This is a genomic window from Vibrio metschnikovii CIP 69.14 (assembly GCF_000176155.1).
GTDB classification, from domain to species: Bacteria; Pseudomonadota; Gammaproteobacteria; order Enterobacterales; family Vibrionaceae; genus Vibrio; species Vibrio metschnikovii.
Genome location: NZ_ACZO01000007.1, coordinates 576,716 through 634,386, shown reverse-complemented (window position 1 = coordinate 634,386; position 57,671 = coordinate 576,716). Strand labels below are relative to the sequence as shown.

Annotated in this window: 37 protein-coding genes and 1 pseudogene (2 of these 38 running past the window's edge); 15 read left to right on the top strand and 23 right to left on the bottom strand. The window is 44.4% G+C overall.

Going from position 1 to position 57,671, the window contains the following annotated elements; all coding sequences use genetic code 11:
* From VIB_RS14405 to fes, 3 genes are all read right to left on the bottom strand, one after another.
* Positions 1-6,827: the 5' portion of an amino acid adenylation domain-containing protein gene (locus VIB_RS14405; RefSeq protein ID WP_004396933.1), read on the bottom strand. Its footprint begins 1,642 nt before the window's first position; only the first 6,827 of its 8,469 coding nucleotides appear in the window; its start codon is at positions 6,825-6,827; its stop codon lies beyond the left edge, outside the window.
* A 67-nt stretch (positions 6,828-6,894) separates the two neighbouring features.
* Positions 6,895-7,089 carry an MbtH family protein gene (locus tag VIB_RS14400; protein ID WP_040905268.1) on the bottom strand — a complete coding sequence of 65 codons (195 nt, stop codon included), beginning with the start codon at positions 7,087-7,089 and terminating at the stop codon, positions 6,895-6,897.
* A gap of 2 nt (positions 7,090-7,091) precedes the next feature.
* Positions 7,092-8,420, bottom strand: coding sequence for an enterochelin esterase (gene fes / locus VIB_RS14395; RefSeq protein WP_004396932.1), 1,329 nt, complete (start codon positions 8,418-8,420; stop codon positions 7,092-7,094).
* Between the two features lie 180 nt (positions 8,421-8,600).
* Here fes and VIB_RS14390 point away from each other — a divergent pair, with 180 nt between their 5' ends.
* A complete protein-coding gene (locus tag VIB_RS14390) occupies positions 8,601-10,682 on the top strand; it encodes a TonB-dependent receptor (protein ID WP_004396931.1) in 2,082 nt (693 codons plus the stop codon).
* A gap of 595 nt (positions 10,683-11,277) precedes the next feature.
* Here the strand turns inward: VIB_RS14390 and VIB_RS14385 are convergent.
* Positions 11,278-12,267, bottom strand: coding sequence for a zinc-dependent alcohol dehydrogenase family protein (locus tag VIB_RS14385; RefSeq protein WP_004396930.1), 990 nt, complete (start codon positions 12,265-12,267; stop codon positions 11,278-11,280).
* A gap of 314 nt (positions 12,268-12,581) precedes the next feature.
* Here VIB_RS14385 and VIB_RS14380 point away from each other — a divergent pair, with 314 nt between their 5' ends.
* Both VIB_RS14380 and VIB_RS14375 read left to right on the top strand, forming a co-directional pair.
* Complete coding sequence (locus tag VIB_RS14380; RefSeq protein ID WP_004396929.1) at positions 12,582-13,715, top strand: ImmA/IrrE family metallo-endopeptidase; 1,134 nt, start codon at positions 12,582-12,584, stop codon at positions 13,713-13,715.
* Positions 13,712-14,215, top strand: a complete 504-nt coding sequence (locus tag VIB_RS14375) for a DUF4411 family protein (protein ID WP_040905262.1) — start codon at positions 13,712-13,714, stop codon at positions 14,213-14,215. Before VIB_RS14380 ends, VIB_RS14375 begins: the two co-directional genes overlap by 4 nt.
* 343 nt (positions 14,216-14,558) lie before the next feature.
* Here VIB_RS14375 and VIB_RS14370 read toward each other — a convergent pair whose 3' ends face one another.
* Entirely contained in the window at positions 14,559-15,605 is a 1,047-nt protein-coding gene (locus VIB_RS14370) for a GMP reductase (RefSeq protein WP_004396927.1), read from the bottom strand.
* A gap of 555 nt (positions 15,606-16,160) precedes the next feature.
* On the opposite strand from VIB_RS14370, the gene VIB_RS14365 reads away from it, so the two are divergent.
* Positions 16,161-17,159 (top strand): 2-hydroxyacid dehydrogenase, encoded by a 999-nt coding sequence (locus VIB_RS14365; RefSeq protein WP_004396926.1) that lies wholly within the window; start codon positions 16,161-16,163, stop codon positions 17,157-17,159.
* Here VIB_RS14365 and VIB_RS14360 read toward each other — a convergent pair.
* The 4 genes from VIB_RS14360 to VIB_RS14345 all read right to left on the bottom strand — a co-directional run bounded on the left by VIB_RS14360 (position 17,149) and on the right by VIB_RS14345 (position 20,642).
* The gene (locus VIB_RS14360; RefSeq protein ID WP_004396925.1) at positions 17,149-18,624 is read right to left on the bottom strand and encodes a bifunctional ADP-dependent NAD(P)H-hydrate dehydratase/NAD(P)H-hydrate epimerase; all 1,476 of its coding nucleotides are present in this window, start codon (positions 18,622-18,624) and stop codon (positions 17,149-17,151) included. The genes VIB_RS14365 and VIB_RS14360 overlap by 11 nt on opposite strands.
* 42 nt (positions 18,625-18,666) lie before the next feature.
* On the bottom strand, positions 18,667-19,110 hold the full coding sequence (locus VIB_RS14355) for a PAS domain-containing protein (RefSeq protein ID WP_040905259.1): 444 nt from the start codon (positions 19,108-19,110) through the stop codon (positions 18,667-18,669).
* Positions 19,110-20,114 carry a response regulator gene (locus tag VIB_RS14350; protein WP_004396924.1) on the bottom strand — a complete coding sequence of 335 codons (1,005 nt, stop codon included), beginning with the start codon at positions 20,112-20,114 and terminating at the stop codon, positions 19,110-19,112. Before VIB_RS14350 ends, VIB_RS14355 begins: the two co-directional genes overlap by 1 nt.
* A gap of 168 nt (positions 20,115-20,282) precedes the next feature.
* Positions 20,283-20,642, bottom strand: a complete 360-nt coding sequence (locus VIB_RS14345; protein WP_040905256.1) for a hypothetical protein — start codon at positions 20,640-20,642, stop codon at positions 20,283-20,285.
* Positions 20,643-21,143: 501 nt separating this feature from the next.
* Here VIB_RS14345 and VIB_RS14340 point away from each other — a divergent pair.
* Positions 21,144-21,353 (top strand): cold-shock protein, encoded by a 210-nt coding sequence (locus VIB_RS14340; RefSeq protein ID WP_004396923.1) that lies wholly within the window; start codon positions 21,144-21,146, stop codon positions 21,351-21,353.
* Positions 21,354-21,418: 65 nt separating this feature from the next.
* Here VIB_RS14340 and hmpA read toward each other — a convergent pair whose 3' ends face one another.
* On the bottom strand, positions 21,419-22,618 hold the full coding sequence (hmpA, locus tag VIB_RS14335; protein ID WP_004396922.1) for an NO-inducible flavohemoprotein: 1,200 nt from the start codon (positions 22,616-22,618) through the stop codon (positions 21,419-21,421).
* A 189-nt stretch (positions 22,619-22,807) separates the two neighbouring features.
* Between hmpA and norR the strand changes: the two genes are divergently transcribed.
* On the top strand, positions 22,808-24,394 hold the full coding sequence (gene norR / locus VIB_RS14330) for a nitric oxide reductase transcriptional regulator NorR (protein WP_004396921.1): 1,587 nt from the start codon (positions 22,808-22,810) through the stop codon (positions 24,392-24,394).
* 9 nt (positions 24,395-24,403) lie between these two features.
* Here norR and VIB_RS14325 read toward each other — a convergent pair whose 3' ends face one another.
* From VIB_RS14325 to VIB_RS17105, 6 genes are all read right to left on the bottom strand, one after another.
* Positions 24,404-25,282, bottom strand: a complete 879-nt coding sequence (locus VIB_RS14325) for a mechanosensitive ion channel family protein (protein WP_004396920.1) — start codon at positions 25,280-25,282, stop codon at positions 24,404-24,406.
* Positions 25,283-25,426: 144 nt separating this feature from the next.
* A complete protein-coding gene (pepT, locus tag VIB_RS14320) occupies positions 25,427-26,656 on the bottom strand; it encodes a peptidase T (RefSeq protein ID WP_040905253.1) in 1,230 nt (409 codons plus the stop codon).
* A 443-nt stretch (positions 26,657-27,099) separates the two neighbouring features.
* Positions 27,100-28,458 (bottom strand): alpha-amylase family protein, encoded by a 1,359-nt coding sequence (locus tag VIB_RS14315; protein WP_004396918.1) that lies wholly within the window; start codon positions 28,456-28,458, stop codon positions 27,100-27,102.
* A gap of 300 nt (positions 28,459-28,758) precedes the next feature.
* Entirely contained in the window at positions 28,759-28,959 is a 201-nt protein-coding gene (locus tag VIB_RS14310; RefSeq protein ID WP_004396917.1) for a hypothetical protein, read from the bottom strand.
* Positions 28,960-29,023: 64 nt separating this feature from the next.
* Entirely contained in the window at positions 29,024-30,940 is a 1,917-nt protein-coding gene (locus VIB_RS14305) for a methyl-accepting chemotaxis protein (RefSeq protein WP_004396916.1), read from the bottom strand.
* Between the two features lie 354 nt (positions 30,941-31,294).
* Positions 31,295-33,208, bottom strand: a complete 1,914-nt coding sequence (locus VIB_RS17105; RefSeq protein WP_050782758.1) for a methyl-accepting chemotaxis protein — start codon at positions 33,206-33,208, stop codon at positions 31,295-31,297.
* Positions 33,209-33,495: 287 nt separating this feature from the next.
* Between VIB_RS17105 and VIB_RS14295 the strand changes: the two genes are divergently transcribed.
* From VIB_RS14295 to VIB_RS14270, 6 genes are read left to right on the top strand one after another with little or no spacing between them, the layout of a single operon-like run.
* The gene (locus VIB_RS14295; RefSeq protein WP_004396914.1) at positions 33,496-34,452 is read left to right on the top strand and encodes an AAA family ATPase; all 957 of its coding nucleotides are present in this window, start codon (positions 33,496-33,498) and stop codon (positions 34,450-34,452) included.
* Positions 34,453-34,461: 9 nt separating this feature from the next.
* The gene (locus VIB_RS14290) at positions 34,462-35,391 is read left to right on the top strand and encodes a DUF58 domain-containing protein (protein ID WP_004396913.1); all 930 of its coding nucleotides are present in this window, start codon (positions 34,462-34,464) and stop codon (positions 35,389-35,391) included.
* Between the two features lie 5 nt (positions 35,392-35,396).
* Positions 35,397-35,882 (top strand): DUF4381 domain-containing protein, encoded by a 486-nt coding sequence (locus VIB_RS14285; protein WP_040905250.1) that lies wholly within the window; start codon positions 35,397-35,399, stop codon positions 35,880-35,882.
* Positions 35,869-36,837, top strand: a complete 969-nt coding sequence (locus VIB_RS14280) for a vWA domain-containing protein (RefSeq protein ID WP_004396912.1) — start codon at positions 35,869-35,871, stop codon at positions 36,835-36,837. Before VIB_RS14285 ends, VIB_RS14280 begins: the two co-directional genes overlap by 14 nt.
* Positions 36,830-38,680 carry a VWA domain-containing protein gene (locus VIB_RS14275; protein WP_004396911.1) on the top strand — a complete coding sequence of 617 codons (1,851 nt, stop codon included), beginning with the start codon at positions 36,830-36,832 and terminating at the stop codon, positions 38,678-38,680. The genes VIB_RS14280 and VIB_RS14275 overlap by 8 nt, the downstream gene beginning before the upstream one ends.
* Positions 38,680-40,323: a BatD family protein gene (locus VIB_RS14270; protein WP_004396910.1), complete on the top strand. Its 1,644-nt coding sequence runs from the start codon at positions 38,680-38,682 to the stop codon at positions 40,321-40,323. Before VIB_RS14275 ends, VIB_RS14270 begins: the two co-directional genes overlap by 1 nt.
* Positions 40,324-40,361: 38 nt before the next feature.
* Here VIB_RS14270 and VIB_RS14265 read toward each other — a convergent pair whose 3' ends face one another.
* From VIB_RS14265 to astA, 3 genes are all read right to left on the bottom strand, one after another.
* Positions 40,362-42,503: a sensor domain-containing diguanylate cyclase gene (locus VIB_RS14265; protein ID WP_050782757.1), complete on the bottom strand. Its 2,142-nt coding sequence runs from the start codon at positions 42,501-42,503 to the stop codon at positions 40,362-40,364.
* Between the two features lie 309 nt (positions 42,504-42,812).
* The gene (gene astB / locus VIB_RS14260) at positions 42,813-44,156 is read right to left on the bottom strand and encodes an N-succinylarginine dihydrolase (protein WP_004396908.1); all 1,344 of its coding nucleotides are present in this window, start codon (positions 44,154-44,156) and stop codon (positions 42,813-42,815) included.
* 39 nt (positions 44,157-44,195) lie between these two features.
* Positions 44,196-45,239 carry an arginine N-succinyltransferase gene (gene astA / locus VIB_RS14255; protein WP_004396907.1) on the bottom strand — a complete coding sequence of 348 codons (1,044 nt, stop codon included), beginning with the start codon at positions 45,237-45,239 and terminating at the stop codon, positions 44,196-44,198.
* A 925-nt stretch (positions 45,240-46,164) separates the two neighbouring features.
* Between astA and VIB_RS14250 the strand changes: the two genes are divergently transcribed.
* Together VIB_RS14250 and VIB_RS14245 are read left to right on the top strand one after the other, a co-directional pair.
* Positions 46,165-47,373, top strand: coding sequence for a NupC/NupG family nucleoside CNT transporter (locus VIB_RS14250; RefSeq protein WP_040905244.1), 1,209 nt, complete (start codon positions 46,165-46,167; stop codon positions 47,371-47,373).
* Between the two features lie 442 nt (positions 47,374-47,815).
* On the top strand, positions 47,816-50,350 hold the full coding sequence (locus VIB_RS14245; protein WP_004396905.1) for a zinc-dependent metalloprotease: 2,535 nt from the start codon (positions 47,816-47,818) through the stop codon (positions 50,348-50,350).
* Positions 50,351-50,473: 123 nt separating this feature from the next.
* Here VIB_RS14245 and VIB_RS14240 read toward each other — a convergent pair.
* From VIB_RS14240 to VIB_RS14230, 3 genes and pseudogenes are all read right to left on the bottom strand, one after another.
* A pseudogene (locus VIB_RS14240) lies at positions 50,474-51,606 on the bottom strand (conjugal transfer protein TraF).
* A 131-nt stretch (positions 51,607-51,737) separates the two neighbouring features.
* Positions 51,738-53,108 carry a DEAD/DEAH box helicase gene (locus VIB_RS14235; protein WP_040905241.1) on the bottom strand — a complete coding sequence of 457 codons (1,371 nt, stop codon included), beginning with the start codon at positions 53,106-53,108 and terminating at the stop codon, positions 51,738-51,740.
* Between the two features lie 128 nt (positions 53,109-53,236).
* Entirely contained in the window at positions 53,237-54,121 is an 885-nt protein-coding gene (locus tag VIB_RS14230; RefSeq protein WP_004396902.1) for a cation diffusion facilitator family transporter, read from the bottom strand.
* A gap of 352 nt (positions 54,122-54,473) precedes the next feature.
* Between VIB_RS14230 and VIB_RS14225 the strand changes: the two genes are divergently transcribed.
* Entirely contained in the window at positions 54,474-55,124 is a 651-nt protein-coding gene (locus tag VIB_RS14225; RefSeq protein WP_004396901.1) for an epoxyqueuosine reductase QueH, read from the top strand.
* Between the two features lie 58 nt (positions 55,125-55,182).
* Here VIB_RS14225 and VIB_RS14220 read toward each other — a convergent pair whose 3' ends face one another.
* Positions 55,183-57,671, bottom strand: the 3' portion of a protein-coding gene (locus VIB_RS14220) for a discoidin domain-containing protein (protein ID WP_004396900.1). Its footprint extends 1,417 nt past the window's final position; 2,489 of the gene's 3,906 nt are visible here — the last part of the coding sequence; the start codon falls outside the window, past its right edge — the gene reads right to left on this strand; it ends in the stop codon at positions 55,183-55,185.

Sequence of the window (57,671 nt, the reverse complement as noted above, 5' to 3'; positions counted from 1 at the left end):
CAATAGGTCACATCAACAGCGGCTTCCGTCGGGCCGTACAGATTATGTAACGGTGCGTTAATCCACTTGGCATAGGCCGTCGATAAATCCTTAGATAACGCCTCACCCGAACAAAATACGCGCTGTAAACTTGGGGCGACGTTGCGCTCTTTATCCGAGTTCGCCGCTATCGACGCGATAAACGCAGCAAGCATTGAAGGAACAAAGTGCATCGTCGTGACTTGATAATCTTCAATAATCGACATAAGCCATTCTGGATCTTTATGCGATTCTGGTGGAGCCATAACTAAGGTTGCCCCCTGAATCAATGGCCAGAAGAACTCCCATACGGAAACATCGAAGCTACAAGGTGTTTTCTGTAGTACAACGTCTTTGTGATTAAGTTGATATTCGTGCTGCATCCATTGCAAACGGTTAATGATCGCTTGATGAGAAACCAGCACTCCTTTTGGATTACCTGTAGAACCTGAGGTATAAATAATGTACGCGCCATGTTCTGGGCGTAATGCTTGTTGTCTCGTTACATCGCTATATGGTGTGGCTTGTGGTAGTTCATCTAAGATAAAAAGCTCACCAAGATCGCTAAAACGCTCGCTATAATCAGAGGTAGTGATGATCAGTTTCGGCTTAGCATCGCTGATCATATAAGCCAATCTATCATCGGGGTAACTGACATCTAACGGAAGATAAGCGGCCCCAGATTCGATTATACTGTTAAGAGCAAGACTGAGTTTAACGCTTCTTGGTAGCGCAACGGCAACGATATCACCGATATTAATACCCTGATTAACCAATAAGTTAGTGATAGCAATGACGTATTCACGCATCTCTCGATAGCTGAAACTATATTCATTATCGACCAAGGCAACATGATCCGGTGTGCGCTCTGCCTGCTCGGTCATGAGCATGCCTAATGTACTATGACGAACTTCAGTTTCCGTCCGGTTAATACGCTGCTGAAGGACGGTTTCTTCCTCTAACCGTAAATCCAGTTGTGACAAGGGAATATCGGGCTCATCAATAATGGTTTGCAGTACTCTCTCAAAACGCTGCATGACTTGCTGTGCAATACCAATAGTGTCACGATACTCAAATAGAATATGGATTTGCTCACCAGGGAGAACCAGGATAGTCAATGGGTAGTGGGTATAGCCTCGGTTGTGAATGTGGGTAAGTTTCGCTCCCTGATAATCTCGTTGGTACCAATCAGAATGATCAGGGTAATTTTCCACCACTAATAAGGTATCAAATAATGTTTCGCCCCCCGCCAACTGCTGAATTTCACTCAAACCCAGTTCATCATGCTCAAGAAGCTGAATTTGAGTGTTCTGATGAGCTTGTAATTGTTGCAACAAGCTCTGTTTAGGATTCAGTTTCATACGCACGGGAATTGTATTGCTGAACAAACCAATGTGCTCATCAATGCCCTTTATATGCCCAAATCGACCAGAGATTGGCGTACCAAATACGATATCTTCTCGACCTGTTATGCTCCCCAAAATACATGACCAAATCCCTTGTACCAATGAATTGAACGTCAAACCATAACGACTTAAGCATTGGGTTAATTGCTGGGTTTGCTCTGCGCCAATGATCAATTCCCCCTCTTTTACACTATCCTCAACGGGGATATCTTCGAAGGCAATCGTTGGTGTCACGTCCTTCAGTACCTGTTGCCAAAGTGCTTGAGCGGGGGCTTTATCCCGCAGTTTAAGTTGATTGACGACATCTGCATATTGAGAGGATATCTGTGGCAGGTTTTGATTGTCTTGGCCATAGGCGGCAAGGAAATCAGCCAATAAAATAGGGGTTGACCAACCATCAACAACGAGATGATGAGCAGAAATAAATAAAGTGCTGTGATTGTCACCATGATGGATTAACGTCGCACCCAGTAATGATTCATTAGGGTTATTGAGATCAAATTGACGAACGAGTTCTTTCTTTTCCACTTGCTCAAGATACGCCTGTTGATATTGACGACTCTCTTTACGAATATCGATACACTTCAATGGCCAAGAAGCCATCGCTTGAGGAAGCAATTGAACGGTTCTTCCTAAAATCGAACTGTCGAATTTAGCCAGTAATTGCCGATGACGCATGATCACGGCATTCAGCGCTTGCTGAACTCGCTGCGGTACTATTGTACCGTTGAAGCTTAATCGGGTCGTTGAGTTGTAGTTACTTTTCTCATCTCCCAGTTGTGATTGAAACAATAAGCCCTCTTGCAGCGGTAAAGCGGGAAGAATATCGCTAAATGGGCCAAAGCGATGAGCTAACCTTTCTGCATCGTTGAGTGATACATCATCTTCAGTAAATTCAGCTGGAACCCGAAGGATCGCTTGTGGCTCTTGTTGCGCACTAAACCAATCCAGAATCGCTTCAAGTTGCTGAGTGATATGGTTGCCAATAACGCGAATCTCATCATGACTGAATTGCGCTTCATCCCAAGTCCAATTAAGAGCAAATTTGGTCTCTTGGTCACTCTCATCGACAAAAACATTCAGTTCTAACGGATGTAACAGAGCGTTATCGCTATTTAAAGAGACCGCTAACGTATCGGCAAACTTACCCTGCCGACGAATGGGAGTCCAGTTACCCTGTTCCTGCTCAAAACGTCCTAAGTAATTAAACAATAACGATGCTTGATTACGCTTAGATAATTCTGCAAGCTCATCACGATATACGTTATCTAAATATCTCAAAGACATATAACCTAAGCCTTTATCCTTGATGCGCCGCTTAGATTGTTTTACCTGTTTAAGTAACTCGACAAGGTCGCCGTCTTTAGGTAGAACAACGACGATTGGAAATTCAGTAGTAAACCAGCCTATGGTTTGCGTAAGGTTCAGTGCAGCGTCAAACTCTTCACGACCATGAGATTCTAAATTCAGCTTAATCGCTTCTTTTTGATAACACTTACCTAGTGCAGATGTCACCGCTGCCATCAATATCTCATCAATGTCGAGCACTCGGGATTCTTGGCAATAGCGAATAACATTTTGTGTTAGCTCTGTCGGTAACAATGCCCGATGATGAATAATACGGCCCTTTGCCGTTGACGGTTTTAACGGCTCAATAAAGCAAGACTCCTGCTCAATCCAACCTTTCGCTTGCTTCATCAACTGTGGTAAGTGTTGGTAGAGCGCTTGCGACCAAGTATTCAGTCCAGTAACCTCAAAGTTAAGATCAGGCTTGCTTCCATTGACTTGCGCGCGAACCAACATTTTTAACTGCGGCAATAAAATTCGCCAAGAGACCCCATCAATGATCAAGTGATGAGCAAGGATCATTAATCCACTTCGCCCTGCTCTATCAACAACATGGATCAGTTGGAGCATATTCCTGTTCGGCGCTAACCTTTGACCAAATTGTTCAAACATTTCATCAAGATCAACGTATTCCAGATCTTCAACTCGACTCGTTGTTAACCAAGAATCGGTATTTACCTTCTCCACTGGCTCAATACGGTAACCTTGATTTCGTTTCATCAAGCGGCAGGCAGAATAGTGAGCGACCAATTGCTTTAATCCAGCTTGAAGATGGACTAGCATCACATCGGGTTCGATCTCGACAAATACGCCTTGAACATAACTCGTGTTTTCAGCAAAGGTTTCTTCAAACCAGCGCCACATTGGTAGAGGCCGAATTTCCCCATCCTGATTGAGTGTACCTTGACGAGCAATACTAAGCGGTTTCATCAACGTTGCCATCACGCCTAACTGACGTGCCGCAAATACTTCTTTAGGGCGGAGCTCATAACCCACTTTCCGTAATAATGTGCCAAGGCCCATCGCAGAAATACTATCTCCTCCGAGAGCAAAGAAATCGTCCGACGTTCCAACCTTTGCTATTCCAAGTAGTTCAGCAATCGCATCGCATAAGACTTGCTCTTCTTGGGTAGTCGGAGCCACGCTCCCATGGCTAGACATAATCACAGGTTTAGGTAGTGACTTTCGGTCAATTTTACCGTTCACATTAAGAGGAAATTTATCGATGATCACTAAAGCGGCAGGCACCATGTATTCTGGCGCAGAGGAGGAAATATGGGCCAATAAGAGAGATTCATTTAACTCAGACCGATCCGGATTGACCAATGTACAGTACGCGATCAGTCGGTGAGACTCTCCATAACGCTCTGCCACCACCACGCTTGTTTCAACGCCATCAATAGCACTAATTATGCTTTCCACGTCAGCAAGCTCGATACGGAAACCACGAATTTTGACCTGATCGTCACTACGGCCAACAAAGTCCAACTGACCATTATCACGCCATTTCACTAAATCACCGGTTCTATACATGATTTGACCATGTGCAAAGGGATTAGCGATGAACCGCTCTGCTGTCATTCCAGCTTGATTTAAATACCCTTTTGCCAACCCGGCCCCAGCAAGATACAACTCACCAACCACACCAACAGCAACCGCATTTAATTGCTTGTCTAACACATAAGCTTGAGCGTTGAGTATTGGGCGACCAATAACGGGGGTGTCGTCGACGTTGAGTGATGCACTCACGGCATCAACGGTAAACTCGGTGGGGCCGTAGAAGTTTTCCACCAACAATTGCGGATAAGCTTTCACTCTCGACCAGAGTTTCTCTGGCACAGCTTCACTCCCGATTAACACTAGTGAAGGGACATGCTCAGCTTCCATCAATTGGTTATCAAGCATTTGACCCAATAATAGAGGGGGAAGATCTAATGCATCAATATGATCTTTTTTGACTTTTTCAGTTAATTCATAGGCATCTTTGCGTTGTTCATCATCGTACAGGTACAGTGAATGACCACAGAGCATCCAGAGCACTTGCTCCCAAGACGCATCAAATGAGAATGATGTCGTATGCGCAGCTCTCACTAGCACATCATTCTCAGCACATTGATATTTCTCAGCAAGACATCGAATGGTACGAGCAAAAATGGAATGCTGATGTGAATGTAATAAGTTTAGCAACGCACCATGAGTGTTCATTACCCCTTTCGGTTTACCCGTCGAGCCAGAGGTAAATACAATATAAGCGATATCTGAAGGATCAATATCAACCTTGATACGCTCAGTAACAGCTAGGCTGCCTAAATCAGTCAAAGAGATACAACGGGTAAGGTGATTCCACGGCAAGAGCTCAGCGTTTTCCACCATCACCCCCCATGGTTGGGCTTGTTCTAAAATGGTTTCGATACGTTCCTGGGGATATGCTAAATCAATAGGAAGGTAGACTGCCCCTACTCGTAGGATAGCCAACATTGTGATAATCGTGTCAGCACTACGAGGAATGGCGACACCAATGATATCACCTTTGCGAGCGCCCAATCCCTTAATCTGCTGGGCTTTATTTTCAACAGCTCTGTCTAGCTGAATAAAGCTCCAACTCTGTTGAGCAAATTTTAGCGCCTCGACATTAGGTTTCAATTTAACCTGTTGATCAAATACGGCTAACACTGTCTGAACTTGAGGTTTTTCATTCAGCGTCTTTCCTGTAGACCACCGAGCAATATTCGTTCGTTCATCCGTCGGAATAATATCCAGTGTATGCAAAGCGGTATCTGGATTACGGGCTATCTGTTCGACCATATAAGCGAAACGATGCGCATGCAAGGCCAGTGACTGTTCAGAGTACTTGGCAGCATTCCCGGTCAACGTTAAGCCCAGTTGGTTATTATTTAGCTGGGGAGAAAACTCAATATCATCAATGGGGCCGGCTGAAAGGATGTGCGTCCGGCCTTTTATTCCTGCCAAATGTATGTCTTCTTCAAAAGGTTTGTAATTAAGAATTGGTCCATACAAAACTTGCCCAACTTTGCCGAAATCTCGTTGAATTTGTTCGGCATCGTACATTTGATAACAACGAGCTTGGCGGATAACTTTATTCATCGACCTAGCAACATCAAACAGTGACATTATTGGATCGACGTTTACTGTCAACGGCAGAATATTGACGACGGCCCCTGATGAGCTCGCAGCGCAGCTACCCATTCGACGCATAAATGGGAAGCCCACACCAATATTTTGCTCTCCAGAAACTAAATGTAGGTAAGCAAATACCAATGCCATGGCAAGCTCTGAAGGCAGAATTTTATGACCTCCGCGATTAAGCCAATCGCCACCCTCTAATTCAATGTTGAATTTCTCAACGATATTCGCCGAGCTTTGTCTACCTCCGGTCACTAAACTGAGAGCTTCCGGTAATTGACGTGCCTGTTGTTGCCAAAAATGACGAGCCGCTTGATATTGTTCAGATTGATGAAAGTGCTGATGCTCATCGATAACCGCTTTGAAAGGAGTAAATGGGGTTGGCCCAGCGGTCCCCGCAACTAACCGATTATACTCGCTAACAATATAATCAGTGATGGCGTTAATGCTAAATCCATCAACATCAATATGATGATAACGTTGATACCATAGCCACTTGGTTTTGCTGTTATCACCCACATGAATTAAGCAATGTCGATACCTTGGTTTTGCCTCTTGTAAATTGATCGGAGTAACGAGATCCTCTTTCATCCATTCAAGAGCCGATTCATCAACAGAAGCCGCTTGCGAGAAATCCATGATCTCCAAAACGTTTTGAGCTTGCTTAGGCTCGATAATCCCCTGCTTAATTTCCCCATCAATCTCGAAATAGTGAAAATGTAGTGAATCAGCGGCAAAAATACCGCTATTAACAGCTTGGCTAAAGCATTCTAAATCAATCTCTCCATCAAGCTCGATGTAATGGGCGACGTTAAATTCTTCGGGTCTTAACATCAGTTGCTGCCCAAACCAAATACCCTGCTGAGTACCAATAAGAGGATACTGTTCTTCTGGTACTTGATGTTCTTTCATTCATCCATTCCTTAAAATGATAATCACTTGTCTTTTTTAGTTATTTTTTACTGTACTGAAGGGTGGTTTACACTCGAATGTCATGCCAGTTAGCTTCGATATATTCGATGCAGCGTTGTTTACTGGATGGGCCAAAAGTACTTTTCCAGCCTGATGGCGTAGGCTTAAATTCAGGCCATAAGCTGTATTGACCATGATGATTAATCAAGACGGTGAACTGATTTTCAGTATTATCAAAAGGATTAACGTATTGTTCAGACATGTCTAACTCCGTTTCGGCGGTAATGAAAAAAGGTAAGAGAGTCCATCGATGATGCCACCACGCCAACATAGACGTTCATGCCCGCCATCAAAGACTCGGTATTGAAGATTGTGTCGTTGAGCAGCGAGTTGCTGGTATAGGTCCAAGCTAAGATCGACCATGATGTCTTCGCCACTTCCTACTTCGATAAAAATGTTCAAACAGCAGTGACGACCCAACCCTTGATGTATCTGTCGACTCATATCACTAAGAAGATGCGGTGACTCAGGTGGTACATAGTCACTAGGCGGTTTAACCAGAGAAAAATCTGGCCACCAAAATGATCCAGACTGACACACGACCGCTCCAAAACGCTCAGGCCAATTCAATGCAGCGAACATAGCAGCCAAACCACCGAGACTCTGACCGACGACTACGGTTTGCTCGGGATCTTGACTAATGGTGAAATAACCCGAAATTAAAGGGAATAGTTCTTGTATCAGTGCTTGCCAAAACAGCGGATTACAACTGAGTTCTTCACTTCGCAGACGGCCATCCACTTCATCAATCAACACATACAGAGCTTCTGGTAATACGCCTTGCTGAGTCGCGCATGACAATGCGTCGTATATCGGTAGCGACTCAGACCAAAAACGGCCATCAAGAATAAAAACAACAGGCAATGTTTTCTGCGTATCGCGTGTGGTGGAATACAGCCATACACTGCGGCTGTTATTCAGTATCCTACTCTGCCAGTTGAGGGAGAAACTCGACTTAATGGGACTGTTACCGCCATTCTGATCAAAAATTTGCCAATAGATTTGCGACGGAGCATTAGGCATATGCAGCGGTGTTTTGCTCATTCCCCACAGGCAATGATCCAATCGGTTTCTGCCAAGATCATCACGACAACTCAACGGAAATAGTTTTTTTAACCATTCACGGTGCTGAGCCCTTTTCTCTTGATAACTGCCAACATAACTTGGCTGACATAGTTGATGAGGGACTGGAATAAAAGAATAACCACCGCGCCAAGTGTGCTTAATAGAAGCGATATAAAACCACACGTCCGTACCTTCTATCTGAGAAAGCTTGGCCATAGTAAAACTGTGATGGTCGGTGACACCATTAATATCAATGTACACTTCTCGGATATCTGAACCTCTCGGTTCTCGCCAAATAAAGATCACATCAGCGTATTCATCCTCAGCATTCATCACTATCGGCATCCCTTCAAACGCCATTTGTTGCCACCACCTGTTATCGCCAATATTGCAACCATCGCGAGAAAGCCATCGACAAACCTGATGAAGATTTGGGTTGCTGTGTGCATTGGGTTCTTCAAACAACATGACTATTCCTATTAATCAACCACTCTCTTATTCATCAAAAACAAGCCAGCGGAATAAATTCACACCACCAATAATTGCAAATACTAACAATTATCATTAACATAATCATCCGCAATAATCTTTTACATAAAAACGGTTACAACATCAAACATTTTCCCTATTTTTAAAGGATTTCTTAATATGAAGCTTATGGACTTAAACAGTGGTAATACCCCTCGCTATACAAGGAGTACTCTTTCTACGATGATTGGCCTGATTTGCCTAGGCAGCGCCAGTTCGGTCGTTTACGCTCAAGAACAGCAAGAAGCGAATAATGTTCGGGCCTCAGAAACGATTGTTGTTCTTGGTGAAAAGTTGGGCGGCACGCTGGCGCAGAATACCAGCTCGGTGACTATTTTTACTGCAGAAGCGGATAATGGCGAAGACCGAACTTACTACGATTTACTGGATAGAGTCCCTAACGTACTTAACGCCCCATCAGGAATGCCACACATTCGTGGCGTTGATGGACGAGGTGGAGCTGGAGATGGATTCATCTCATTCATGACCGGAGCCACGCCTCGGGTGAATACCACTGTTGATGGTGTATCTGAATCTTGGACAGGTGAAGCTTTCGGTAAAGCTGGGCTATGGGATACAGAGCAGGTCGAAGTATACAAAGGCCCTCAATCAACGAATCAAGGACGTAACAGCATCGGTGGTGCCGTAGTCATCAAAACCCAAGACCCCACGTTTTACACAGAAAGTAAGTTCCGAGTTGGCTACGAAAATGAGGACAACAAATACCACTTAGCTGGGGTTGTCTCTGCCCCAATCGTCGAAGATAAACTTGCCTTCCGTATTGCCGCTGAAGGGACAACAGGCAATACGCCGATCGATTATTCATTACCAAACAATGATCAATACCCTTGGGATCCTTCAGAAATAAAATCTCATAACGTCCGGGGTAAACTGCTATTTCAACCTTTTGGCACCGATAAACTCACCGCGAAACTCACGGTCGCCAGCCGTAATGAAGAAGGCCAATATACAAACCTTGTCGATAAAGATGGTGGTAAGTTGGAATACACCGATGCCAGCGGTACTCGTCGTCAAGAAACTAAAAGCTGGAACGTTAATCTTGATGTCGGTTATCTCATCAATGAAGAACTTAAAGCCGATTTCCTACTGGCAAGGCGAGATTACTCAACCAAGTTTAAAGCCTATCCTTCAACGAATTGGTGGGGCGATGTGGACGAGGAGAATTATACTGTAGAAGCTAAACTGGCTTATAATTCTTTAGACGAAAAATACAATGCGATTTTCGGACTCAGCAGTTATTTTAAAGATCAAAACACACAAACTGACTCACTAAAACGTATTGATGAAGTCCAAACCCATTCCATTTACTTTGATTCCAAAATCAAGATTGCCTCTCAATGGGGACTGTTACTGGGTGCTCGCTACGAGCATGACAAGCTTGATCGTGATTTTGACCATGCAAGATTGCCTCTCGACTTCAAAGAAAAAGAAAACAACGGTATCTTGCTGCCTAAAGTTGGCTTAACTTACGAGGCCTCTGATACTTGGAACTTAGGTTTAACCGCTCGTAAAGGCTACAATGCTGGTGGCATAGGCTACAACGAGGGCCAAGAGAATCTCTTTGTATTTAAACCAGAAAAAGTCTGGACCTACGAACTCAGTTCACGTTCTACTTTCCTAGAGAACCGGCTTGGTTTAACAGCAAATATCTTTTACAACGATTACCGTAATTACCATACCGTCGTCTATGGAGACAGCGGTAGCCGGTTCGATAATTACGTAGCGAATATCCCTAAAGGTAAAACTTATGGTGCTGAAGTTGAAACGACGTACTGGTTTGATTCTGGGTTAGATGTTTTTGCCTTTGTTGGCTTACTGAAAACAGAAGTCACCCAAGGGCCTAGCGGAACAACCGTCGATCTCACTGGCAAAGAGTTTAGCTATGCCCCTGACCTTTCTGCAGGCTTAGGCTTTACACAAAACTTTGACTCAGGCTTATTCTTTGGCGCACGAGTCAACTATGTTTCAGACTATTATACTAACTTAGCCAACACTGAAAGTACTTCAGCTGGTGACTACACGGTGCTTAACGTCAATGCTGGTTACAACATAAATAACTTAACCGTTCGTGCTTATGTTAAAAATGCGACCAACGAGGATTATGTGTTACGTCACAAGAATGATCTGATCGAAGTTGGCGGACCACGCACATTCGGTATCATCGCTGACTATAAATTCTAAAAGGCGCTATTGATTACCGTGCAAAACCAACACATAAACGTCCGATAATTATCGGACGTTTATTATTTAAGTGGTTGGTCAGCAGCAAGTGAGCTCTGTCGTCGTTTATCTTTTGTTCTAGCAAGGTTTTGCCCAGAAACATGCTGAGAGGTGATCAGCGTAACGCAAAGCTGCTCTAAAAGTTGTTAGCCTAATACTTAGAATTCAACGCTAACGGAATCAAGATACTTGATTGACAGCTAGTAAAATCAACACTTTTCATGCCTGAAGACTGCTTTATGGCATGGAAGTTAGTGTAAACAAAGTTACTGTAACTAATTTTACGGTAACTTTATTTACACTAATTGACTAATGCTCTATTCAATCGTGATGATAGATTCTTTAATATTCAACCTTTGCAACCTTCCTATCTTGCCGAGTAACGCCTCAGTGAAGGCTTGAGCCATATGCAGTGAAAGTTGCACGTACGGTTCTTAGAGGGGCGGCACTTGGTAACAGGTGTCGTCTACTCGACCAAAGTTGCTTAGAGTAAATACGCAACAGTAAATTACACTGACGACTTTTGAATACTTTTTCTCATAACTAGCCAGAACCACTACATCGGGGTCAATATGATTTTTCCATGTAAGGTCGTTGATTTAGACTCGATTAGCTCGATAGCAGATTGAACTTGTTCCAATGGAATACAGCGTTCAACATCTAGTTGTATTTTATTGGTGATGAAATGGTCTAGCATCATCGAAAACTTTTCGCGCCTGATACCTTTACCAACCGAGTTCTCCCAGTAGCGTAAGAAAAATGTGCTGAAGTCTATATTCTGGTTCTTCGTATACTCAAAGAAGCTTGGCTCATAAAACTCCAGAGAAAGCGTTCCATAGTTGATATACCGCCCATTCTTGCTGACGGTAAGAATCAGCTCAGTTCCTGCTTTGCCTCCAATGGCGTCGAATGCGATATTGGGGTTAGGCAAATCAAGTTTCTGTATTTGAGTGAGTAGGTCTTGTTTTGCATCTAGTACATGGTTTGAAGCATATGGATAATTTTCAGGCTTCGACGTTACGACAATGAGAGTGAACCCTAGCGATGAAGATAGCTGTGCAAAAATTTTACCTATTGCAGAGCTTCCCGCGTTGATAATCAGTACATCATCTTTCGTCAACCGAGCAATTTCGGTAGTTAAAACCCACGCGGTTAGCGCATTGATATACAACTGGCACGCATAGCTATTGTCCAGATGTGACGGAATGATGAAGAGGTTATCTGGTGATACATCGATATATTGCTGCCAAGTACCGCTGGTAGCCACGACAACTCTTTGTCCTACAATAAATTCTGCATGGTTAGAGTCAATGATTTGACCTACAGCTTCAAATCCGGGCACTCTGGGCGGTTGATGGCTATGCCTGTATTGACCTACACCATGAATAGACAACAAGTCGCTTGGATTAATATTAGTTGCTTCGATTTTGACTCTGATTTTATCTTTTTCAAGCAAATCCAAAGGTACATGTTCAATTGTCAATGAATCTTGCGGTTGACCGAAACAGAGCTGGTGAATTCTTGTGTTTGTAGTAGCGTTAGACATTAATGGGCTTTTTGGGGTCGATAAATTCTTTAAATATCAGATGTTATGCTGGCATTTTATCATGAATGTCCAGCTTTATGCTGACTCTTCTTTGCCCCATTATGTGTCTCGATATATTGATAATTCATTTCACTTAACCATCATTCACCATATATTTTCTAATTGTGTGTGTAATTAAGTAGGAGTGGTTACATTAAGGAACCTAGCTTTTCGCACAGTTCAAGGCAGTTCTGCTAGCGATTAATAAAACAAGTTATGTATAATGTCACCTATGATATGTATTGTAGTTACAGTAAAATAAGTAAGTAGAGACCATGGCAACGCAAGCATTAATTAATCCCCAGATTGTAACTTGGGCACGGCAACGAGCCGGCTTAAGTGAGGAGGCTTTTGCTCAAAAATTAGGGATTAAAAAGGTTGATCGGGTAGTTGAATGGGAGGCCGGAACATCTAAGCCAACATTCGCTCAAGCCCAAAAAATTGCAAGCGCTACTAATATTCCTTTTGGCTATCTATTCTTAGTTAATCCACCTAAAGAAGAACTACCTATTCCCGATCTTAGAACTATAGGTAATAAGCATCGTGATGAAGTATCTGTTGAGATGAGAGATATCATTAAACAGGTAATGTATAAACAAGAGTGGTATAAAGAGTATTTGCGACAAATTGGTGAAGAGAAATTGCCGTTTGTTGGTCGCTTTTCTACAAAAAATACTGTTTATGAAGTTGCGCAAAACATAAGGGGTGAATTAGAAGTTCCTCTGCCTCAAAAAGGCACCTGGGAAGACTATCAACGTCAACTTATCAGCGCAGCTGAAAACTCTCGCATTCTTGTTATGAGAAGCGGCATCGTAGGAAATAACACCAGAAGAAAGCTCGAAGTCAGCGAGTTTCGAGGCTTTGCCATCTCCGACAAACTAGCGCCTGTAATATTCATTAATAGCTCTGATGCGCCAGCAGCAAGGCTTTTTACATTTGTTCATGAATTAGCTCATATTTGGATAGGCAGTAGTGGTATTTCTGATCTTGGCAACGAACATGCCGAAGAGGAAAAGTTCTGCAATGCTGTAGCCGGCGAATTCCTTGTCCCAGAAAAAGAGTTCCATGAAATGTGGAACCCCCTAGTTAGCCTACTAAACAATGCAGTAGAAATTAGTTCTAGATTTCACGTTAGTAAACTCGTCGTGGCTAAACGAGCTCTCGACTGTGGTGCTATAGACTCTGATACTTATTGGGAGTTTTACCAACGTGAAATGGAAGCGTTCAAACGCAAAAAAAGCAGCGGAGGAGACTTTAACATTACCGCAGGTGCCCGTAACAGTGCTTTATTCTCTAGTGCAGTTGTTGCAGAAGCACTGAGTGGTAGGATGTTACTTCGGGATGCCGGGAGCTTATTGGGAATCCAACCAAGTAAAATTAAAACGTACGCGAGCAAACTTGCCTTATGAATTACCTGCTAGATGCAAATACATTTATTGAAGCGAAAAACCGATACTATTCGATGACAATTTGCCCGGGTTACTGGCAGTGGTTATTGCAATCAAACAAGCAATACGGCGTTGCCAGTATCGAATTCATAAAGAAAGAACTGACAAACGGTAATGATGAACTCGCAACATGGGTTAAAGAACATTCACATTTGTTTGAAGCTAATGATGACGAAGCAACCCAACTTGCCTTCGTAGAAATCGTGAATTATGTAATGTCTCTAACTGAAATGAATGACGGAACACATGAAGAATTTCTGAGAGGGGCAGACCCTTGGCTAATTGCTAAAGCTATAACAACTGGAGCAGTTATCGTTACCCACGAAAAGCTCGACAAAAAAATCAAGAAAAAAATCTTAATCCCAAACATTTGTGAGCACTTCAAAGTGTCTTATATCAACACTTTTGAGCTACTAAACAATTTAGAAGCTCAATTTGTTATGCATGCACCGCCCGCTTAGGCTTTAGAATCCCTCTTATTTCCAAGAAGTGGTGACACGAACACCGTTTCAATACCGTTTAAAAGTAGTAATTTCCGGTTCTCAATTTTCTGATCCGCACCAGTAGAAGCTGAGCTGGACACACATCGAAGCGATGTTCAGATAATTTGCATTTTTCTAAATTAGCAATTTCGCTAAAATAGTTTTTGTCCAAAAGTGAGTTTCAAACTTTATTATCACAAACTTTAATGTCTTCCGACACGTTCATCCCCAATCACATAGATAGACTAGGTAATTGGGGTGAACGAGAACGTGCCTAACATCGCTGCACGTTCAAGTTGGCAAGGTATATTAGAAAGAGAAATTACTTCTCTTTACCAAACACCGTATTCTCTTGCTCCAACACGCGGATAAACGTTGTACGCTTGGTGAGCTCGCGAAGCTCCGCCGCGCCGACATAAGTGCAGGTTGAGCGCACGCCACCGAGGATATCTTGAATGGTGCCGTGGACACTGCCGCGAAATGGTAATAATACGGTTTTACCTTCCGCAGCGCGGTAACCGGCTACGCCGCCAGAGTGCTTCTCCATGGCGCTCTTTGACGACATACCATAGAACTTCATAAAGGTTTCGCCGTCTTTCACCACCAGCTCACCGCCCGCTTCTTCATGACCAGCTAACATGCCGCCTAGCATGACAAAATCAGCGCCGCCGCCAAAGGCTTTCGCCACATCGCCCGGACAAGCGCAGCCACCATCACCGATGATACGACCGCCTAAACCATGGGCAGCATCGGCACACTCAATGATCGCCGAGAGCTGAGGGTAACCGACACCCGTTTTCACCCGTGTGGTACAAACCGAACCTGGGCCAATACCGACTTTAACAATATCCGCGCCAGCGAGGATCAGCTCTTCACACATATCCCCTGTCACTACGTTACCCGCAGAAATCACTTTATCAGGGAAGGCAGCACGTACTTGCTGTACGTAATCGACCAAATGCTCTGAATAACCGTTAGCAATATCAATACAGATAAACAGCAGATCATCCGATAATGCCATAATATCTTGAGTTTTCTGGAAATCTTGCGGTGAAGTGCCGGTAGAAACCATCACCTTATTTAAGGTGTCACCATTCGCCGTTTGCACAAAGTCAGCCCAATCTTGCACTGTATAGTGCTTATGAATCGCGGTCATGACCCCATGTTCAGCAAGAGCTGTCGCCATCGCGAAACTGCCTACCGAGTCCATGTTGGCGGCAATCACAGGCACGCCAGACCATTGACGGCCACTATGCTTGAAGGTAAAATCGCGGGTTAAGTTAACTTGAGAACGACTTTTGAGAGTAGAACGTTTCGGGCGAAACAGGACATCTTTAAAACCTAACTTAAGTTCTTGTTCGATACGCATGGTTATTTCCTTAGTTAATTCACTATCTGTGCCTTAGCGCAAGGGTGCGGCATACCCAAGTTGGCAGACCTGAGTATGTTTCGGACACAAAAAAACCGGAGCGTTGGCAGACGCTCCGGTTTTCAGCATTATAGGGCGTGATTTCTTTCCGGCAAGTCTGATATTTTACTTTTTTTTGTGCTACGCTAGCGAAGATTTCATATCCTTTATCTAACGACACCCTCTACCACGCAAACAAAGTCTATTAATCACGTTAAATCAATAGGTTAACACCAACCTTTCTGAATGTGTTTTATTTAACGCTTTGGGCAACCAAACCCGCCTGTGGCATTTTATGTTTGATCTTTAGTAAAAGTGTGATGGCTGACATCGTTTTGCAAACGGTTGCGACAACGGTTTCTTGAGATGAATGTGACTGAAATGCAGGCTGAGTCTCTCTATCCCAGAGAAAAAATAGGGTTTATTTTTATTACGATTAGGTTTATACCGAGAGCAGCAATGTTCGCAAGCGCGTATTATTTTGACTCGCCTGATCTTATTTGAGGAGACAGCACCATGCTCAATGTCGCTTTTTTTAGCGCGAAAAACTACGATGAACTCTCTTTCAACCGATTTATTGACCCTCAGCAGCTCACCTTTCATTTTCATGATTTTCGTTTAACCCACAAAACCGCACAAATGGCTAAAGATTGCCAAGTCGTTTGCGCTTTTGTAAACGATGAATTGGATGCAGAAGTGCTACAGACACTTTATCAAGGTGGCACTCGTTTAATTGCTATGCGCTGCGCAGGCTTTGATAAAGTTGATTTAGCCGCCGCGAAACAATTAGGTTTACAGGTAGTACGGGTCCCTGCCTATTCACCGGAAGCGGTGGCTGAGCATACCGTGGGCTTAATGATGTGCCTCAACCGTCGTTTCCATAAAGCTTACCAACGTACTCGTGAAGCCAACTTCTCTTTAGAAGGTTTAGTGGGCTTTAACTTTTATGGTAAAACCGTTGGCGTGATCGGTACGGGAAAAATTGGGGTTGCTACCATGCGGATTTTAAAAGGGCTTGGTATGACAGTGCTTTGTTACGACCCTTATCAAAATCCAGCCGCACTTGAGTTAGGGGCAAAATACGTTGAGCTGCCTGAGCTATACGCCAATAGTGATGTGATCACTTTGCACTGCCCCATGTCGAAAGAAAATTATCATCTGCTCAATGAGCAAGCGTTTGATCAGATGAAAGACAAAGTGATGATCATCAACACCAGTCGCGGAGAGCTGCTTGATTCTGCGGCGGCGATTGAAGCGTTGAAACGTGGTCGTATAGGCTCATTAGGCCTAGATGTGTATGACAATGAGAAAGATCTGTTCTTCCAAGACAAGTCTAATGATGTCATTGTTGATGATGTGTTCCGCCGTTTATCATCATGCCACAATGTGCTCTTTACCGGACACCAAGCTTTCTTGACCGAAGATGCGTTAAATAACATCGCGCAAACCACGCTAAATAATATTTTAGTATTTAGCCAAGGTAAGCTATCCGGCAATGAGTTGATCAACGATTAACCAAACGGCGTAAATGGGGAATGAGATCGCTTGCAATTAGCCCTCTTTCCCCATGTTCATGGGCGTTTTGATCCGCCGCTTGACTGTGGATCAAAACCCCTACTTTAGCCGCATCAAATAAAGAGAGTCCTTGCGCAAGTAGTGAAGCTATCACCCCTGTCAGGACATCCCCCATTCCACCACTGGCCATACCAGGATTACCCGCCAAGCATACATACAGGCTTTCGCCGTCATAGACTAAGGTACCAGCGCCTTTTAATACCACTACGCCGCCGTATTTTTGCTGTAAGGCGCGTGCGACCTGAAAACGATCCGCTTCGATAGTTTCAACATCGGTAGCGAGCATTCTTGCGGCCTCTGCAGGGTGAGGTGTGATAATTCGCTGCTGATCGAAACAGGCGGATTGAGCAAGAAAAAACAACGCATCCGCATCCATTATTTTCGGCTTATTGAGGCTTTGAACTTCTCTGATTAGCTGTTGCGCTTTTTCATCTTGTCCTAAACCAGGACCAATGGCAACCACGCTGCACCATGCTAAACGTTGTTCAAGCAAACTGGCATCCGACCAACTGGCGACCATCACCTCAGGGCAACTGACCAACATCGCTGTGGTATTCCCGGGGTGAACCAAGGCTGCGTTCAGACCACTTCCCGTTCGCACACATGCCTGCGCGGCTAAAATGGCGGCGCCACCCATACCACTATTACCACCAATAAAGAGCGCCTTACCATGCAAACCTTTATGAGCGGTCCTTGATCTGGGCTGTAAGTAACGCTGAGGTGACTTGACATCGATAGCTTTCAGCGTAGGGGAGTTTTGCGCATTAAAAGCTTCTTCGATGCCTAACCCTGCAAAATGCAGATGGCCAACATAATCCCTCGCTTTCCCTGTCACTAAACCTTGTTTTAAGCCGACAAAACTCACCGTATGCTGCGCATAAATAGCACAACCAAGCGCACATCCTGTCAAAGCGCATAACCCCGATGGCACATCAATCGCAACGACAGGGGCTGAATGGTCATTAATCGTCTCGATCACCGCTTGCAATTTAGGACGAACGGCTCCCTTAATACCAATGCCTAGTAATCCATCAATAATCACATCGATATGATCTGGAATAGTATCGCTACAAGGAAAAACTTCTCCGCCACTATCTAACCAGTGATAATAAGCTTTTCGTGCATCATCACGTAAACATTCAGGATCACCGAACTGCCATACCGTGACTTGAATACCCACCGATTGAGCCAGTCGTGCAACAATATAACCATCGCCACCATTATTGCCGCTGCCACAACACACTAACCAGTGATGAGAAGCCGGATACTGAGCTAAAGCAATGGTAAATACCGCTTGGCCAGCACGCTCCATCAACCGAAACATTTCTAAACCTTGCGCCTTAGCGGCTAACTGTTCACCTTGTTTGACTTGCTGTGGGGTATAAAAAAGTCTGGGCAAAGGCATGATAATTTTCCTACAACACTAGATGAGACACATCGCGTTAACTTACTGTCGAGATTGTAAAGAGGCCAACGCCTCGGTGGTCGCATCTTGAATAGACAGAAAAAGAGAATTGATTTTTCCTGTCGGCGTACGCATCGGGTTAAGAGTGATATTTTGGTACATAAAATCCGCTTGTTGGGTAATGGGCCGGACATTACGACACTTGAAGAGATAAGGGCGCTGCTGCCAAGTGATGAAACTGCGACAGCCTAAGTCATAAACGGGCTTGGTTTTTAATTTAAACCAGTCTGACGGAATTTCAGGAAAAATAGTAAAGATAGATTTGCCAATCACATCATGACCATGCTTACCACTGTGATGGGTCATAAACCCATTCCATACCTGTACTTCGTAGTCTCGATTTAAGACGATTAATCCCATATCAACGTTCTGGACCATGTCCACCATCCAGTGGAATTGCTCAAATTCAGCAGGGAGAGAAAGCATTAAAAATCCTCCATTAGATAAGCCAGTTTATTATCGAGCAACGGCAACGACTCATCGACAAACATAAACAGCAGATCACAACGAATTGAGGTGCCTTCAATATTGTAGCTGACCTCAAAGGTCATGGTTTTGGTAAATGAACCTGCGGTTGATTGAATCACCGAGTCTATCGAAATATGTTGACCAAGTAAGACGGGCGAGCTTTGAAAAAAGCGCACCTCCGATTGTTGACCGAGCCCATTAAGAAATGAGCCGACCAAAATATTCGAAACGTCCATTAATAATTCAAGCTCTTCCAACTCTTCGCTGTCCACCGGGACTTTCATTAATTTTTTTAAATCCGCGACACTGGAGTCACTGAGTAACACCAAAGCCTCTCCAGCAATCCCTTCGCCACTAAAGCCCTGACAAACACCAGAAACCTGAACATTATCGGCCAGATCACGCAAAGCCATATGCAGTTCACTGACTTCTAAGATATTGATATTAGGTAAAGGTAACTCAACAAATACATCAAAATGGCGTGCCAACGCGTCGGCCGCTTGACCAATCGATACGTTAGCCACTTCCATGTAAACATCACGACGCCGTAAGATAGGCAGATCAATCGAAACTGGCGTGACAATACGCGGCTGCGTCGGCGGCTCAACCAGCTCACGCAGAACATCGTTTAAGATCGTTTTATCAATAGGTTTTTGAATAAATGCGCGAGCCCCGAGCGCCATCACTCGCTCTTTGGCTTTGGGTTGGATATCACCAGAAACCACCACCACGGGAGTCTGATCACCACGCACTCGCATCGCTTCAAGCGTTTCAAAACCATCTAACTCTGGCATGGTTAAATCTAAGAACATTAACTTAAACGAGTGCTTATCAAGCTGCTCCAATGCATCAACACCGTGTACAGCAAAGGTGATGTCTGCATTCAACGAAGCGGGTAAAGAACGAGCCATTTGTTTTCGGGCTAATGCAGAATCATCGCAGATCAACACTGGGTAAGACATACCACCACCTATTGTTAGCTTTTATTAATTAAAAGTGTATACCCAAATCGAATCAGCGTACTAGGTTATCGTGATTTAATTATTGATAAATGGCACTTTTTAAAAACCATTTGATGACGTTACTCGATACGGTTAAGTCATATAGCCAAGCTATCAGTAAGCTTAACATCACGATTTAGTCATTGGCGAAGGAGCGGCCCGTTGACGGGAGCGAAGATAAAAACCTAATGACGTCGCCGCGATAGAGAAAATTAAATACGAGAGTGCAAAGATCGCAGGAGAAGTCATCCAACCCATCGCCATCCCCCAAACGACACCAATAATGGTGATCGCAAACTTAAATAGTAAACCGCAAAAAAGCAGCAGTAATGCTTGTTCGGGAAATCGTGCGCGACTAAACGCCAAGACATAACACCCAACGACGGCCGTGATAGCAGTAAGAGAACCAAGTAAGAACGAAGGAAAGTGCTCGGCGGAGGCGAGAATAGCGACCAATAAAGAGACCGCAGCAATGATTAATATTTTCATCGTGGCCTACCTTAGTGAAAGGAGGAAATATGCCGCTAAAATGAGGCCGTTCTACTCACCTCGACCCACACCTCATATTAACGGTTTATTATGTACGCCTTTGCATAATAAAAGACAAGGTTGATCATTGAACTCTTGAGGTTAGCTCACAGAGCCATTTTCGCGCTATAGCGATAACAAGCCTTTCTTTAACAAGCAATAAACGCTCAAAGATTCCCCCATACTGGAGCTAAAAGTGAACTGAGTACATGATCAATTACACAGAAATGGCACCTAGAGCAAAAAATAATTAAAACTCTTGCAATTCATCGCAAGTTCCAATTGACAACGATACAGATTGATCTAGACTCACTAACAGCTAGAAATGAAGTTCGTTGTATACACATTGTTTCGTTGGATTCCTTGTAACTCCCGTCGTGTCGTACGCAATAGCAAGCTACTTTTCCATGCTATCCGTGCCGAATTCGGCCTATATACAAAATGTTTTTTAGGATTTTTACTATGTCTACTCCTGTTACTGGTACCGTTAAATGGTTCAACGAAACTAAAGGTTTCGGCTTCATTAAACAAGAAAACGGTCCTGACGTTTTTGCTCATTTCAGTGCTATCCAAAGTGAAGGTTTCCGCACTTTGGCTGAAGGCCAAAAAGTTGAGTTTGTGATCACACAAGGTCAAAAAGGCCCTCAAGCTGAAAGCATCAAAGTCCTGTAATAGACGAACCTAATACTTAATAGCCAGCTTTTTAGCTGGCTATTTTCATTTTATATTCTCATATCTTAACGATTCAGCTCGGCATGAGGGCCAAACACTTCATAATGAATCCGTTCCGCATCAACGCCTAAACTCATCAACTGTTTTACTGTATTTTCCATAAAACCAAGTGGACCACAGAGATAATAATCCCCATCATTAATTGGCAAAGTGACGGCTGATAAATCCATTTGACCAGTATGTGTATTAGCGCCTTCACCACATAAATACCAAACCTGCTGTTGCCATTCTTTGCCTGAGTTTTGCTGGGCTGCGATGAGTGTCGCCGTTTCTTCTAAAAAGGTGTGTTGCTGTCGATCATGACAAGCGTATAAATAATGAACCTGATTTTTATCCTGCTCGGCAAGAGTCTGTAACATCGCTTGCATCGGAGTAACACCGACGCCAGCAGAAATAAGTACCACTGGACGCTGACGCTCAACGTAGTAAAAATCACCCGCTGGCGCATATAGAGCAACCGAGTCGCCAACTTGAACGTTATCGTGCAAATAGTGCGAGACTACCCCTGCGTTTTGATTGTCCGCTCCTTCACGCTTAACCGATATCCGGTAATACTCGCCGTTTGTCGCGTGAGATAACGAATATTGGCGGATTTCTTGATATCGATGCCCCGCAGGTTTCACTTCTAATCCTATATACTGACCTGCTTGATGAGTCAGTACTGGTAAACCATCTTTGGGTTTTAGGATAAAACTGGTCACCAATAATGATTCTGGACGCTTGTCTGCGACAATAAACTCGCGCGCATTAGACCAACCGCCGATCGCTTGTTTACGCTGTAAATAGAGCTCACCTTCTCGCTCAATAAAAATTTGTGCTAAGAAGAGATAGGCCTCTGTCCACGCTTGTTCTACTTCACTCGTAAAGGCCTCTGGTGCTAACTCTCGTAATGTTTCAATCAAATGATGACCGACGATTTGATAATGATCCGGTTGGATATTAAAACTAGTATGTTTATGAGCGATACGTTCAACAGCGCTAGTGAGAGCCGCTAAGTTATCGATATTTTTAGCGTAAGCGGCGACAGCACTAAACAGAGCAACACTTTGGCGACCTGTTTTTTGATGGGTCATATTAAAAATATCTTTTAATTCAGGGTTATGAGTAAACATACGCTGATAAAAATGGGCCGTAAGTGCGGGTCCTGCAGACTCTAGTAAAGGAATCGTACTTTTAATGATTGCGATAGTATGGTTGTTGAGCATAAATCGACGTCTCCTGATATAAGATAATTGAAAATAAACTGACTTCCACTATCCCATTGCAGGTTCAATGCCAACACTTAACTTATTGTTATTAAATGATAATCACACAGACACCTATAAAATCATGTCAAATTAACTTCTTTTAAATTGGTCATTTTGACTCTATCATGTCCAAAAGGAGCGATGACCATGCAAGATTTTTCTATTTCCACCGTAGTAGACATGACGATTGGCTTAGCCAGCGGTATTAACGATCAAGATCGTTTTCATCGCTTATTGGATGCGATTCGCAAGACCATTCAATGTGACTGTGTGGTGTTGATGTCACGGCAAAATGACACACTTATTCCACTGGCCATGCAAGGCTTAACCCGAGACACACTGGGGCGGCGTTTTATCATCTCAGAGCACCCGAGACTGGATATTATTTGTCAATCGACTTCTCCAGTGCGATTCGGAGCCGACTGCTCACTCCCCGATCCTTTTGATGGTTTACTGATGGAGCATGACGATGATCTGCCGATTCACGCTTGTATGGGCCTACCTTTGCTCTTTGGCGATGTGTTATTAGGCGTTCTGACCCTCGATAGCCTCACCCCCAACGCTTTTAATGACATCCCCATGCGTAGTCTAGAGGCTTTAGCGGCGATCGCGGCCTCCACACTAAAACTGGCGTTGACGCTCTCGCAACTGGAAGCTCAAGCTAAGTATAGCCAGCAGCGTCTAGAAGCCCTCAACGAAGACGTTTGGCTACGAGAAAAAGGGGATATCATTGGTAATAGTGATGCAATACAGATCATGATATCGGATATTCACGTTGTCGCCCCCTCCGATCTCACCATTATGATTCATGGTGAGACAGGGGTCGGAAAAGAGTTGGTTGCGCGCACCATTCACCAGCTATCTGCTCGCAAACATCAACCTATGGTCTATGTGAACTGTGCCGCCATCCCTGAAAATTTAGTTGAAAGTGAGCTATTTGGGCATGTAAAAGGCGCTTTTACCGGCGCTGAACGTCATCGAATGGGGAAATTTGCTTTAGCCGATGGGGGAACATTATTTTTAGATGAGATTGGTGAATTGCCTTTATTAGCGCAAAGTAAATTACTGCGTGTATTACAAAACAATGAGATTCAACCCGTCGGTCAAGATACGGTACAGACCGTCAATGTTCGCATTCTCGCCGCAACGAATCGGGATTTAAAACAAGAGGTTCAAGCCGGTCGTTTTCGAGCCGATCTTTACCATCGATTAAGTGTTTATCCGATTTGGGTCCCCCCACTTCGTGAACGCACTGGTGATATAGCCTTATTAGTCGGATACTTTCTGGAACAAACCCGGCGTAAACTCGGTATCGTGCAATTAAAAATCGCCGCTCCAGCGCTCAGTTACCTTATCCATTACTCATGGCCTGGCAATGTTCGAGAGTTAGAGCATGTCATTAATCGTTCCGCACTCAAAGCTCGTGCTCTGCAGTCTAACCAATCCTTAGTGACCATTGATTTAATGGAAATCGGGACTCTCGATGAGTCTTTAATCGCGACTCATCCTCCACAAGCTTGTGTCGAGCAAGCTGTCAGGGCGTCAGATCAGAAATCATTAGGCTTACGCACCGCAACCGATGCGTTTCAGCGTCAATTGATCTGTCAAGCTTTGGAGGAAGCAGAATACAACTGGGCCAAAGCGGCACGGAGACTCGATGTGGATCGTGCCAACTTAACTCGTCTTGCCAAACGACTTGGTATACAACTGCACAGAAACCACAGTATTGAATGAATTGACGCGTTAACTCTCACTCTCTTGGGCGGGTTCTTGCGCTACGGCTGGCTCAGGTGGAAAAGCGTTTTCGTACGCCTCCATAAAATCTCGGCGGATCAATTGCTCTAATTGGTTCGCTTTATCGGTTGGGCAAAAGATCATAAAGTGCACCACTTGCTCGCCCGCCCCTGCACTGGAAATTTCAATGTGTGGTTCAGCACTGGGTAAATCAACGCCAGCATGTTTCTCAATCATATTGTTATAACGCCGAGCGACATCAATAAAATGAGCAAAATGCGTTTCCATTCGCTGATACATGATCGGTAACAAGGGATACAAATTGACAAATCGGGGCACAATAATGGTGAAATTATGAAAGACATAACGCTTCATAAAGTTTAAATTTTTCACTGGGTAAGTAAAAAACATACTGTTAGGTAGCGTCGCCGTTTTGCCTGTGTAATGGTATTGACCATGCTGCAAATCAATCTCTTGAATGACGGTCGCCATCATGTTGTGTTCAATCACTTCACCACACAGTTTGCCCACTTCTATCCAATCCCCCATACGAAATGAGCGAGAGCTGGCGCGTTGAATAGAGCCGGTGAAGCAAAGAATGATCTCTTTTGAAGCCACGACAATCGCAATCGCAATCGCGGTTACCGATAATGCAAACTGACTGATCTCCGATTTCCAGAGTAAAAATAAAATTAAAATGGTGGCAACAAAAGCACCATTTTTCGTCCGTGACATCCATTTACGCTGCTCTTCGGTCAAAAAAGAGACTTCACCACGAATTTGCGATAACACTAACCGTTTTAGTGCCATGATCAAGAAAATAATAAGTAGCGTTAATATCAACTTATTTTCTTGTAAAAACGCAATGGCGACGTAGAGATGTTGCATGGTAAAAATTCCTAATCCATTATCTTTTTTATTGAGTGTTTTATACCGTATTGATGGTCTTATGCCTACATGAAGTTGCTTAAGCACCCAAAAACCATAAAAAAACGCTAAAGCGACCCCTTAGCGTTGATTGACAACAACCCGTTATGCGTAACGCTGTGCGGTTTTTTCTGCTAATTTCACAATCACTTGAACCGCTTTCTCCATTCCCTCAATAGTAATAAACTCATGAATACCATGGAAGTTATAGCCGCCAGTAAAAAGGTTCGGGCAAGGTAATCCCATAAAGGATAAACGCGCACCATCTGTTCCACCACGGATAGGCTTAATGATTGGCGAGATACCACACTCAAGCATCGCGGATTGGGCTAATTCAATGATATGTGGGTGCGCCATCACTTGCTCTTTCATATTCGCATACTGATCCGTTATGACTAATTCAATATGGCCTTTGGCCAAACGTTGATTCAGCCGTTGTACTTGTTGCTGCATAAATGCTTTACGAGCGGCAAAGCCTTGACGTGAAAAATCACGAATTAAGTAATCTAACTGTGATAATGCAACGCCCATCTTAGCGGATTTAAGATGATAAAAACCTTGATAGCCATCGGTATGCTCTGGTGTCTCTTGCATCGGCATCATGGCAATGAAGTCACTCGCAAGATACATCGAATTCACCATCTTATTCTTTGCTGTTCCAGGATGAACATTAACACCGTGGCAAATAACCTGAGCGGTGGCTGCATAGAAGTTTTCAAACTCCAGCTCCCCGACAGGACCACCATCAACGGTGTAGGCCCACTCCGCAGCAAACTTTTGCCGATTAAAATGATCAGCACCGCGACCGATCTCTTCATCAGGAGTGAAAGCGATGTAAATGTCACCGTGAGGAATGGAAGGATCGGCAATCATCATCTCAATGGCAGTAATGATTTCGGCAATTCCCGCTTTATTATCAGCGCCGAGCAAGGTATGGCCATCGGTAGTGATTAAGTGATCACCGTGCAGTTGATGCAGTTCTGGGTATTGAATTGGCGATAGAATTTCATCGCCTTTACCAAGAGCAATATCTCCCCCTTGATAATGTTCGACAATTTGCGGTTTGACGTGTTTACCTGAAGCGTCTGGTGCCGTATCTAAATGAGCGATAAACCCGATGGCCGGAACCGTGTACTGAACATTAGAGGGCAAGCAGGCCATTACATAGCCGTATTCATCCACACTCGCCTCACTCAATCCGATTTGCTGTAATTCTTCAACAAGGTGCCGCGCAAAAACCATTTGCCCACTGGAGCTGGGCGTGTGCGTATTTTTCGGCTTAGATTGGGTATCATAAGTCACATAGCGTAAAAAACGCTCAACAAGATTCTGCATAGTAAATACTCACTATTCGGCAAGGCAATTAAAAGCGTACACAACATCAAAGCCCATCTTCGCCCAATAGACGGAGACGATGTGGCTTGATACGCTACTGATTACTCTTGATAGTACGTCTTTGCTAATAAGATAACTTGCTACAAATCAGTTTTTAGTGGATTAGTAACAGGGGATGAATGAGTCAATGAGAGAGAAAGAACAGAAAAAATGAGAGACTGCTCCAACAAAAACCATAAAATGTACATTTATTGAGCCGCTCATTGGCGTTTTTCGTCATCATAGCTAGAATAATAAGGTAACTCGCTTCTGGTTAATGCACTAATATTGACGCTGCAAACGGCTTAAACTCTCTAAAAATCTCGCTAACGACGTCTCGCCTCTTGATATCGATCTATCGATTCAAGAGGCGCTTTTTCCGTATCAAGATGATAAATCATCCACTATCGCTGAACGACCAGCATTCGGCTGCTCATTGCTGGCGTTTCAATAGTCGTCATACTACCTTGGGCTTCAAACGTCTCACTAGTGTAGAGATCGTACAATCCCTTCGTCCATTGCTTAAGCTCAACCGATTGGCTACGAGCCGATTTATTGATGATAACGACCCCTTGTTCGCCACGACGAAAGACCAATAGATCATCACTGGCTTCGATAGGTAACATGGGCAATCCATGCATTTGATTATGAAAGGCAATCCCAGCCAAAATCTTAGGATCACACCAAGCATTCTGCCAACGCGGTTTTCCATTACGAGTACAGAGTCCACTTGGGTTTAAATCCGTGTAGATCAACGGTACTCCGCCATCTCTACCAAGAATATAGCTATACGCCAGCGACTCTAACGTTTCTGGCATCACGAGATCCATAAACACATCGTTATTAGGAATATCATGAGTGATAGCAAACGTGATAGCGCGCTCTTTCGATAACGCTTCACCAAAGCAGTAGGGGTCAATTAACGCTTTTAAACTGCCTTTAGGCTGTAACGCATTAAAGACGGTCTGAAATAAGGGGAAGTCATAAGCTCCCAAACGGGTTTGCTCTAAATAGGGCTCTAAAAACAGTTTGTATTCTGCTTTGGTCGCTCCACCATCGGTGATGATCTCGCCAAAAATATGTACATCATGAGTGATCTCTTCACTCCATACACGCTTGAGATGCTCAATGGTCATATGCTTGGCAGCATCAATCCGAAACCCTTTCACGCCCATTGCTTTTAGCGCCAACAGATAGGCTTGCTGCTGTGCAACGACATGAGGATTATCACGTAATGTAGGTAAACCTGCATCATGTGGACCACCTGAAATACGTCCGTTTTGCACTTGCCACTTATCTTGCCAATCTTTAATACCAAAGGCTTCGACAAAATCATCTTCGGTAAACAGAGGTTGAGATAGATCACCAAACAAACGTTGTTGTTGGTAATACTCATCACGCTGAGCATAGTCGTTAAGATCGTCATCACTTGGATATTGCAAGTCCAAGCGATGCGTTGATTCATTGGCCATGTGATTAAATACCACATCAGCATACACCCATAAACCCAGCGCATCTAAACTCGCGACCATCGCTTGAAACGTGCTGGTATTACCCAATTGATTATCAATCACTCGATAATCTTGTGGCTGATAACGCTGCCACCAAGGAGTACCACTCGGTTGTTGATAGGACTTCATCGGCGGTGAAACTAATACAGCTTTATAGCCTGCTTTGGCAATCTTTGACGCATGCTCGGTGACTTTGGCATAAGGCCAATCAAAAACATGTAAAATGACATCCGTCGGCTGAGAACTGATCATCTTGAATACTCCTGTTTATCTAGCCAGCGAAAGAAAACTTAAAAAATCAATGAATGCAGCTCGCTAGAACGATTCGATTATAGTGACCATGATTATAGGTTGCTGGAGCAAAGCGCCATCCCCCTTTATGGAATTATTGATGGTGGAGACCCAAGGCGTAGAATCACGCTTTAGCTAGGCAACGAAATGTTTAGGATGGATTAAAAAAACGTTGAGAAAAAACGTTTACTTGTCGTATGACTGCATGGTGAGAATCACAAAGACATTGCAATGCCTTTGTGATTGAATAAAAAAACAATATTAATGAACAGACGCATCACTGGCAGCAAAAAACGGCCCAAAATGTTGTTCTAGAATTTCTGGGGTCAGTTCACCCGCCGCTTCTAAACGCTTAAATTCAGCCACCAAAGCACGCTGTTCTTCCAAGCTTGGTAGTGGTGTTTCAGGTTGATCGCTGAGCTGGGCGGTCATGTTCTCTAACTCTTGTTCAATATCGTTCATACTATGCCTCTTCAATTAAAAACCTTGTAGTCTACTTAAGTCACCACAAGGTAGCTAGACTACGTTAGAGTTTAAAGTTACTCACCATCGAATCAAGACGCTGTGATAAGTCACTTAACTCTTGGCTCGCTTGAGCGAGTTGTTCCGCCGTCACGGTCGTTTTCTCATTCACAACATTAATTTCTTCAACATTACTGTTAATGGTATAAACAACCGTCGATTGCTCTTCTGTCGCCGTAGCAACTTGAGTATTTCTATCGGTAATATCTCGGATTTTCAGTAAAATGGTTTCTAGCTCTTGAGCGGCTGATTGGGTGAATTCAACCCCTTCAGTTGAAATACTTTGTCCCATTTCCATCGCTTGTACCGCCTCTTTCGCGTCAGCTTGTAGTTGATGGATCATAGTTTGTATCTCTTCCGTCGAGCTTGCTGTACGACTGGCTAAATTACGAACTTCATCGGCAACAACCGCAAAGCCCCGACCTTGATCTCCTGCGCGCGCGGCTTCGATTGCTGCGTTCAATGCTAATAAATTGGTTTGCTCAGATATCTCTCGGATCACATCTAAAATACTGCCAATATCTTGCGTTTTTTTCGCCAACTCTCCAACGACTTCGCCTGTATTTGTCATATCAATGGCTAAACGATCGATGGTGTCTTTGGCTTGAGTGATCACTTTTTTGCCTTGTAGCGTGCTTGTTGCCGCCTCATTGGCGGTTTCAGCAGCGGTAGCAGCATTAGCGGCAATTTCACTGATCGTCGATCCCATTTGGTTCATGGCTGTCACAACTTGGACTGTCTGTTCACGCTGGTGCTGGCTATTATCAAACGTGGTCTGCGATTTATTCGAGACGTTCGCTGCAGCATGATGCAACGCTCGACTCGTCGCAGAAACCTCTTTCATCGATTGATGAATTTTATCAATAAAACCATTAAATCCTTGTGATAATTGAGCAATTTCGTCAGTGCCTTCAATCTCAATACGTTGAGACAGGTCGCCATCGCCTTGTCCGAGATCGGTAAATCGTTGAGCGATCTGACGGATAGGCTTGGCGATACTATTGGCCAAAATAATCCCAACAACAATGAACCCTCCAGCCACCATCAAGGTTAATAATATCATCCGTTGTCCCATGCTATTCAGATCAGCAAAAACCTCTCGAACAGGCACAGAAGCAACGACAAACCAATCCATACTCGGGATATAGAGACTGGCAACAAATACCTCTTCACCACTGTCTTGAGCCGTCATTAAATTAAAGGTTGATTTATTAAGTAGAGATGAAGCTTGTGGGCCATAAATATGGCTTAATGAACGTTGATGTTTATCCTTTTGATGATGAACTTGAATCTCACCCTGAGCATTCGCCAGATAAACAAAGCCGGTTTGTTCAATCTTAAAGCTGGTCAATAAACGTACCATGTCATCCATTGATTTAGACAAACCCGACATACTAATCCCATTGACAATTTGGTAGTTAGCAAACAGTTTTACCTCTCCAGTCGGCTCTCTAAACATACTGACCATCGTTGGCTGTTGAGAGTCCGTGAAACCAAAAAACCAGCCATCTTGCTGACGATTCAATTGGCGGAGAAATCCATTTTGATTCCAATAAAAAGCCGTTTCTCGATTCGCCACTGAAGCATCATCTAAACGGTATTGCTGACGAATATTGTTGAGCTGAAGAATAAGCTGAGCTTCTTGCTCTGCATTTCTATCGGTGGTCGCAATCACTTCTTGAATAAACACATTGTTTGCAATCTGTTGAGAAGCTTGCAATAGGGTACTAACGTCTCGATCAATTTGTTCCGCAATTCGATGCAGCATCGTTGGGAGCTCAATATCAACTAAACGGTGCTCTAGCGTCTGCCTAGCTTGATGCTGAGCCATTAAACCAAGAATGGTCGTCGACGCTAAAACGGCTAGCGTCATACCGAGCACAACCTTACTTTTTATGGTCATGTTTTTGAATGTAAACATAGTACAACCTTATATAGATATCCCTTCAGGGGGGTAGAACCAACATTATCAAGTCAGGAGTATAATAGAATCGGCAACCAATTCATATTTACGCATATCTCACCATAATGGTAAGCCTTCAATTCATTAAAAACTAATAATTATTCACCAAATATCAATACTCCAATCGCGTAAGGCGACAGCGAGACTGTCAATCAACCATACACTTTTTCAAAAAATTGATGCCGTTGTCGATTGGTCTTTGAGGATCATTGAGAGTAATAATGGTAGTGACTATGACTCGATTTTTAGGTAGAAAAAATATAAAAAAGCCCCTAGTTTTAGGGGCGATGTTGATTGAAAAGAGAGTAAAATTTAAACCTTAAACCGACCGACTCTATTCTGTAGACCCGTCGCTAAACGTGCCAACTCATCACTGGCCGCCGCAATATGGGTTGAGCCATCGGATAATTGCTCTACCCCACCGCTGATTCGGTTGAGTGTTTGGTTTACATCATCAGCCACTATTGATTGTTGCTCGGTTGCCGTCGCAATTTGGATGTTCATGTCATTGATCGTAATGATTGCGGTGGTAATTTCACGCAGCTTTTCCGAAGCCTGTTCGGCCCAGTCGACCACTTCATTGGCCTTACGATAACCACCATCCATGACTTGCGAAGCATTCTTCGACGCTGATTGTAGTTTCTCAATAATGTCACGAATTTCTTCGGTAGAACTTTGCGTACGTGTCGCCAATGTTCGAACCTCATCTGCAACCACCGCAAAGCCTCGGCCATGTTCACCAGCTCGAGCAGCTTCAATTGCTGCGTTAAGAGCCAGTAAGTTCGTTTGCTCAGCGATGCTACGAATCACCTCAAGCACTTTGCCGATAGAATCTGCGTCTTGCTGCAGTTTCTCTATCACATTAACCGCGGTTTGTACTTCTTTCGCTAAGGATAGAACTTCATTAGTGGTTTTCGTCACCACGACTTCGCCTTCTTGAGCAAATTTACTTGAACGGTCCGCTGCTTGAGCCGCATTACCGGCATTTTCTGCAACTTGGTTCACCGTTGCGGCCATTTCTGTCATCGCGGTAGCCACTTGATCCGTTTCGTGACGTTGTTTCTGTACTTGATCATTCGCTTCTCGGCTTGAAACCGCCAATTGCTCAGCCGCGGCACCTAACTGGATGGAAGCTTCAGCCACTTGTTTTACCAAGCTATGCACCCCGCCCACAAACGCGTTAAAGCTGCGCGCCAAATCACCAAACTCATCGTGGCGCTCTTCATTAAGACGCTGAGTTAAATCACCATCTCCCGCGGCAATTTGCTCTAGTGCCTCACGTGTTTCGTTGATTGGTCTGACAATCATTTTGGCGACCAACAGAATGATGACAATTAATAAAATCAAGGTCACCGCAAAAGCCAGTAACAAGGTGACCGTTAATTCACGTGCCGTAGAGATAATATCATCGTACGGTTGAGCAACAGCAAGCGACCAGCCAGGGGTATTCGCAACTGGATGGTAAGCCACCATATAATGTTGCTTATTTTCTAAATACAGATCGGTTAACCCTGATTGACCAGCAACCATTAAGCGACTCATTTGTGCGTAAGCCGCGTTGCTGTCCTGAGTTGCATTATCTTTTAGGCGTTTGGCTGCTGTTTTGTGTGCCACATACACACCGCGCGAGTCAACCAGCCACGCTTCTGAATTATTGGTAGCGACACTATCAACCAGTTGAGTCAAAGTATTGAGCGTTACGGTTGCGGCTAATAAACCAATCACTTCACCACGATGATTTTTTACCACATGAGCCAAAACAATGATCGCATTGCCTGAAGTTCCCGAATAAAGCGGGTCACTGACCAGTGACTGCTGAGTTTTTTGTACCACTAACTGCTGAAAGTAACCACGATCGGCTCGACTCGCAACAACGCCGTTGTGGTGGTAAGCATCCCCTTTTAAATCGACAAAGAACATCACTTCAAATTCTGAACTCATGTTTTTGCCAAAGTGTTTAACGTAGTTAAAAATGGCTTGCGTATCTCCGGAAGCTAACGTCTCGGTTTGTGCTAAAGAGCGGACGACCGCCATGCGGGCTTCTACCCAACTGCTGACCATTTCCGAACTACTTTGCGCCGTACGGCTGACTGATGTTTCTCCTAACCCCACCACTCTGGAGCTGACTTGATTGGTTACTATCCAAGCAGCCAGTAACAAACTGATGGTCAAAGGAATACTGAACACAATGATCAGCCTTGATGTCATTCTTAATTTTTTGAGCATGGGATCCTCTTCACCAAACAATGTCTGCTGAGACTAATAAAATCGAAATTTTGCTACTTAGAGGTTTAGCACAAAACCATTAAAAATCACGAAATGGATTGCAATTTGGTGAGTATTCTTCCAATCATTTATTTATATACCGAACTTAGTCCCATTTCTCATCGTAATGTCGGCGTCGAAATCATCACCAATCGGTTCAAGTACCGCATTTTTTTGCTGTATTGGTGGGAACTTTTCGGGTAATACATTGACCAAAAGCTGATTTTTCTATCGGGAGTTTAAGGTCAATGCAGTTAACTACCTTCCAAACACTACAAGACTATTTAAACCAGCAAGTGATTGGTCAATCTTCATTAATCCAACAGTTGCTAATTGCTTTACTGGCGGATGGGCATATTTTGGTTGAAGGCCCCCCAGGATTAGCAAAAACTCGTGCGGTAAAATCACTGGCTGAATGCATTGAAGGCGAGTTTCATCGTATACAATTTACCCCTGATTTACTGCCAGCAGACTTAACCGGTACCGATATTTTCCGCCCAGAAACGGGAGAATTCACCTTCCAACCTGGGCCTATTTTTCATTCACTGGTTCTCGCTGATGAGATCAACCGTGCTCCTGCCAAGGTACAAGCGGCAATGCTAGAAGCAATGGCTGAAAAGCAGATCACCGCAGGTCGTAAAACCTACCCACTACCGCCACTTTTTCTGGTGATGGCGACACAAAACCCGATTGAGCAAGAAGGGACTTATCCTTTACCTGAGGCGCAGTTGGATCGGTTTTTATTGCATTTAGAAGTTGGCTATCCTGATGCTGAACATGAATTGGCTATTTTGCGTCTTAACCGTGGAGAAGCTCTGGGACAGCGTTCTATTACTCCGCCCGTCTTGAGTCAATCGGATATTTTCTCTGCTCGACAAACCGTACTCAATATCCATATGGCTGAGGCCATCGAGCAGTATATTATCCGCCTTATCATGGCCACCCGTCATCCCAGTGAGTATGACTCAACACTAGCTCAATGGATTGAGATGGGGGTTAGCCCACGCGCAACCATCGCCTTAGACCGTTGTGCTCGTGCTCATGCTTGGCTCAGTGGCAGAGACTTTGTCAGCCCGGAGGATGTTCAAGCGATGATCTATCCCGTGCTTCGCCATCGATTACTGTTAACTTATCAAGCACAAGCAGAAGGCATCACGCCTAACCAAGTTATTGCTCACTTACTGACATTAGTCGGCAGCGCCTAGGATAAATAGATGACCAATCTTTCTCTATCATCATTACCTGAGCACGCCAATGGCGTTACCTTATGCCTTGAAGAACTACTGCCTTACCAGCAACAGGCCGTGAAATGGCTCCCTCCAGCTAAAAGTTTGTGGGCTCCATTGCTCGGTCAGCACCAAAGCCGTCAACTTGGCCGTGGGATGGATTTTGCTGAAGTGCGCCAATATCAGGCTGGCGATGATATCAGAAGCATCGATTGGCGAGTGACAGCAAGAACGGGTAAACCACACACTAAGCTCTTTTGTGAAGAGCGAGAAAAACCCGTTATTCTTTATGTCGATTTTAGCCCTTCGATGCAGTTTGGTTCAACTTTACTGTTTAAATCCGTGCAAGCCGCTCATATGGCAAGTTTAATCAGTTGGTTAGCCGTGGCGCAACAAGATCGAATTGGCGCGGTTATTGATCTTGGAAACCAGTTAATTGAACTAAAACCCACCGCTCGGCGTAATGGCGCATTGCGTATTCTATCTGAACTAGTCAGTAGACAAACACAAGCGCAGCAGACGACCACTGCGTCAAATTTTTCCATGCAGGAAGGCTTACTCACGCTTGATCGACTCTGTCCTAAAGGCAGTGAAATCATTTTACTCAGCGATTTCATACGCTATGACGATACTATGCAGCCACTCTTAAGTCGATTAAGCCGTCACAATCAAGTCCGAATAGTACAGATTGCCGATCCATTGGAGCAAGGGATCACCGCTTTTCGTGGTAGAGAGCGAGTAAGAAATAACCAACACACGCTCTGGCTCAACTTTTCAGAAAATAATACCCGCGACGGTATCAAAAAATCCTTTGAATCTCAGAAACTAAAACTAAAATTATTGAGCCAACGTATGGCAATGGACTATCGCCTACTCTCTTGTGGGCGGCCTTTGTTACCACAACTATCCGGACTCTAAATTAAATGCAGGCAGCCTCATCACTACTCGACCTTAATGCTCTTCATCTTCCTGCTTTGCCCTCTTGGTGGCCATTAGCGTGGGGATGGTGGGTAAGCGCGGCAGCCGCTGTTAGCGTTATCTTGCTGGTTGCTTTTTTGATTCACTGGAAACGTAAGCGCCTCGCTCCGAAGAAAACCGCATTACGATTACTCGGTATGCCTGCGGGTTATCAAACTCCCTCATCTGCCATCGAGTTACTGAGACAAGCCGCGCTGTGTTATTTCCCACGTGAAGACATTGCTCACCTCACGGGCCATGACTGGTACGTTTTTTTAGATAACCAATTCGGGCAACCTCTCTTTGTGCCAAATCTCACGTTATGGCAACAAGCCTTATATCAAAAACAGCCCATCGAGCATCCGGAGCGTTTGGTTGCGGATTGCTACTTGTGGATAGATAAAGCATTGCCCCCGAAAAAGAGGAGTTTAGGAAACCTTGGCAAACGTTGAATTTGTATGGTGGTGGCTGTGGGCTTTACTGCCACTGCCACTGTTGGTGTACTTTTTTTTACCGCCGCAACCACCCACTACTGCAGTACCTCTCACTTATCTTCCTCCGTCCAGTGATAACCACCAACCACAGCAATGGCTGATGAAAGGTTTGGTGCTAACACTTTGGATATGCCTCGTCGCAGCGGCAGCACGCCCTGTTTGGTATGGTGAACCCATTACACACTCTCAGCCTCATAGAGATATGATGTTGGTGGTCGACCTGTCTTATTCTATGAATCAAAAAGACATGCAAATAGGCGATGACTATATCGATCGTCTCACGGCAGTCAAACAGGTACTTAGTGACTTTATCGCTCAGCGGCAAGGCGATCGCCTCGGACTGATTTTTTTTGCGGATCACGCCTACTTACAAACACCGCTCACTCTCGATAGAACCACGGTCGCTCAACAGCTTAATCAAGCCGTTTTACGTCTGATCGGCACTCAAACTGCCATCGGCGATGGTATTGGCCTTGCGACCAAAACCTTTATTGAGAGTGATGCCCCGCAGCGGGTGATGATCCTCCTCAGTGATGGCAGTAACAATGCCGGCGTACTTGATCCTATCGAAGCCGCACACATCGCTAAACAGTATCACACCACGATTTACACGGTGGGCGTGGGGGCTGGTGAAATGATGGTAAGAGATTTTTTTATGACGCGTCGTATTAATACTGCTGAAGATCTTGATGAAGAAACATTACAAAAGATTGCCGACTTGACGGGGGGACAGTATTTCAGAGCGCGCGATAAACACGATTTACAGACCATTTATCAGACGATCGATAAACTTGAACCGATTCAGCAAGCGACTCATGTTTGGCGACCTCAAAAAGAAATATTCAGCTATCCGTTAGCACTAAGTTTGTTACTTTCTATCATTTTGATGATGCTGAGGAGACATCATGTCTGAATTTATGTTTCTTTCGCCCCTATGGTTACTCGGGATCCTACCTGTTGGCCTCGTGCTTATTTGGCTTTTGCGATACGCCACAACCACACCTCTCATTGCCCCCCATTTGGCCCAAGCATTAGGGTTAGCGGGTCGTCAGCGGCAATCACTTGTTTTGGGTGGGCTCGGTGTATGCTGGCTAATCGCCCTCATTGCTTTAGCAGGACCTAGTTTTGAAAAACAGCCTCGGCCAAGTTATAGCCAGCAGAGTGGCCGTGTCGTGGTGATGGACATGTCACGCTCGCTGTATGCTACCGATATCAAGCCAAATCGACTGTCTCAAGCTCGTTACAAAGTGTTCGATTTACTCAACGGCTGGCAAGAAGGCAGCACAGGTTTGGTCGCCTACGCTGGGGATGCCTATATTGTCAGCCCTTTAACTACCGACACAGCCACGATTGCGAGCTTAGTTCCGAACTTATCGCCAAGTATCATGCCATTACCGGGAGCCAATGCGGCGGCAGGGGTAGCACTGGCCATTGAGATGCTCCAACAAGCGGGATTTCAACAAGGCGATATTCTATTAACCGCCGACGATCTTTCCGCCAATGAAGCATCGGCGATCTCTGCTTTAGTGCGTGGTAAACCATGGCAGTTAAGCTTGCTCGGTATCGGAACCGAAAGTGGAGCACCCATTGCTATGCCTGATGGCACACTACTCAACGATCAATATGGCCAACCGGTCATTGCTAAAACTAATTTTTCACTGATGCAAGATTTAGCTAACGAAGTGCAAGGCTTATTCGTTGCTTATCGAGGAGATGATCAGGATGTCACCCGTCTATTAAATGCCACTCAATCTCAGTATCAAGCTTCATTATCCACACCAGCCGAGTCACTCTCGGTGGCAATAAACCAAGGCTATTGGTTGATTTTATTGCTCATTTTACCAGCCGCATTACTATTTAGACGTGGCTATATTTGGATTGCGTTACTAACACTGAGTAGTGGCTTAACCGTTTCACCGGCACACGCCTCTGCATGGCTAAATCAAAATCAGCAAGCGCTGCGGGCTTATCAACAAGGTGATTATCAAACCGCAGCACGGTTATTTTCTCAACCAGAATGGCAAGGTGTTGCGCGCTATCAAGCCGGAGATTATCAAGGTGCGATTGACGTGCTTAGTCAAATCAAGAATCCCAGCGAGCAAGTACAATACAATCTAGCCAATGCTTTCGCCCAAGCTGGTGAGCTGACCGAAGCGCTACAACGTTATCAGCATATACTCGCCAATAATCCGCAGCATGCTGATGCGCAGCATAATTTAATGGTGGTAAAGCAAGCACTTGAACAGCAACAGCAACAGCAACAGCAACAGCAACAGCAACAGCAACAGCAACAGCAACAGCAACAGCAACAGCAACAGCAACAAGAGTCTGACGCTGACGATGCTTCGTCGCAAGCAGATTCTTCACCAACCAACGAAGCCAATCCGAGCTCTGAGAAAGAGAAAAGCTCGCCCAAAAACGATGATGACTCACATTCGTCAGCGCAATCAGAATCGCCCCAAGATAACAGCCCGAATGCAGAGCCTTCGGCTTCGTCCAATACAGATACGTTAAATGCGGATGAAAAGACATCTGACTCAGCAGCAACACCGACCGAGCCGAATGCATTAGAACCAGATTTGCCCCATGAGCCAACGGTGGATCAAACCCCAGCTAGTACACAAGAAAGCGATCCGCTACTGCGCCGTTTAGAGCAAGTCGAAAGTGCTCGCGATCCGAGTCTTTTATTACGTGCACAGCTTTATTTACAAGCTCAAGAGAAATCAACTCCCCAAAATCAAGGTAATCCATGGTGATGAAATTGTTACGACTCAACTTTTCATTTTGGCTAATGATATTGCTCACTAGCATCAGCCTCTCGGCTTATAGTGCATCGTTTTATGCTACGGTCAGCAAAAATAAAGTCGTCCAAAACGAGGGCTTTCAGCTGCGTCTTGTCAGTGATCAACCGGCCAACGCAGAAGCGATTGATTTTAGTCATCTAGAAGAGAACTTTTTTACCAGCCGCCCAAGCTTTGTGTCTTCAGTCAATATCATTAACAATCAACGTAGCCAGCGCAGCGAATGGACATTATCGCTAGCCGCCAATCGCTTAGGGATCTTAACTATCCCAAGCTTTGAGCTTAACGGCCAACGCACCGATCCCATCTCGATACAAGTCAGCGTTGATGAACAAGCACCACAGATGGATGAACTTATTCAACTACAGAGTACCTTGTCACGGGATACTCTGTATCCAGCAGAAAGTACCGTCTTAACAACTCGTCTTACCATCAAAGCGGATCGCCGCCGCTTACAAAACACCCATATCACACCACCGTCCGTAGATGGGATGACCATTGGTCAGATTGGTGAAACTCAACAATATCAGACGGTGATCGCAGGGATAGAAGCGACCATTATTGAGCAGCAGTATCGCTTAACAGCGACTCAAGCAGGGGAATATCGTTTAGTTGAACCTCGTTTTCAAGGCTCATACCTTTTAGGAAATACGTTACATGGTGGAGCGCGCATTATTCCCCTCAAGACTGAACCCAACACTTATTCATTAGTGGTTGAACCGCAGCCGAGTGACTACCAAGGGGCATGGCTACCGACCTCACAGTTGACGCTCACCGATCATTGGACCAACAGTCAAGGCACACCTATCACCGATAGCGTTTATCCTCTCGAAGTGGGAGATACTCTAACCCGAGATATTACCCTGCAAGTGGCTGGGCTCTCTGCAGAGCAGCTGCCCTCTCTTGCTCTGAGTTATCCTGATTCGATTAACGTTTACGAGCAAAAGCCACAATTCACCACTTTAGATAACGGAGATACACTGATGCAACTCAAACAGGTGTTGATCCCACGGCGAAGTGGTGAAATTCTGCTGCCTGATATCAATATTCATTGGTGGAATAGCCGCACTAAACAGGCTCAATTAAGCCAAGCGAAAGGCTTATCCCTTGATGTTTCGGCGACTCAGCCCATCAATGCTATCTCGCCCTCTGATCAGAACCATACGACAGCAGTGTCTGCTCAAACAATAGTTGTTAAAGAGGCGGGATTATGGCCTTATCTGGCCGCCTTATTGGCGACTTTCTGGCTAGTCACGCTCGGATTGTATTGGCGTTTATATCGAAAACATACCCGATTGAATGAACAAGAAACAACCAACATTCAGCCTAGCTCCGCTTGGCAACAGCTACAGAATGCCTTAACCACTCAAGATGCGATGATGATTAACCATGCACTCTCACGCTGGTTAAATGAAAGTCCATTGACTCATGTAGAGCGAGAGCAAGTACGGCAAACCCTGAATACACTGCATGAAAATAAATTTTCACTAAAAAGCCAAACGTGTGACTACCAAGCTCTTAACACGCTGATAAAACGTCTTCAGCAAGAAGCGCTAAAGCGGGCAGCCAAAACTCAGCACCCCTTAGCGAAATTATAGGATTAGACACGTTAAGACTAAGAATACCGACTTTGATATTAAGAGGAGAGGTGTTCAAACGAGTCAGGCGTAGTTGGGGTCAATTCGGCCCCAACCACGGTATTGCGTCCTTGATGCTTTGCTTGATAAAGCGCTTTATCGGCTTCAGCGTACATACGCTCAAATTGAATTTCACTCGGCGTAAAACGGGCAACAGAGTAACCAATCGAGACCGTTAAACATGAAGAAACAGGGCTAGTGTGATGTGGAATATTCTCTTGCTCGACCGCACAGCGAATCGTTTCGGCTAACGCGGCGACTTGCTGAGCATTATGCCTAGTCAGTAGCAAGACAAACTCTTCGCCGCCGATCCGGCAAAATTGCTCTCCAGCAGACTGAGTATGTTGACTGAGCACTTTACCAATCCGCATTAACGCGATGTCTCCCTCAAGATGCCCATAATAGTTATTAAATAAGCCAAAGTGGTCAATATCGAGCAAAATAACCCCATAATCAACCAGCTTAGCCGCATATTGCTCACAGGTTTGTTCTAACAAATGAGTCAACATACGCCGATTGCCTAAACGCGTCAGTGGATCCATTTTGGCCAGCAAATCCAGCTTCTCATTGGCTTTTTGTAGCTCTCGGGTACGGTTATAGATTTCACGCTCTAGGTTTTCATTCAATTCATTGATCGCTTGCTGAGCTTTAGCACGCATCAAGACTTCGGTTAAATTCGAGGCGAACATGCGGATCACTTCTCGTAACTGAGACGTTAACGGAGAGCGGCGGATCAGGTTATCAGCTGAAATAAACGCCAATGGTTTATCGTTATCAGTTAACATCGTCATCGCCGTCCAACCAAATCCAACAATTTGACTATCGTGATAGATGGGCACCGACTCTTTGAACACCACCTCATTTGGTGCTTGTTTGGCCAAAAGGACGATTTCATTATCAATCGCAGAGCTACGAAAATATGCCTCATCGACGATATTCCCTTGAATATCAGTTCCCCAAGTCCCCTGCAAATAACCGCACTGTTCATCGGTCAAAAATACTGCCATGCGATCGATACCCATGCGCTTAATCGCAAAGGCTACCGCCGTTTTACACACTTCACTCACCGTCAAACAACGCGATAATTCGACCATGCTTGCATGTAACATGCGCATGTTTTGTTCCTGCCGTTTACGAATATAAATTTGCGCCAATAACGAAGCAAAAGAACCGAGCATCTGGCGTTGATAATCACCTATCGGTTGACGACGAAAATAGTTGTCCATCGCTATCCAACCAAACACTTCTTCACCATCACGCAGCAATAGCATGCCATTCCATCCCTGCCCGATCACCTCACCTGCGGTATACAACGGCGCATCATCGATGATCACCAACGTTGAGTTTCCGTCGGCGATCGCTTCGATATATCGTGGCTCTAACTGATGTAAATCGAACTGAGTATGATGCTCACTTATCGTTCGTCCTTGCTCATCCGTCCCATAAGTGCCGCTAAAACAGCGTTTTTTGATGTCTAATAAAAATAAAGCCACTCGATCAAACCCCAGCTTATCGCGCACCGCTTCAACCGATGCACGATGCAACTCATCCAAATTGCTCGGATTTGATAAGGTAAGAGCTAATTGATGCACCAGTTTCATGTTATCAATAAAAATTTCACGCTGCGTTAACTCATCGCGATACTTAGCCTCACGGCTATCACGAAGCTTAAACTCTTGCGCAGCGTCCGTTTCGGCGCGGATACACTGCCAACGAGCCGCTATCAGCGGTAAGCATTCAAGCCCCCCCGTCGCCAATAACTGACTCACCCGCTGCTCACAGACTCCCTCAAACAAGAGATAAGTCCGTTTATCGCTGTGGTTATCGAGGGTAAATAAATACGCTTCTGATGGGATGTCCTGCTGATAATCCCAGTTGCAAGTATTAGTAGCGAGAGGGATCAGATTATCGGCACAATCAAATTGGGCGGCCCACAACCAAAACGTCTCTGGATACTGAGCCACTGACAGCGGTTGCCCTACTGTAAAAATACTCTTTGCCTGATAAGGATGAGAAGGTGCATGGAAGATGTGCATCGCCTGAGGTAAAAGTATCTGGCGTAAAAAGGGAAAGATAACCTCAGTCAACATACGATGACTACTGCAAGTCGAGAGCTGTTTTGCTAGGGTACGAGAGAACATGACCATGGCCTAAATAGAGTGTGCCTAGCGTCAAATTAGAGAATCCAGCAGCGTTACTCAATCGAATCCCATAGTCTCTGTTAACCGCGCCGCAAATTGGCTAAAAGGGTTTATGTATCTTAGAGATGAGCTGCATTTTTGAGAGGTTGTTTCCATTTTAGCGGGAAAACACAGTCATTAATTGTGAAAATTCTCAATAGTGAGAATTTTCACAGACAAGATTAACGCTTAACGCGGAAAATGATCCGGATGACCAAATATTATTGCCGATGAACAAAGAACTCACCTCTGCTCTACGGATTCAATGTATTAGGCTTGCTGAAATGGATATAACGACCCGAGGCCCATGATCTGAGTTAGCTCATCAAGTGCGGTTCGATTCTCTATTAATAATTGCGGATCAGCCAAATCCGCTTCAAGTAATCGATCGCGATAATGCTTTTTCACCCATTGATTGAGCGTTTCAAAACGTTGATCATCCATTAAGCATCGGGAGTTAATGGCTTTAAGCTCTGATGCATTGAGGACAACACGCAAACGCAAACAAGCTGGGCCGCCGCCATTACACATACTTTCGCGCAGATCAAACACCTTAACTTCATCAATCGGGCCACCGCTGGTGATCAATTGCTGCAGATACGCCCACACTCGCGGGTTTTGACGAGACTCTTCAGGAACGACAATCAGCATTTTGCCATTGGCTTTGGTTAATAGCTGGCTGTTAAACAAGTAACTGTCTACCGCATCTTGCACCGCAACTAACTCGGTCGGAACTTCAATCGGGATAAATGGGCTGTCTAAGGCATTCAGTTTTTGCTCTAGCTCAGCAAAAGCACGCGCTTGATCGAGAAACGCTTGCTGATGATGGAACAATACCGGTCCATTGCTAACCGCAATCACATCATTATGAAAAACCCCTTGGTCGATCACCGCTGGATTTTGCTGGATAAACACTCGCTGCGCAGCGTTTAATTGATGCAACCGTGCCACTGCTTCACTCGCTTCACGAGTTTGTCGAGCAGGAAAACGCTGTGGTTCAACGGCTCCTCCCCATGCTTGACGACCGTACACAAACAGCTCAACCCCAGGCGCAGTATAATCACGGCATAACCGATTATGATTTGCCGCCCCTTCATCACCGAAAAGAGCTTGCTGAGGCAGCGCAGCATGGTGGACAAAATGCTCAGCAGAAGAAAATACCGCTTGCAGTGCTCGGCGGGTTGTCGTGGCCTCAATTGAACGATGAAATTTATTATTCAGATTAGCAACCGTAAAATGAACTTTGCTATCGGCCGTATCTGCCGAAGGAGAAACCGTCGCAGCATTAGCGACCCACATCGATGAAGCGGAGCTTACGTTGGCTAAAAGCTGCGGAGCTTGCTTGGCAACTTTAGCCAGTATTTGCTCATCGCGTCCACTAAAACCCAATTCACGCAAAGTCGCCATACAAGGGCGTTCTTGGGGAGGTAATATGCCCTGTACAAACCCCATATCATGAAGTGCTTTCATCTTGCTGAGCCCTTGCAGCGCAGCTAGCTGTGGATTAGAAGCCGCATTTTTATTTGAAGTTGACGCAACATTACCAAACGACAGTCCTGCGTAATTATGAGTAAGCCCAACCAGACCATCAAAATTCACTTCATAAGCTGACATAGACAACGTCCTTATTATTATTGATTTTAAAAGAGGAAATTAACAACTCGCGGTCACGCGCGGCTGCGCAAATAATGGGGCAATTCTGACTTTATCACCTTGCTGTACTTGTAATTGATCCGCTTGCTCAGCCGTCAGCGAGATTTGCTGATCAACGTATTGCGCATTACTGATCATCGCTCGATAATGGTGATAATTAAGATTACCAATCAACCATGTAACCTCCCCTTGTGGTGGCGAGTCACTGATCAATACCTCACATAACTCACTATCACGAACCATGCGTAAGTCATCAATGTACGCTTCCAGAGTCGGGCCGGCATCGAAAATATCGATGTAGCCTTCATAACGCATCCCTTCATCTTCAAGAATTTTACGCGCAGGCTCAGTGTTAGGGTGCACCTTAGCAATCACTTGCTGAGCAGGCTCCGATAAAAAATCGACATACAGAGGATGTTTTGGCATTAATTCGGCAATGAATGCCTTTTGGCCAATCCCCGTTAAATGATCCGCTTGGCTAAAATCAATCGAAAAGAATCGTCGGCCGAGGCTTTCCCAGAACGGTGAATGGCCACTATCATCAGAGACGCCTCGCATCTCAGCAATCAATTTATCAGTGAAATGTTCTCGGAAACTGGCCATAAACAGCAGCCGGCTTTTCGATAATAAATGGCCATGTTTACCTAATCGAAAATCAGGATCGAGAAAGAGTGTGCACAGCTCACTGCATCCCGTATGATCATTACTTAAAAATAAGGTCGGCATTTGGTTATAAACATCCAGCTCTTTGGAGGCATGCACCAAAGTCCCAACCCGAAAATCGTACCACGGTTCATTTAAACCAATCGCCACTTCTAAACCACTCACACCAACCACTTGCTGAGTTTCTGTCTCTTCCAAGACAAACAGATAACCTTGATCATGCAGCGGCGCTTCTCCTTGCCAAGTCGCCAGCATTCTTTCAATTCGCTGCGCTAAACGCTGTTCATGATGAGGTAACGAAGTGAATCCCACTCCGGTTTTTTTAGCTAAGGCTAGCAATGCGGGTTTGTCATCCCTAGTCACTGGGCGAATAAGCATCATAACTTGAATCCTTGTTGTGATGGGCTATGTTCTTGTTCGTAAGCGAAGAACATAACCATGCAAAATAGCCACACAAATAATTCTTACTGTCTACTCATCACTAAAAATGCATTATTTTTGACACGTTATGCTAACAAGTAAGGATTATTATCCAAAAGTGCTACTATTTATTTAAAACTTGGTGGTTATTGCTAAACATTGATTAACTTTGTCGTGTTTACATAGTAAATTCAAATAAAGAAAAATATCAACACTTTTAACAAAAAACCAACCATATACAAGACAAAAATTAACTTAATAGACTGAAAAGTAAATACATTATCTCGATAAATAACGACAATAATTTAAGCTATTTATACTTATTTCCCCTCATCTATCTAAATCTATTGGTTCAATAATTACTCTACGGTGAATACAAATCGAACGCTGGAAAAAGAAAAGTTAATCATTATTAATGCATAGCCATGCTACATATTCGTTACTCTCTTCATTGATTATTTTGCTTAGCAAGGCGTTATTTCAGAGATAACGCTTTATATAGAAATATCATAAAATGATGATCCAATAAAAATATGGCAGGGAATGTTCAAAGCAACCGATTACTTAGCTTAATGGGTGAAAGAATCGAAACTGCGCATCCATTAATTGAATAAATGTGATGAAAATCTCTTTTTGTACCGCTATACTCCGCGCTCGGTGTGCATCCGAACTCACCAATACAAGCCGTCATATGGAATAGTGAACGACCCTAGGATAGGACCAGCTCGTTAACTTTGCTTGTAAAGGTGCTTTATGAACAGACAACGGCGACCGCTTAGGTCATTACTTCCCTCCTACACTGCTAGCCAGTGCCGTAGCCTGTTCCCGCCTTTTATAAACATGACACCCACTCTCTTTCCATTCATTCACGACATCGAAAAAAATTATGACGATTATCTTTAGCTTATTGGGCATGCTGGTCTTGCTCGCTTTGGCGTATCTGCTCTCTGAGAAACGCGCGATTATTAATTGGAAAACGGTTTCACGAGCATTATTACTGCAAGTTAGTTTTGCGGCTCTGGTCTTGTACTTTCCTTGGGGACAAGCCGCCCTTGGTGCGCTCAGTCAAGGGGTTGCAAGTCTGTTAGGCTTTGCTGATGTAGGCATCGCCTTCTTATTTGGTGATTTAGCCAATACTGGGTTTATCTTTGCAATTCGTGTTTTGCCGATCATTATCTTTTTTAGCGCGCTTATCTCTGCGCTGTACTATTTAGGCATTATGCAAAAAGTCATCGCTTGGTTAGGCGGCGGGATCCAGCGCTTTTTAGGCACCAGCAAAGCCGAGTCTTTAGTCGCTACAGGCAACATTTTCTTGTCACAAGGTGAATCCCCGCTATTAGTACGTCCCTTTTTGCCTAAATTAACCCGCTCAGAACTATTTGCGGTGATGACTGGCGGTATGGCTTCTGTAGCGGGTAGTGTGCTCGGAGGCTATGCAGGACTCGGTATTGAGCTAAAATATCTGATTGCCGCTAGCTTTATGGCGGCGCCAGGTAGCTTGCTCATGGCGAAAATCATCGTTCCTGAAGCAGGAAAACCGTGCGATCAGACCGATGTACACATTGATGGTAGCGAACAAAGTAATGTCATTGATGCTCTCGCAAGCGGCGCAATGAATGGCATGAAGGTGGCGGTCGCGGTCGGAACCATGCTTATCGCTTTTGTCAGCGTGATCGCGATGGTTAATACTGGGTTAGAGAGCTTTGCTGAGCTGTTTGGTTTACAAGGCATCACTTTACAGCTCTTACTTGGCTATCTATTTGCACCACTGGCTTGGATACTCGGCATCCCGGCCCATGAAATGATTCAAGCGGGCTCTTACATCGGTCAAAAAGTGATCATGAATGAGTTTGTGGCCTTTATTGATTTTATCCAACATAAAGATGCACTGTCTGAGTACAGCCAAGTGGTGATTACCTTTGCTTTATGTGGCTTTGCCAATATTGGTTCTATCGCGATTCAGCTTGGTTCGATTGGGGTTATGGCACCAGAACGTCGAGCAGAAGTGGCTAATTTAGGCCTGAAAGCCGTGATTGCTGGTACTCTTGCTAACCTAATGAGTGCTTGTTTGGCTGGTTTGTTTATTTCACTATAAATCTCTTAATGAAGAAGGGCTTTGCCCTTCTTCATTATCTTATCTCTCTCATTTATTTTTTAATCGCCCCCCTTTGAGAGCAAGTGAGATCTTATCTAATCTTCCCCCTTCTACGCTCAATGATCGGCTGGATTACCCACTGGGTTTTGCCAGCTATTGCATCGAGAACCTCATGATTTACTCTTTTCTACCCTCCATAAATAAACTTTATTGTTGCATAATGGTCTGATAGCCAAGCTCAATACTCGCGACTATTCAATGAGCTAGGTTTGAAGTGTGTGGTTGCCTGTGCGTCTATCGACCTGACGTTGCAGGTAGTTAGCCAGTCTAGTCATTCCCTATACGCAAATCACTCGGTGATTAGGGTAAAGGCACACAGCAAACACCGCTACCGTCTCCAATAGGAAGGGTATATCCTCCAATAATAAAGGACCGTTACCGCATGATAATGCATTCTCGTCAACGTTTAGTCACCGCGCTACTCGCTGGAGCACTATTAAGCTCCTCACCGCTATGGGCTGAAGAGCCTACTACCGATGACTCCATGAGTTACAGCAGTATTGTTGAAACCATGAGTCATAAAGAAGGTTTCCTTACTTTTTATCGCGACCAAACTACCGGTGAAACGTTATTTGCCATCAATGAATCACAGCTCAACCAGCCAATGATTTATCTCGCCCAAAGTCTGGATGGTATTGTTGAAGCAGGACATTTTCGGGGCAACTTTCGTGAAACTCGCGTCATCGAGTTTCGCCGTTATTTCGATAGAATTGATATCGTTGCGTTGAATCCTCGTTTTCAATTTGATCCCAATAACCCTCTTTCCCGCGCAGCTAACGCGAATATTAGTCAAGCGACACTGGCAACCCTACCGATCATTGCCGAGGAAGAAGGGCAAATCCTACTCAGCGCGGATCGATTATTCATCGGCGATGCACTGCATAAACTAACGCCAACTCTCGACAGACGTTCATCAGGAGCAGGGTTCATGATGGGTGAACTGCTCGAACATCGCTCGCGTTTTAGCGCGGAGCGCGTCTATCCACGTAATGTCGACGTGGTAATCGACTATGTATTCTTAAACAATGAGCCACAAGAGAGCTCGGCGGCTCAAGCCGATGCGCGGATCACGCAGATCCGTCTTCAACATTCATTGATTGCACTGCCTGAGAATGACTATCAACCACGCGCTGATGACGCACGGATTGGCTACTTTACTCAATCGTTTGATCGGATGACCGATAGCAGTTGGGCACCTTATGGTGATGTGATTAATCGCTGGCACTTGGAGAAAAAACACCCAGAGCAAGCGCTCTCAGAACCCGTAGAACCCATTGTGTGGTGGATAGAAAATACGACACCTCATGAGTGGCGAGAGGCGATTCGCCAAGGGGTAGAAGGATGGAATATCGCCTTTGAAGCTGCGGGATTTAAAAATGCACTGGTCGTCAAAGAGCAGCCGGATGATGCCGAGTGGGAAGCGGGAGATATTAATTATAACGTACTACGCTGGACCTCTTCTCCTCAACCTCTGTTTGGCGGTTACGGCCCTTCGCTGGCGAACCCTTTAACCGGTGAAATTATTGCCGCAAACATCATGTTAGAGCATATTTTTCTGTCTAATGTTTGGTTAACCGAGCAAGTGTTCGCGCCTGTCAATCCAACTCAGCAAACGCACACTCATACCATTAACGGACAACCAGTGCATTGCTCTGCCGCCCATTCTCTACAGCAAGGTTTAATGATGGCAAGAGCAACTTATGGTTTGCCAACCGGAGAAGCGTTTGCCGACAATGAACGTTTACAGCAAGGATTACGCCATTTAGTGATGCACGAAGTGGGGCATACCTTGGGGCTGAATCATAATATGAAGTCTCATTCTTTATGGGATAATGAACAAATTCACGATAAATCGCTGACTAAAGGGGTATTGTCGGGATCGGTAATGGATTACGCACCGATTAACTTAGCCCCCGTAGGTAAACCTCAAGGTGATTATTACAGTTACTTACCTGGGCCTTACGATATCTGGGCGATTGAATATGGCTACTCAGCAGCGCTGGCTGATCCTGAACAAGAGTCACAACGCCTAGAAAGTATTTTACAGCGTTCCCATCAGCCTGAATTGGCATTTGCTAACGATGCGGATGATATGCGCTTTCCTGGCGTCCACATCGATCCTCGGGCAATGATTGGCGCCCACAGCTCAGACCCTATCACTTATGCGACACAACGTTTTGAGCTGATTAAGCACACCTACCCTCAATTATTGCAAACGGCGCGCGTACCTGGTCAATCCCATCAACAACTGTTGATTAGCGCCAATGTGCTCTTTAATCACTATCTCAATCAAGCCAATGTTGTTTCGCGCTATATCGGTGGTATTTATGTTGAGCGAGCGGTGGTTGGACAAGATCCACAAGTCAAACCATTTACTCCCGTCGCACTTGCTGATCAACAGCGCGCGATGCGTACCTTAGCAAACTATGTCTTTGCCCCCGATGTCTTGCAAGAAATGATGCCGCTACTCAATTATATGCAGCCTCAACGACGCGGATTTGCTCGATACGGTATCAATGAGGATCCGAAACCTCACCAACGCCTCTTTGCTATGCAGCAAATGATCCTCGATCATCTATTGCATCCTAACGTCACGATGCGTCTCAGCGATAGTCGATTGTATGGTAATCAATACAGCGTCAATCAGATGCTCAGTGAATTAACTAACGCCATTTTTGTCGATGCCAGACAAGTCAACAGCATCAGTCAAATGCTGCAGGTTAGCTATGTGCAACGCCTGATTGTGATCGCAAATCTTGATAAAGAGAATGAAAGTGAGCACGATTTTGTGACTCGCTCTGAGGCCTTAGCTCAACTCCACACGATTCGTAAAATGCGCCTTTCAAGACACGTGAGCGATGAAGTGAAAAATCATTATCAGTTTATTAATCAGATAATAAATAACGCATTGAAATAAAATAAAAAACCGCTTCAACGTCGAGTAGACCTGAAGCGGTTATACATGTCAAAGCGGCGAGCATAGGCCCGCCGCTTTATCTCTATTTAGACAAGAGCATCACTCTACGCGATAAATATCAGCTTAAAAAGTCAGCGAAAGGTTAGCGGCAACCCCCATCTGATGTTTACCAGCGTAGTTCCCTGCTAAATCAAAGCGCACCACATCAAACGGACTAAAACCAATACCTGCGGTAATAGCATTATCAAGATTACTTTCTAAATCAATCTCATAGCCAGCTCGTAACTGTGCCCAACGCCATGCATTACCTTCACAATACCAAAGCGTAAGAACTGGGTATCATCTCCTTTGCCGTCAAAACGAGATTGTTTGGTGAGATCTAAATCCACAGCAGCGGTGAAAGCATCGGTGACATAACCACCCGATACGGTAACTTGAGTGTCCAATTTGTATTGATTGATGCCATTAAATGTCGTGATTTTTTGACTAAACAGATCTTTTACCGCCACACCTGCGCGATAGTTATCTTTTAGCCACACGACACCTAAATCGAGGTTAAAAGCGCTGTCACTGGTTTCACTCTGATCATAATCATCTAAATCAAATTCTTTAACACTTAAGCTCTGTTGATAAGTTTTGAGTTGTTGGATTTTCGGCGCCACACCGATAGCCCATTGGTGGCCGCGATACTGCACCATTTTCGCCACTGCAAGCCCGTATTCGGAATAACCAAAAGCCATGAGATCAACACTAGAGTCTTGATAGCGATTGACCGGATCAACATCATCACTGATCTGTGCTTTCGCGAGGATCTCAACGTAGCCGCGCGCAAAAAAGTTTAATGAAACTCGGTTCATCGGAATGGCGACGGCAACACCTAAACCACCAGACACTGCAAAAGGTTTATTGTTATTTAAGTCATCTAAATAACGATTCAATCGATCTTGCGTTGCTTGTGAAGTATCACCAGCTTCAAACGCTTTGATCACATCTTGTAAATCATCAATCGTCGATAAATTATCATCGCTATCGCGCAGGTTAATACCGACCGCGGGTAATAGCACGCCAAAATCATCTCGACTACGATAAACTGCGGTTAACGCTGGGTTATAAAACGGCGCTAATAGATAATCTGAGGTAGTTACCCCAGTATTACCCATTGCATTCCCTCGCGCATCAGCGACCGCATTCGCCGCCAGCGCAGAACCAGAAAAAAACGCCCCAAGCACCACTGCCAGTTGTGTGTATTTTTGCATATCCTTATCACCTTTTACGTGAAAACACTCATCACTAAGGTTAATACACTAAAGGCTAAATCGCTAAATAACCGTCATTTTTTAAATCGCGCACTCCATAAAGTGCAGTGCGCGACTTTCATCAATCGGATTTAAGCAGATCGAGGAGCAGATTTAACGACCGGCGTATTGACTGCTGATGATGGGCGACGAGTACGATGTGACGGACTCTTTTTCGCTGAATTAGGATTGGATTTGTTCGCAGGGCGTCCCTCACCGGACGTTTGACCACGATGACCCGTATTTTGCTGAGTCGCTGTCGGCTTCTTCACTTTTTTGGGTTTTTTAGGTTTAAGCGGACGACCATCTAACTTCGATTCAGGGACAACATTAGTTGGCTCAAAACCGGCCAAACTCATTCGAGGTAACACCGTTTGAATTAAACGTTCAATAGCAAATAACTCCGGTGCTTCCAATTCACACACAAACGAGATCGCTTTACCCACTTCTCCTGCGCGACCAGTACGGCCGATACGATGGACATAATCTTCAGCCACTTTAGGCAACTCAAAATTGACCACTTGTGGCAATTGAGGAATATCAATACCACGTGCGGCAATGTCGGTGGCGACCAGAATGCGGATATCACCCGCTTTAAAATCGGCTAACGCACGGGTACGTGCGCCTTGACTTTTATTACCATGAATCGCCGCCGCAGTTAAACCTTGTTCATTTAAATACGTCGCTAAGCGGTTCGCACCATGTTTGGTACGCATAAAGACCAACACTTGTTGCCAATTACCCTCTTTGACCAATTTAACCAACATGGCTGGTTTCTTTTTCACATCAGCCGGATAAATGCACTGTTCAACGGTTCTTGCCGTTGAGTTGGCAGGGCTGACTGAAATTTCAACCGGGTTATTGACTAAACCTTTGGCAAGCTCACGGATCTCGGCCGAAAACGTTGCCGAGAATAATAAGTTCTGACGTCTTTCTGGCAGTAATTTCAGTATCTTACGAATATCACGGATAAAACCCATATCTAACATGCGATCCGCTTCATCCAAGACTAAGATTTCCAGTTGATCAAACTTGACCGCATTTTGGTTATACAGATCCATCAATCGACCAGGGGTAGCCACTAAAATATCCGCCCCTTTACACATCCGCTGCATTTGAGGGTTGACTTTCACTCCACCAAAGACAACGGCACTGCTTAATGGCAGATGGCGACCGTAGACTAGAATACTTTCTTGAATTTGCGCAGCCAGCTCACGGGTAGGAGTAAGAATTAAAGCGCGCACCTGATTGGCTCGAACCTTTGGACCCTTTGATAAAAGCTCCAAAATAGGCAATGTAAAGCCAGCTGTTTTTCCTGTGCCAGTCTGAGCTGCTGCCATGACATCCTTGCCCTCTAATACCGCAGGAATGGCCTGCACTTGGATAGGCGAAGGCGTGTTATACCCTTTCTCTTCAATAGCTTTAAGGATTGGTGCAGAAAGACCGAGCGAGGTAAAACCCATATATGATTCTCAATAGTAATAAAATAAACAACGCGACACCGCCGCGCAAAGTCCGCCATTTTGAGGCCTTTACTATTGGGTAGCAACCGTTAATTACAAATACCGACCGATTGACGACTCACAACACCTTACGTTGAATGGCGATAATCGGGCTCTACATGAATTAACACCTCAGCATTGGGCAGCACAGCCATGATCGCCGCTTCAATTCTATCGCATTGTTGGTGGGCAGCATCGACACACATCGATTTAGGTACAGTAAGATGAAAATCAATATGACGGTGACGGCCTGAATAACGAGTACGTAACTGATGAAAGCTCATCTCTGGCCCACAAACACTTTTAATGGTTTGACAAGTCAGCGCTAACTCTTGGTCCGAAATACTATGGTCTAATAAAGGGCGAAACGCTTCGCATAACAAGCTCACCCCTTCACGAGAAATAAATACCGCAACAAAGATGGCCACAATCGCATCGACAAAATACCAGTCATAACCTAAGTATCCGGCAACTAGCATCACCGATAGCCCCACCGCAACACCGAGTGAGGTTAATACATCCGCTTTTAAATGCAGAGCATCCGCTTGTAGCGCAATAGACTCTTCTTCTTTAGCCACCCGATAAAGGTATCTTGAAACCAATAAGTTAACCAGAGCAGAAATCAACATCACGACTACGCCTAGCCCTATTGCACTGACTGGCTGAGGATTAAACAGCTTACTGATCGCTTCATAGACAATCCATGCTGCAGCACCCAAAATCAATAACGCTTCTAATACGCCTGAAACGTTCTCAATTTTACTGTGTCCGTAAGGATGGTTATCGTCTGGTGGTAAATCGGAGGTACTAACGGCAAATAACGCAATTAATGCCGCAATAAGATCCATGGCAGAGTGTATGGCTTCTGAAATGATACTCACCGAGCCACTAAAAATCCCCACCGTCATTTTCATCACAATTAACGTGCTATTAGAACCCACCGACATGAGTGCTGCGCTGGTTTTACGATTCATTACAGAACTCCACAAAAACACTCTGCTCATCGATGCGAATCATAGCACAAGTTTTTTACACAATACGTCTATAATTTTTATAAAAAAAACAACCATAATCATGGTAAATGAATAAAATAAAAATCAATAAAAACAACACTATAATGTTAAATAAAAACAATTATCACTACTTGGATTCGTATTTGATTAAAAATTGAATATAAACATAAAGTATCGTTATGTTTAAACAGCAAAAATCAAAAAAGATCCAACTTTCATCTACTTTTTAGACTTATCATTAATCGCTAGAAAACTGGCTGCATATTGGTACAATACGTTAACATTATTTATTCACCCTCATGTCTTTACTCTTATGTCCACTTTACAAAGTATTATCTTAGAAACCCCCAACGTCTCGAACAACGTTTTACTGCACTCTTGCTGCGCCCCTTGCGCTGGTGATGTGATGGAGCGAATAGTTAACGCGGGAATCGAGCTTACGGTCTTTTTCTATAACCCGAATATCCATCCAGAAAAAGAGTATTTGATCCGTAAAGAAGAGAACATTCGTTTTGCTGAAAAACTGGGTATTCCGTTTATTGACGCTGACTACGACGCGCCAAACTGGTTTGAACGGGTCAAAGGCATGGAATGGGAACCTGAGCGCGGCATTCGCTGCACCGAGTGCTTTGACATGCGTTTTGAACGCACCGCTTTATATGCCCATGAAAATGGATTTGATACCTTCACCAGTTGCTTAGGGATCTCGCGTTGGAAAAATATGCAACAAATTAATGACTGTGGTCAACGCGCTGCAGCACGTTACCCAAACCTGGCTTACTGGACTTTTAACTGGCGCAAACAAGGTGGAGCAAGCCGCATGGTTGAACTGGCCAAGCGAGAACGTTTTTACCAACAAGAATACTGCGGCTGTATCTATTCACTGCGTGATACCAACCGCTGGCGGGTGGCTAATGATAGACCACGAATTCAAATTGGCGTGCAGTATTATACTGATGAGTAAAATAAAAGCGAAAATCCCCTACTTAGGCAAGTAGGGGTTAGGTTTAACATAAAAACTACTATTTCGGGTCACAAAAACTAAACTTGGAGCGATAGTAACGAACTAAACCAACAAGGAATAATTGCCATAAATAGAACAGCCCCATACTTCCCCCTGAACTTGATGATAACTCCGGTTCGATAGGGTTCTTGTTTTTCACTTTCTGAGCAAATACATCAAACTCAGCAGCCGAGACGAAGTCACCCACACCGGATAACGCCTCAAATTTCAGGTATTTCGCTTGATACGGTGAAAATTCTAATTTTTGCACGCCATCACGATGCTCAAAAGTTCCTACCGAAACTTCTATGAAGTTCTGACCATCTTCAGACAAAGAGAGACGATAATCACCGATTGCTCCGTTTCCTGCACCGGGTCGTGCAACATAACTAAACCCACTAACCATAAAGTCAGCACTCAAATCGATCACAAAATGTTGCGGCGCTTTTTCAGAATCGTGTTCAGGGAACCATGGTGAATGATAAATACTATTCAGATCACCATCGAAAGCTTTTTCGATTTCAGAACCAGATTGCGCTTTGGGTTTTTCAATAAAGCGAATCGCCGTCCGATCAAACTCATTAAAGGTTGCTGTTTCTGGGCCAGTTAATTTTAAATTAGCCCAGTTGACACAATCCCCCGTCACGTCGTTATCGATATCATCAGTACGCAATATAATGTGTTTGATGTTGTATAAATCCAAATCCGGTTTCACTACCGCTGGACCTTCTAGATCATATTCCCATACTTTTACACCGTCGGCATAAACGCTCGCTTTAACTTTGTTGCCTTCAATTTTACAACTGTCATCGATGCCGACATCCGCTGTTAAGCGCGTCCAAGTTCCATCAAGGCTAAAACTGACGTTTGCTGGTGCTTGCATTCCAATACCGGACTGAAAATTCAATCCATTCATCTGCATTTCACTACCCGTTACCGACGAACCCACTTTTACCTCTCCTTCGATCGTGAGATGATCTTCGGTTAATTCGATCGTTTTGGTTGGCGTGCGCTTTTTCGTTGCAATAATGTCAAACTCTCTCGCACTGACAAAGCCACCCGAAGCGGCAACCGCTTCAAAACGTAAATAACTCGCTTCAGTTTCTGAAAAATCCGCTATTTTTAACGCCTCTGTTTGTGGCCAAGTTCCTTCTGCAACGGGCTCTCCCCAGTTACCATTAGTCGTCGATAGATAAAGACGATATTGAGTAATAGTTCCGTTACCGGCCATTTCATCGGGTAAATAGGTAAAACCAGAAACGTTAAATGTGCCACCTAATTGAACAATAAAATCCATCGGAGTTTGTTCGGATGGTTCTGTCGGCTCCCATGGTGAATGGTATAAGCTTGCCACATCACCATCTAATGCATTCACAAAAGGTGTTCCAGGTTCAGCTGGCATTGGTTTAACAATTTTGAGCAAGCTTTTATCAAATTCCGTATGATAGTTGGGCTGTGGATATGGTAGCGTTTCTGGCCATATTGCCGCTTCATCAATATCAATCATGACTTGCTGCTGCTCATATACGGACTGTTTAGGAAGCTTAATATGTACTACACCATTTTTGTCAGATGAGTCAAAGAACCATCCTTCATCCGCTTGTGCAAAGTTATTTTGAGTCTGATGTTGATTCAACACGAGGTTATTATGCTTAACTAACTGCGGAGCAATCAATGAACTCACTTGAATGTGATAACTGCGCTGATTAATTTGCCCATCATAAGCATGATGTATAACAGCTGGCTCAATCGTGATAGTAATATTACCCGGAGTACCTATATGCGGAGCTTGTACATGGATCTGTGTTTCTGCGTAAGCATTCTGCTCTCGGTAGGCACGGGTTTCACCATCATCTTCATAAAGAGTAAAGTGGCTTTCACCGTGCGGAAAAACCTGCATGATCACATGTGATTGATCTTGTAGTGCATCAGAACGCGCCCCTTGATACATCGGGATAATCGCACCAGCTCGAACTAACACGGGGATTCGATCAATCGTAACGGGATAGTATTCCAACACTTTTCCCCCATCCGGCACAGAGGTACGAGTCCCGTCCCAAAAGTCTATCCATTCGCCTGTGGGCAAATAGAGTTGTTTATACCAACCATTGTTTTTTGCCATTGGCTCGTACACCGGAGCAACCAATAAAGACTCACCGTACATGTATTGATATTTAAACTCTTCACTTTTCAAACGCGCGTCATCAGGAAACTCCCAAGTCATGGCTCGAACGAGTGGCGATCCCGATTGATCGGCTTGATAAGCGTAATGATACATATAAGGCATAAGGGCAGACTTCAACATCAAATAATCCCGATTGATATCCCGATACAATTTGCCATTAAAATCACCATCATGCCACCAAGCATGCTTACGCTCCCCACGATCCCAACCTGACATAGAAATTAATACTGGTGTGAACGTTTTAAATTGGAGATCACGAGTAAAAGTTTCGGCACCCGAACCAAAAATACCATTAACATCTGAAGAGGCATAAGCTTGTCCCG

Excerpts from the sequence above, each read along its gene's own strand:
- VIB_RS14400 (WP_040905268.1), bottom strand. The coding sequence starts at position 7,089 with ATGTCTGAACAATACGTTAATCCTTTTGATAATACTGAAAATCAGTTC.
- fes (WP_004396932.1), bottom strand. The coding sequence starts at position 8,420 with ATGTTGTTTGAAGAACCCAATGCACACAGCAACCCAAATCTTCATCAG.
- VIB_RS14390 (WP_004396931.1), top strand. The coding sequence starts at position 8,601 with ATGAAGCTTATGGACTTAAACAGTGGTAATACCCCTCGCTATACAAGG.
- VIB_RS14385 (WP_004396930.1), bottom strand. The coding sequence starts at position 12,267 with ATGTCTAACGCTACTACAAACACAAGAATTCACCAGCTCTGTTTCGGT.
- VIB_RS14380 (WP_004396929.1), top strand. The coding sequence starts at position 12,582 with ATGGCAACGCAAGCATTAATTAATCCCCAGATTGTAACTTGGGCACGG.
- VIB_RS14375 (WP_040905262.1), top strand. The coding sequence starts at position 13,712 with ATGAATTACCTGCTAGATGCAAATACATTTATTGAAGCGAAAAACCGA.
- VIB_RS14370 (WP_004396927.1), bottom strand. The coding sequence starts at position 15,605 with ATGCGTATCGAACAAGAACTTAAGTTAGGTTTTAAAGATGTCCTGTTT.
- VIB_RS14365 (WP_004396926.1), top strand. The coding sequence starts at position 16,161 with ATGCTCAATGTCGCTTTTTTTAGCGCGAAAAACTACGATGAACTCTCT.
- VIB_RS14360 (WP_004396925.1), bottom strand. The coding sequence starts at position 18,624 with ATGCCTTTGCCCAGACTTTTTTATACCCCACAGCAAGTCAAACAAGGT.
- VIB_RS14355 (WP_040905259.1), bottom strand. The coding sequence starts at position 19,110 with ATGCTTTCTCTCCCTGCTGAATTTGAGCAATTCCACTGGATGGTGGAC.
- VIB_RS14350 (WP_004396924.1), bottom strand. The coding sequence starts at position 20,114 with ATGTCTTACCCAGTGTTGATCTGCGATGATTCTGCATTAGCCCGAAAA.
- VIB_RS14345 (WP_040905256.1), bottom strand. The coding sequence starts at position 20,642 with ATGAAAATATTAATCATTGCTGCGGTCTCTTTATTGGTCGCTATTCTC.
- VIB_RS14340 (WP_004396923.1), top strand. The coding sequence starts at position 21,144 with ATGTCTACTCCTGTTACTGGTACCGTTAAATGGTTCAACGAAACTAAA.
- hmpA (WP_004396922.1), bottom strand. The coding sequence starts at position 22,618 with ATGCTCAACAACCATACTATCGCAATCATTAAAAGTACGATTCCTTTA.
- norR (WP_004396921.1), top strand. The coding sequence starts at position 22,808 with ATGCAAGATTTTTCTATTTCCACCGTAGTAGACATGACGATTGGCTTA.
- VIB_RS14325 (WP_004396920.1), bottom strand. The coding sequence starts at position 25,282 with ATGCAACATCTCTACGTCGCCATTGCGTTTTTACAAGAAAATAAGTTG.
- pepT (WP_040905253.1), bottom strand. The coding sequence starts at position 26,656 with ATGCAGAATCTTGTTGAGCGTTTTTTACGCTATGTGACTTATGATACC.
- VIB_RS14315 (WP_004396918.1), bottom strand. The coding sequence starts at position 28,458 with ATGATCAGTTCTCAGCCGACGGATGTCATTTTACATGTTTTTGATTGG.
- VIB_RS14310 (WP_004396917.1), bottom strand. The coding sequence starts at position 28,959 with ATGAACGATATTGAACAAGAGTTAGAGAACATGACCGCCCAGCTCAGC.
- VIB_RS14305 (WP_004396916.1), bottom strand. The coding sequence starts at position 30,940 with ATGTTTACATTCAAAAACATGACCATAAAAAGTAAGGTTGTGCTCGGT.
- VIB_RS17105 (WP_050782758.1), bottom strand. The coding sequence starts at position 33,208 with ATGCTCAAAAAATTAAGAATGACATCAAGGCTGATCATTGTGTTCAGT.
- VIB_RS14295 (WP_004396914.1), top strand. The coding sequence starts at position 33,496 with ATGCAGTTAACTACCTTCCAAACACTACAAGACTATTTAAACCAGCAA.
- VIB_RS14290 (WP_004396913.1), top strand. The coding sequence starts at position 34,462 with ATGACCAATCTTTCTCTATCATCATTACCTGAGCACGCCAATGGCGTT.
- VIB_RS14285 (WP_040905250.1), top strand. The coding sequence starts at position 35,397 with ATGCAGGCAGCCTCATCACTACTCGACCTTAATGCTCTTCATCTTCCT.
- VIB_RS14275 (WP_004396911.1), top strand. The coding sequence starts at position 36,830 with ATGTCTGAATTTATGTTTCTTTCGCCCCTATGGTTACTCGGGATCCTA.
- VIB_RS14270 (WP_004396910.1), top strand. The coding sequence starts at position 38,680 with ATGAAATTGTTACGACTCAACTTTTCATTTTGGCTAATGATATTGCTC.
- VIB_RS14265 (WP_050782757.1), bottom strand. The coding sequence starts at position 42,503 with ATGTTCTCTCGTACCCTAGCAAAACAGCTCTCGACTTGCAGTAGTCAT.
- astB (WP_004396908.1), bottom strand. The coding sequence starts at position 44,156 with ATGTCAGCTTATGAAGTGAATTTTGATGGTCTGGTTGGGCTTACTCAT.
- astA (WP_004396907.1), bottom strand. The coding sequence starts at position 45,239 with ATGATGCTTATTCGCCCAGTGACTAGGGATGACAAACCCGCATTGCTA.
- VIB_RS14250 (WP_040905244.1), top strand. The coding sequence starts at position 46,165 with ATGACGATTATCTTTAGCTTATTGGGCATGCTGGTCTTGCTCGCTTTG.
- VIB_RS14245 (WP_004396905.1), top strand. The coding sequence starts at position 47,816 with ATGATAATGCATTCTCGTCAACGTTTAGTCACCGCGCTACTCGCTGGA.
- VIB_RS14235 (WP_040905241.1), bottom strand. The coding sequence starts at position 53,108 with ATGGGTTTTACCTCGCTCGGTCTTTCTGCACCAATCCTTAAAGCTATT.
- VIB_RS14230 (WP_004396902.1), bottom strand. The coding sequence starts at position 54,121 with ATGAATCGTAAAACCAGCGCAGCACTCATGTCGGTGGGTTCTAATAGC.
- VIB_RS14225 (WP_004396901.1), top strand. The coding sequence starts at position 54,474 with ATGTCCACTTTACAAAGTATTATCTTAGAAACCCCCAACGTCTCGAAC.